The 55694-nt window shown below is 60.0% G+C and carries 58 protein-coding genes (2 of these 58 only partly in view); 41 read left to right on the top strand and 17 right to left on the bottom strand.

What is annotated here, in order from left to right; translation table 11 throughout:
• The 7 genes from fliM to flhB form a co-directional block, all read left to right on the top strand.
• Nucleotides 1-726: the 3' portion of a flagellar motor switch protein FliM gene (gene fliM, locus BLV61_RS08340; protein WP_047531984.1), read on the top strand. 243 nt of this gene lie to the left of the window's left edge; 726 of the gene's 969 nt are visible here — the last part of the coding sequence; its start codon lies beyond the left edge, outside the window; its stop codon occupies nt 724-726.
• A gap of 69 nt (nt 727-795) precedes the next feature.
• On the top strand, nt 796-1254 hold the full coding sequence (gene fliN / locus BLV61_RS08335; RefSeq protein ID WP_047531982.1) for a flagellar motor switch protein FliN: 459 nt from the start codon (nt 796-798) through the stop codon (nt 1252-1254).
• The gene (fliO, locus tag BLV61_RS08330) at nt 1255-1701 is read left to right on the top strand and encodes a flagellar biosynthetic protein FliO (protein WP_047531980.1); all 447 of its coding nucleotides are present in this window, start codon (nt 1255-1257) and stop codon (nt 1699-1701) included.
• Nucleotides 1701-2459: a flagellar type III secretion system pore protein FliP gene (gene fliP / locus BLV61_RS08325; RefSeq protein WP_090324267.1), complete on the top strand. Its 759-nt coding sequence runs from the start codon at nt 1701-1703 to the stop codon at nt 2457-2459. The genes fliO and fliP overlap by 1 nt, the downstream gene beginning before the upstream one ends.
• Nucleotides 2456-2725, top strand: a complete 270-nt coding sequence (fliQ, locus tag BLV61_RS08320; protein ID WP_047531977.1) for a flagellar biosynthesis protein FliQ — start codon at nt 2456-2458, stop codon at nt 2723-2725. Before fliP ends, fliQ begins: the two co-directional genes overlap by 4 nt.
• Nucleotides 2726-2728: 3 nt before the next feature.
• Nucleotides 2729-3511, top strand: a complete 783-nt coding sequence (fliR, locus tag BLV61_RS08315) for a flagellar biosynthetic protein FliR (protein WP_090464130.1) — start codon at nt 2729-2731, stop codon at nt 3509-3511.
• A 3-nt stretch (nt 3512-3514) separates the two neighbouring features.
• Nucleotides 3515-4654: a flagellar biosynthesis protein FlhB gene (gene flhB, locus BLV61_RS08310; RefSeq protein ID WP_047531973.1), complete on the top strand. Its 1140-nt coding sequence runs from the start codon at nt 3515-3517 to the stop codon at nt 4652-4654.
• A gap of 3 nt (nt 4655-4657) precedes the next feature.
• Here the strand turns inward: flhB and BLV61_RS08305 are convergent, their stop codons facing one another.
• Nucleotides 4658-5218 carry a cytochrome b gene (locus tag BLV61_RS08305; RefSeq protein ID WP_090464127.1) on the bottom strand — a complete coding sequence of 187 codons (561 nt, stop codon included), beginning with the start codon at nt 5216-5218 and terminating at the stop codon, nt 4658-4660.
• 275 nt (nt 5219-5493) lie between these two features.
• Here BLV61_RS08305 and flhA point away from each other — a divergent pair, with 275 nt between their 5' ends.
• From flhA to BLV61_RS08230, 15 genes are all read left to right on the top strand, one after another.
• The gene (flhA, locus tag BLV61_RS08300; RefSeq protein ID WP_047531969.1) at nt 5494-7623 is read left to right on the top strand and encodes a flagellar biosynthesis protein FlhA; all 2130 of its coding nucleotides are present in this window, start codon (nt 5494-5496) and stop codon (nt 7621-7623) included.
• A gap of 11 nt (nt 7624-7634) precedes the next feature.
• The gene (gene flhF, locus BLV61_RS08295) at nt 7635-8963 is read left to right on the top strand and encodes a flagellar biosynthesis GTPase FlhF (protein WP_090464124.1); all 1329 of its coding nucleotides are present in this window, start codon (nt 7635-7637) and stop codon (nt 8961-8963) included.
• Between the two features lie 116 nt (nt 8964-9079).
• Entirely contained in the window at nt 9080-9910 is an 831-nt protein-coding gene (gene fleN, locus BLV61_RS08290; protein ID WP_008001746.1) for a flagellar synthesis regulator FleN, read from the top strand.
• The gene (fliA, locus tag BLV61_RS08285; protein ID WP_047531963.1) at nt 9907-10647 is read left to right on the top strand and encodes an RNA polymerase sigma factor FliA; all 741 of its coding nucleotides are present in this window, start codon (nt 9907-9909) and stop codon (nt 10645-10647) included. The genes fleN and fliA overlap by 4 nt, the downstream gene beginning before the upstream one ends.
• A gap of 165 nt (nt 10648-10812) precedes the next feature.
• Nucleotides 10813-11184 (top strand): chemotaxis response regulator CheY, encoded by a 372-nt coding sequence (locus BLV61_RS08280; protein WP_003183998.1) that lies wholly within the window; start codon nt 10813-10815, stop codon nt 11182-11184.
• A gap of 19 nt (nt 11185-11203) precedes the next feature.
• Nucleotides 11204-11992, top strand: coding sequence for a protein phosphatase CheZ (locus BLV61_RS08275; RefSeq protein ID WP_047531959.1), 789 nt, complete (start codon nt 11204-11206; stop codon nt 11990-11992).
• 54 nt (nt 11993-12046) lie between these two features.
• A complete protein-coding gene (locus BLV61_RS08270) occupies nt 12047-14329 on the top strand; it encodes a chemotaxis protein CheA (protein ID WP_090464122.1) in 2283 nt (760 codons plus the stop codon).
• Between the two features lie 49 nt (nt 14330-14378).
• Nucleotides 14379-15506 (top strand): protein-glutamate methylesterase/protein-glutamine glutaminase, encoded by a 1128-nt coding sequence (locus BLV61_RS08265; RefSeq protein WP_090464119.1) that lies wholly within the window; start codon nt 14379-14381, stop codon nt 15504-15506.
• Entirely contained in the window at nt 15506-16246 is a 741-nt protein-coding gene (locus tag BLV61_RS08260; protein ID WP_090464116.1) for a flagellar motor protein, read from the top strand. The genes BLV61_RS08265 and BLV61_RS08260 overlap by 1 nt, the downstream gene beginning before the upstream one ends.
• 15 nt (nt 16247-16261) lie before the next feature.
• Entirely contained in the window at nt 16262-17152 is an 891-nt protein-coding gene (gene motD, locus BLV61_RS08255) for a flagellar motor protein MotD (protein WP_047531952.1), read from the top strand.
• Between the two features lie 43 nt (nt 17153-17195).
• A complete protein-coding gene (locus tag BLV61_RS08250; protein WP_047531951.1) occupies nt 17196-17984 on the top strand; it encodes a ParA family protein in 789 nt (262 codons plus the stop codon).
• A 126-nt stretch (nt 17985-18110) separates the two neighbouring features.
• Entirely contained in the window at nt 18111-19028 is a 918-nt protein-coding gene (locus tag BLV61_RS08245; protein ID WP_090464113.1) for a CheW domain-containing protein, read from the top strand.
• Nucleotides 19029-19069: 41 nt separating this feature from the next.
• Nucleotides 19070-19555, top strand: a complete 486-nt coding sequence (locus tag BLV61_RS08240) for a chemotaxis protein CheW (protein ID WP_007980742.1) — start codon at nt 19070-19072, stop codon at nt 19553-19555.
• Nucleotides 19556-19951, top strand: a complete 396-nt coding sequence (locus tag BLV61_RS08235; RefSeq protein ID WP_090464110.1) for a DUF2802 domain-containing protein — start codon at nt 19556-19558, stop codon at nt 19949-19951.
• Between the two features lie 421 nt (nt 19952-20372).
• The gene (locus BLV61_RS08230) at nt 20373-20873 is read left to right on the top strand and encodes a DUF6622 family protein (RefSeq protein WP_090464107.1); all 501 of its coding nucleotides are present in this window, start codon (nt 20373-20375) and stop codon (nt 20871-20873) included.
• 76 nt (nt 20874-20949) lie between these two features.
• Here the strand turns inward: BLV61_RS08230 and BLV61_RS08225 are convergent, their stop codons facing one another.
• Both BLV61_RS08225 and fliK read right to left on the bottom strand, forming a co-directional pair.
• On the bottom strand, nt 20950-21279 hold the full coding sequence (locus tag BLV61_RS08225; RefSeq protein ID WP_047531947.1) for an EscU/YscU/HrcU family type III secretion system export apparatus switch protein: 330 nt from the start codon (nt 21277-21279) through the stop codon (nt 20950-20952).
• Nucleotides 21276-22850 carry a flagellar hook-length control protein FliK gene (gene fliK / locus BLV61_RS08220; RefSeq protein WP_090464104.1) on the bottom strand — a complete coding sequence of 525 codons (1575 nt, stop codon included), beginning with the start codon at nt 22848-22850 and terminating at the stop codon, nt 21276-21278. The genes BLV61_RS08225 and fliK overlap by 4 nt, the downstream gene beginning before the upstream one ends.
• A 197-nt stretch (nt 22851-23047) precedes the next feature.
• Here fliK and ccmA point away from each other — a divergent pair, with 197 nt between their 5' ends.
• The 11 genes from ccmA to phnN all read left to right on the top strand — a co-directional run bounded on the left by ccmA (nt 23048) and on the right by phnN (nt 31242).
• On the top strand, nt 23048-23683 hold the full coding sequence (gene ccmA / locus BLV61_RS08215) for a cytochrome c biogenesis heme-transporting ATPase CcmA (protein ID WP_047531945.1): 636 nt from the start codon (nt 23048-23050) through the stop codon (nt 23681-23683).
• Nucleotides 23680-24348: a heme exporter protein CcmB gene (gene ccmB / locus BLV61_RS08210; protein WP_007980754.1), complete on the top strand. Its 669-nt coding sequence runs from the start codon at nt 23680-23682 to the stop codon at nt 24346-24348. Before ccmA ends, ccmB begins: the two co-directional genes overlap by 4 nt.
• 79 nt (nt 24349-24427) lie before the next feature.
• The gene (locus tag BLV61_RS08205; RefSeq protein WP_047531944.1) at nt 24428-25183 is read left to right on the top strand and encodes a heme ABC transporter permease; all 756 of its coding nucleotides are present in this window, start codon (nt 24428-24430) and stop codon (nt 25181-25183) included.
• Nucleotides 25180-25356, top strand: coding sequence for a heme exporter protein CcmD (ccmD, locus tag BLV61_RS08200; RefSeq protein ID WP_007980758.1), 177 nt, complete (start codon nt 25180-25182; stop codon nt 25354-25356). The genes BLV61_RS08205 and ccmD overlap by 4 nt, the downstream gene beginning before the upstream one ends.
• On the top strand, nt 25353-25808 hold the full coding sequence (ccmE, locus tag BLV61_RS08195; RefSeq protein ID WP_047531942.1) for a cytochrome c maturation protein CcmE: 456 nt from the start codon (nt 25353-25355) through the stop codon (nt 25806-25808). The genes ccmD and ccmE overlap by 4 nt, the downstream gene beginning before the upstream one ends.
• Nucleotides 25809-25811: 3 nt before the next feature.
• Nucleotides 25812-27800: a heme lyase CcmF/NrfE family subunit gene (locus BLV61_RS08190; protein WP_047531940.1), complete on the top strand. Its 1989-nt coding sequence runs from the start codon at nt 25812-25814 to the stop codon at nt 27798-27800.
• Nucleotides 27797-28333, top strand: coding sequence for a DsbE family thiol:disulfide interchange protein (locus tag BLV61_RS08185; RefSeq protein WP_047531938.1), 537 nt, complete (start codon nt 27797-27799; stop codon nt 28331-28333). The genes BLV61_RS08190 and BLV61_RS08185 overlap by 4 nt, the downstream gene beginning before the upstream one ends.
• Nucleotides 28330-28800 carry a cytochrome c-type biogenesis protein gene (locus BLV61_RS08180; protein ID WP_047531936.1) on the top strand — a complete coding sequence of 157 codons (471 nt, stop codon included), beginning with the start codon at nt 28330-28332 and terminating at the stop codon, nt 28798-28800. Before BLV61_RS08185 ends, BLV61_RS08180 begins: the two co-directional genes overlap by 4 nt.
• The gene (ccmI, locus tag BLV61_RS08175) at nt 28797-29999 is read left to right on the top strand and encodes a c-type cytochrome biogenesis protein CcmI (protein ID WP_047531934.1); all 1203 of its coding nucleotides are present in this window, start codon (nt 28797-28799) and stop codon (nt 29997-29999) included. The genes BLV61_RS08180 and ccmI overlap by 4 nt, the downstream gene beginning before the upstream one ends.
• Nucleotides 30000-30013: 14 nt before the next feature.
• Nucleotides 30014-30421 (top strand): hypothetical protein, encoded by a 408-nt coding sequence (locus tag BLV61_RS08170; RefSeq protein ID WP_047531932.1) that lies wholly within the window; start codon nt 30014-30016, stop codon nt 30419-30421.
• A gap of 257 nt (nt 30422-30678) precedes the next feature.
• The gene (gene phnN / locus BLV61_RS08165) at nt 30679-31242 is read left to right on the top strand and encodes a phosphonate metabolism protein/1,5-bisphosphokinase (PRPP-forming) PhnN (protein ID WP_047538973.1); all 564 of its coding nucleotides are present in this window, start codon (nt 30679-30681) and stop codon (nt 31240-31242) included.
• Nucleotides 31243-31329: 87 nt separating this feature from the next.
• Here phnN and BLV61_RS08160 read toward each other — a convergent pair whose 3' ends face one another.
• The 9 genes from BLV61_RS08160 to gcl form a co-directional block, all read right to left on the bottom strand.
• Nucleotides 31330-32535, bottom strand: coding sequence for an MFS transporter (locus BLV61_RS08160; RefSeq protein WP_090464101.1), 1206 nt, complete (start codon nt 32533-32535; stop codon nt 31330-31332).
• A gap of 423 nt (nt 32536-32958) precedes the next feature.
• Nucleotides 32959-33954 carry a sulfate ABC transporter substrate-binding protein gene (locus BLV61_RS08155; protein ID WP_090464097.1) on the bottom strand — a complete coding sequence of 332 codons (996 nt, stop codon included), beginning with the start codon at nt 33952-33954 and terminating at the stop codon, nt 32959-32961.
• 103 nt (nt 33955-34057) lie between these two features.
• Nucleotides 34058-34885 (bottom strand): ion transporter, encoded by an 828-nt coding sequence (locus BLV61_RS08150; protein ID WP_047531924.1) that lies wholly within the window; start codon nt 34883-34885, stop codon nt 34058-34060.
• Between the two features lie 21 nt (nt 34886-34906).
• A complete protein-coding gene (locus BLV61_RS08145; RefSeq protein ID WP_090464094.1) occupies nt 34907-35821 on the bottom strand; it encodes an urea transporter in 915 nt (304 codons plus the stop codon).
• Between the two features lie 147 nt (nt 35822-35968).
• Nucleotides 35969-37384 carry a pyruvate kinase gene (gene pyk / locus BLV61_RS08140; RefSeq protein WP_090464088.1) on the bottom strand — a complete coding sequence of 472 codons (1416 nt, stop codon included), beginning with the start codon at nt 37382-37384 and terminating at the stop codon, nt 35969-35971.
• Nucleotides 37381-38655 carry a glycerate kinase type-2 family protein gene (locus BLV61_RS08135; RefSeq protein ID WP_047531919.1) on the bottom strand — a complete coding sequence of 425 codons (1275 nt, stop codon included), beginning with the start codon at nt 38653-38655 and terminating at the stop codon, nt 37381-37383. The genes pyk and BLV61_RS08135 overlap by 4 nt, the downstream gene beginning before the upstream one ends.
• Nucleotides 38656-38805: 150 nt before the next feature.
• Nucleotides 38806-39699, bottom strand: a complete 894-nt coding sequence (locus BLV61_RS08130) for a 2-hydroxy-3-oxopropionate reductase (RefSeq protein WP_047531917.1) — start codon at nt 39697-39699, stop codon at nt 38806-38808.
• 138 nt (nt 39700-39837) lie between these two features.
• A complete protein-coding gene (gene hyi / locus BLV61_RS08125) occupies nt 39838-40620 on the bottom strand; it encodes a hydroxypyruvate isomerase (protein WP_090464084.1) in 783 nt (260 codons plus the stop codon).
• Between the two features lie 74 nt (nt 40621-40694).
• Nucleotides 40695-42470, bottom strand: coding sequence for a glyoxylate carboligase (gene gcl, locus BLV61_RS08120; protein WP_047531913.1), 1776 nt, complete (start codon nt 42468-42470; stop codon nt 40695-40697).
• 268 nt (nt 42471-42738) lie between these two features.
• Between gcl and BLV61_RS08115 the strand changes: the two genes are divergently transcribed.
• Both BLV61_RS08115 and BLV61_RS08110 read left to right on the top strand, forming a co-directional pair.
• Nucleotides 42739-43179, top strand: coding sequence for a GlcG/HbpS family heme-binding protein (locus BLV61_RS08115; protein ID WP_090464081.1), 441 nt, complete (start codon nt 42739-42741; stop codon nt 43177-43179).
• Between the two features lie 194 nt (nt 43180-43373).
• Complete coding sequence (locus BLV61_RS08110) at nt 43374-43832, top strand: REP-associated tyrosine transposase (protein WP_047531909.1); 459 nt, start codon at nt 43374-43376, stop codon at nt 43830-43832.
• Nucleotides 43833-43941: 109 nt separating this feature from the next.
• Here BLV61_RS08110 and BLV61_RS08105 read toward each other — a convergent pair whose 3' ends face one another.
• On the bottom strand, nt 43942-44547 hold the full coding sequence (locus BLV61_RS08105; protein ID WP_090464078.1) for a TetR/AcrR family transcriptional regulator: 606 nt from the start codon (nt 44545-44547) through the stop codon (nt 43942-43944).
• 134 nt (nt 44548-44681) lie between these two features.
• Here BLV61_RS08105 and BLV61_RS08100 point away from each other — a divergent pair, with 134 nt between their 5' ends.
• A complete protein-coding gene (locus BLV61_RS08100; RefSeq protein ID WP_090464075.1) occupies nt 44682-45596 on the top strand; it encodes a DUF808 domain-containing protein in 915 nt (304 codons plus the stop codon).
• A gap of 77 nt (nt 45597-45673) precedes the next feature.
• Here BLV61_RS08100 and BLV61_RS08095 read toward each other — a convergent pair whose 3' ends face one another.
• Entirely contained in the window at nt 45674-46462 is a 789-nt protein-coding gene (locus BLV61_RS08095) for an MlaA family lipoprotein (RefSeq protein ID WP_047531903.1), read from the bottom strand.
• Nucleotides 46455-47753, bottom strand: a complete 1299-nt coding sequence (locus tag BLV61_RS08090; RefSeq protein WP_090464070.1) for a serine/threonine protein kinase — start codon at nt 47751-47753, stop codon at nt 46455-46457. Before BLV61_RS08090 ends, BLV61_RS08095 begins: the two co-directional genes overlap by 8 nt.
• A gap of 224 nt (nt 47754-47977) precedes the next feature.
• On the opposite strand from BLV61_RS08090, the gene BLV61_RS08085 reads away from it, so the two are divergent.
• Nucleotides 47978-48346 carry a hypothetical protein gene (locus BLV61_RS08085; protein ID WP_047531899.1) on the top strand — a complete coding sequence of 123 codons (369 nt, stop codon included), beginning with the start codon at nt 47978-47980 and terminating at the stop codon, nt 48344-48346.
• Between the two features lie 124 nt (nt 48347-48470).
• On the opposite strand, the gene BLV61_RS08080 is transcribed toward BLV61_RS08085, so the two are convergent.
• Nucleotides 48471-50066: a glycoside hydrolase family 17 protein gene (locus BLV61_RS08080; RefSeq protein ID WP_090464067.1), complete on the bottom strand. Its 1596-nt coding sequence runs from the start codon at nt 50064-50066 to the stop codon at nt 48471-48473.
• Between the two features lie 300 nt (nt 50067-50366).
• Between BLV61_RS08080 and BLV61_RS08070 the strand changes: the two genes are divergently transcribed.
• The 3 genes from BLV61_RS08070 to BLV61_RS08060 all read left to right on the top strand — a co-directional run bounded on the left by BLV61_RS08070 (nt 50367) and on the right by BLV61_RS08060 (nt 53411).
• Nucleotides 50367-51218 (top strand): glycine betaine ABC transporter substrate-binding protein, encoded by an 852-nt coding sequence (locus tag BLV61_RS08070; RefSeq protein ID WP_090464064.1) that lies wholly within the window; start codon nt 50367-50369, stop codon nt 51216-51218.
• 226 nt (nt 51219-51444) lie between these two features.
• Nucleotides 51445-51756 carry a DUF485 domain-containing protein gene (locus tag BLV61_RS08065; RefSeq protein ID WP_047531893.1) on the top strand — a complete coding sequence of 104 codons (312 nt, stop codon included), beginning with the start codon at nt 51445-51447 and terminating at the stop codon, nt 51754-51756.
• Nucleotides 51753-53411, top strand: coding sequence for a cation acetate symporter (locus BLV61_RS08060; RefSeq protein WP_047531891.1), 1659 nt, complete (start codon nt 51753-51755; stop codon nt 53409-53411). The genes BLV61_RS08065 and BLV61_RS08060 overlap by 4 nt, the downstream gene beginning before the upstream one ends.
• Before the next feature lie 459 nt (nt 53412-53870).
• Here the strand turns inward: BLV61_RS08060 and gltA are convergent, their stop codons facing one another.
• Nucleotides 53871-55160, bottom strand: a complete 1290-nt coding sequence (gltA, locus tag BLV61_RS08055; protein ID WP_090464061.1) for a citrate synthase — start codon at nt 55158-55160, stop codon at nt 53871-53873.
• A 363-nt stretch (nt 55161-55523) separates the two neighbouring features.
• Between gltA and sdhC the strand changes: the two genes are divergently transcribed.
• On the top strand, nt 55524-55694 hold the start of the coding sequence (gene sdhC / locus BLV61_RS08050) for a succinate dehydrogenase, cytochrome b556 subunit (RefSeq protein WP_016773673.1). 204 nt of this gene lie beyond the right edge of the window; 171 of the gene's 375 nt are visible here — the first part of the coding sequence; the start codon lies at nt 55524-55526; its stop codon lies off the right edge, out of view.

Below are 55694 nucleotides of genomic sequence, written 5' to 3'. Positions count from 1 at the left end.
GGTGGCGTGCAGGTGATGAAATTCGGCGAATACGTGCACTCGCTATACGTGCCGACCAGTCTCAACCTGGTCAAGATCAAGCCGCTTCGCGGTACCGCGCTGTTCATCCTCGACGCCAAACTGGTGTTCAAGCTGGTGGACAACTTCTTTGGTGGTGACGGCCGTCACGCGAAGATCGAAGGTCGTGAATTCACCCCGACCGAGCTGCGTGTCGTGCGCATGGTGCTGGAACAGGCCTTCGTCGATCTGAAGGAGGCCTGGCAGGCGATCATGGAAGTGAACTTCGAGTACATCAACTCGGAAGTGAACCCGGCCATGGCCAACATCGTCGGTCCGAGCGAAGCCATTGTGGTCTCGACATTCCACATCGAACTCGATGGCGGTGGCGGTGACCTGCACGTGACCATGCCGTACTCGATGATCGAGCCGGTGCGCGAAATGCTCGACGCCGGTTTCCAGTCGGACCTCGACGATCAGGACGAGCGTTGGGTCAATGCATTGCGCCAGGACGTCATGGATGTCGACGTGCCAATCGGCGCCACGGTTGCCCGTCGCCAGCTGCGCCTGCGCGACATCCTGCACATGCAGCCGGGGGATGTGATCCCGGTGGAAATGCCGGAAGAGATGATCATGCGCGCCAACGGTGTGCCGGCCTTCAAGGTCAAGATGGGCTCGCACAAAGGCAACCTCGCGTTGCAGGTGATCGAGCCGATCGAACGCCGCTGACAGGCGCCCTAAACATTCGCTTTTAACTGACGGCTTCCAATCGAATGGTTGCCTGCCGAGGAACACGAGATGGCAAACGACATGAATACCCAGGACGACCAGGCGCTGGCGGACGAATGGGCTGCGGCCCTGGAAGAAACCGGTGATGCAGGGCAGGACGACATCGATGCCTTGCTGGCCGCCGATGCGGCCAGTTCGTCATCCAATCGCTTGCCCATGGAAGAATTCGGCAGCTCGCCGAAAAACAACGAGCCGGTCAGTCTCGAGGGTCCGAACCTGGACGTGATTCTCGACATTCCGGTGTCGATCTCCATGGAAGTCGGCAGCACCGACATCAACATCCGCAACCTGCTGCAGCTCAACCAGGGTTCGGTGATCGAACTCGATCGCCTGGCCGGCGAGCCTCTGGATGTGTTGGTCAACGGCACGCTGATTGCCCACGGCGAAGTGGTGGTGGTCAACGAGAAGTTCGGCATCCGCCTGACCGACGTGATCAGCCCAAGCGAACGCATCAAGAAGCTGCGCTGAGTGAAAAGGCTTCTGGGGTTTGTGCTGGCGTTGCCGCTCAGCGTGCTGGCGGCCGAACCGGTGGCGACGGTTGCGAACGCCGCTGCCGTACCCGCGGTCGGCAGCGGTGTGGGCGGGCAATTGACGCAACTGGTATTCGGCTTGCTGCTGGTGCTGGGGCTGATTTTTTTTCTCGCCTGGCTGTTGCGCCGGGTTCAGCAGGCCGGGCCGGCCGGCAAGGGGCAGGTGATCGAACTGATCGGTTCCCGTGCCCTGGGCCCGCGTGACCGTTTGATGCTGGTGCAAGTCGGCAACGAGCAGATTCTTCTGGGTCTGAGCCCTGGCACCATCACGGCGTTGCATGTGCTCAAGGAGCCGGTGCAGGTGCCCGATACCGAGTCGACGACCCCCGAGTTTGCCCAGCGCCTGATGGAGCTGTTGGGCAAGGATCAGAAGGATAAGAAGTAATGGGTGCGTTACGCATCGTCTTGACGCTGGCGCTGATGCTGGCCGCGCCGCTGGCGTTCGCCGCCGATCCGCTATCAATCCCGGCGATTACCCTGGGCACCAATGCCCAGGGCGCGCAGGAGTACTCGGTCAGCCTGCAGATCCTGCTGATCATGACCGCGCTGAGTTTCATCCCGGCGTTCGTCATGCTGATGACCAGTTTCACCCGGATCATCATCGTCTTTTCGATCCTGCGTCAGGCCCTGGGCCTGCAGCAGACGCCGTCGAACCAGATTCTCACGGGCATGGCGCTGTTCCTGACCCTGTTCATCATGGCGCCGGTGTTCGATCGCGTTAACCAGGATGCCTTGCAGCCGTACCTGGCAGAGAAACTCACCGCCCAGGATGCCGTGGCCAAGGCCCAGGTGCCGATCAAGGACTTCATGCTCGCCCAGACCCGCACCAGCGATCTGGAGCTGTTCATGCGCCTGTCCAAGCGCACCGACATTGCCACGCCTGATCAGGCGCCACTGACCATCCTGGTGCCGGCATTCGTGACGTCGGAGCTCAAAACCGCGTTTCAGATCGGCTTCATGATCTTCATTCCGTTCCTGATCATCGACCTGGTCGTGGCCAGTGTGCTGATGGCCATGGGTATGATGATGCTGTCGCCTCTGATCATCTCCCTGCCGTTCAAAATCATGCTGTTTGTACTGGTGGATGGCTGGGCGTTGATCATCGGCACCCTGGCCAGCAGTTTTGGCGGTGTGTCGCCATGACGCCTGAAGTCGCCGTCGATATCTTCCGCGAAGCACTGTGGTTGACCACCATGATGGTGGCCGTGCTGGTCATCCCCAGTTTGCTGGTGGGTCTGTTGGTGGCGATGTTCCAGGCCGCCACCCAGATCAACGAACAGACCCTGAGCTTTTTGCCGCGTCTGTTGGTGATGCTGGTGACGCTGATCGTTGTTGGTCCGTGGTTGGTGCAAACCTTCATGGAGTACATCCAGCAGTTGTACGGCAGCATTCCGCAGGTCATTGGTTAAACCATGTCGCTGCTCGCATTGACCGACACCCAGATCAGTACCTGGGTGGCAGCATTCATGTTGCCGCTGTTTCGCGTGGGGTCGCTGCTGATGGTCATGCCGGTTTTCGGCACGACCCTGGTGCCCCGGCGGGTACGCCTGTATTTCGCCGTGGCGATCACCGTGGTCATCGCGCCGGGCCTGCCCCCCATGCCGCCGGTGCATGCCCTGGACCTGAGTGGGTTGTTGCTGATTGCCGAGCAGATCCTCATCGGTGCGGTAATGGGCTTCTCGTTGCAGTTGTTCTTCCAGGCCTTCGTCGTGGCGGGGCAAATCGTCGCCATTCAGATGGGCATGGGCTTCGCGTCCATGGTCGACCCCACCAACGGTGTGTCGGTGGCGGTGATCGGGCAATTCTTCACCATGCTGGTGACGCTGTTGTTCCTCTCGATGAACGGCCATCTGGTGGTGTTCGAGGTGCTCACTGAAAGCTTCACTACGCTGCCGGTCGGTAGTGGCTTGACGGTCAATCATTACTGGGAGCTGGCCGGCAAGCTCGGCTGGGTGCTGGGTGCGGCGCTGCTGCTGGTGTTGCCGGCGATCACGGCGTTGCTGGTGATCAACATCGCCTTTGGCGTGATGACCCGGGCGGCGCCGCAATTGAACATTTTCTCCATAGGTTTTCCACTGACGCTGGTGCTCGGGCTGTTTACCGTCTGGGTCGGGCTGGCGGACATTCTCAATCAGTATCAACCGATGGCCTCCGAGGCCTTGCAGTTTTTACGCGAACTGGTACAGGCGCGCTGAGTCATGGCAGAGAGCGAAAGCGGTCAGGACAAAACAGAAGACCCCACGGAGAAAAAGAAAAAGGATGCCCGGGAGAAGGGCGAAATTGCCCGCTCCAAGGAGCTGAACACCCTGGCCATCATGCTCGTCGGTGCCAGTGCGCTGCTGATTTTCGGCGGGGTCATGGCGCAAGACATGATGGAGCTGATGCGCCTGAATTTTTCGCTGCCGCGGGAGGTGATTCTGGATCAGCGATCCATGGCCACCTACCTCATGCATTCAGGGAAAATCGCGCTCTGGTCGATTCAACCCTTCATGATTGCGATGGTGCTGGCGGCGATTATCGGACCGATTTCACTCGGTGGCTGGTTGTTCGCCGCGGGTTCCATGGCGCCCAAATTCAGTCGCATGAACCCCGGTCCGGGCCTCAAGCGCATGTTTTCCGGCAAGGCGCTGGTGGAATTGCTCAAGGCCCTGGCCAAGTTCATCATCGTCCTGTTCGTGGCCCTGGCGGTGTTGACCTCCGACATCGACGACTTGTTGCGCATCGCCCATGAACCGCTGGAAATGGCGATCATCCACAGTCTGCAAGTGGTGGGCTGGAGCACCTTGTGGATGGCTTGCGGGCTGATCATCATCGCCGCCGTGGATGTCCCGGTACAGCTTTGGGAAAGCCACAAGAAACTGCTGATGACCAAGCAGGAAATCCGCGACGAACACAAGGATCAGGAAGGGCGCCCAGAGGTCAAACAGCGGATTCGCCAGCTGCAGCGCGATATGTCTCAGCGGCGGATGATGGCGGCAATTCCCCAGGCGGACGTGGTCATCACCAACCCGACCCACTACGCCGTGGCGCTCAAATACGATCCGGACAAGGGCGGGGCGCCGATGCTGATCGCCAAGGGCAGCGACTTCCTGGCCCTGAAGATTCGGGAAATCGCGGCGGCCAACGAGATTCTGTTGCTGGAGTCGCCGGCGTTGGCGCGGTCGATTTATTACTCCACCGAGCTTGAGCAGGAAATTCCGGGTGGGCTCTATCTGGCGGTGGCGCAGGTGCTGGCTTACGTTTATCAGATCCGGCAGTACCGCGCAGGCAAAGGCAAGCGGCCGGAGCCGCTCAAGGATGATCTGCCGATTCCGCCGGATTTGCGGCGCGATGCCTGATTTTCAACGTTGCGTTTTGGTTTTTGGCAGCATTGCAGCGAGGATGTTGTCCTTGTCGATAAATTGGTGCTTCAACGCAATCAAGATATGCCCGCCGACCAGTGCGCCACAGAACCACGAGGTCCAGGTGTGAGTGTATTTGGCCAGGTCGTAGAGATCGGGATCGGGATTCACCAGTGAAGGCAGAGTAAACAGGCCCGCCACCAGGATGGGTTTGTCTGCAACCGAGCTCCAGTACCAGCCTGAAAGGGGCAAGGCAATCAGGGCTATTGCGTAGAGCAACGCATGTCCAATCATTGCGCCGCGTTTCATCAGTGCAGACATGCTTTGCGGCAAGGCAGGCGGTTGGTGCATCAGTCGCCACGCAATGCGTATGACAATGGCAAAGAGCAATGTACTGGCCAGCGCCTTGTGCAAAAAGGTGAGCCCGTGTTGAGGATTCAATTCATCACGCCAGTGCGTGGCCAAAATGCCCATCGCCCAGCTGATCATCCAGACCATCGCCATGCCCCAGTGCAACCACTTGGCGGTGCTGGTGTATTCAGTTTTCTTAATGTCCTGCATTGCCGTTTCCTTCCTGTTTCAAGGCCTTATCGATATTCGTTGCCGGGCCGCAGTTTGCAGGGGCGGTATTAACCGGGGGTTAGCCGTCGCGCCGATGGTTCCGGAAGAAGTGTTGCAAAAGCGCAAGCCCGTGAGCACGTCCGTCCAGGCCATCCATATCCCCCAGAAAAAAACATCTGTTTCTCCCTTCGCAAAAGTTGGAAGGCTTCTTGCAGTAGCCGCTCTGCGCCCGCTTCAGGCGTCAAAAGTTTGCTTTAAAGGAACGGGGAAAACCGGTGGATCGCTCTCAGTTAATCAACAGTGCCCGCAGCAATATCGCTGACCTCAGTCGAGGCAATCTGGGTGTGCCGCTGTTGCTGCTGGTCATGCTGGCGATGATGATGTTGCCGGTGCCGCCGTTCCTGCTCGACGTGTTCTTCACTTTCAACATTGCCCTGTCGATCGTCGTGCTGCTGGTGTGCGTGTACGCCTTGCGGCCGCTGGATTTCGCGGTGTTCCCGACCATTCTGCTGGTGGCGACGTTGTTGCGGCTGGCGTTGAACGTGGCCTCCACGCGGGTGGTGATGCTCCATGGTCAGGACGGCCACGCCGCTGCCGGTAAGGTGATCCAGGCTTTCGGTGAGGTGGTGATCGGCGGTAACTACGTGGTCGGTATCGTGGTGTTTGCGATTCTGATGATCATCAACTTCGTCGTGGTGACCAAGGGTGCCGGACGCATCTCCGAGGTCAGCGCGCGTTTCACCCTGGACGCGATGCCCGGTAAACAGATGGCCATCGACGCCGACCTCAACGCCGGCCTGATCGATCAGAATCAAGCCAAGCTGCGCCGGATGGAAGTGGCCCAGGAAGCCGAGTTCTACGGTTCCATGGACGGTGCCAGCAAGTTTGTTCGCGGTGACGCCATTGCCGGCCTGCTGATTCTGTTCATCAACCTGATCGGCGGCATGGCGGTCGGGATCTTCCAGCACAACATGAACTTTGCCGATGCCGGCAAGGTGTACGCGCTGTTGACCATCGGTGACGGTTTGGTGGCGCAATTGCCATCACTGTTGTTGTCGACCGCTGCCGCGATCATGGTGACCCGTGCTTCCGGTTCGGAAGACATGGGCAAGCAGATCAATCGCCAGATGTTCGCCTCGCCCAAGGCGCTGGCGGTGGCCGCTGGCTTGATGGCGGTCATGGGCCTGGTGCCCGGCATGCCGCATTTCTCGTTCCTGAGCATGGCGGCCCTGGCGGCAGGCGGCGCCTACCTGTTCTGGAAGAAGCAGAACGTGTCCAAGGTCCAGGCGCTGCAAGAGGCCAAGCGTCAGCAAGAACTGTTGCCTTCGCCGGCTCGCGCCCAGGAAACCAAGGAGCTGGGTTGGGACGATGTGACGCCTATCGACATGATCGGCCTGGAAGTGGGTTATCGCCTGATTCCGCTGGTGGACCGAAACCAGGGTGGCCAGTTGCTCGCGCGAATCAAGGGCGTGCGCAAGAAGCTCTCTCAGGACCTCGGGTTCCTGATGCCCACCGTGCATATACGTGACAACCTCGACCTGGCACCCAGTGCCTATCGCTTGACCCTCATGGGGGTGATCCTGGCCGAGGCGGAGATTTACCCGGAACGCGAGTTGGCGATTAACCCGGGGCAGGTCTACGGGACGCTCAATGGCATCACCGCCAAAGATCCGGCTTTTGGCCTGGAGGCGGTCTGGATCGAAATCAGCCAGCGTGCACAGGCGCAATCGCTCGGCTATACCGTGGTCGATGCCAGTACAGTAGTGGCAACCCACTTGAACCAGATTTTGTACAAGCATTCGAGCGAGCTGATCGGCCACGAAGAAGTGCAGCAACTCATGCAGTTGCTGGCCAAAAGCTCGCCAAAACTGGCAGAAGAGCTGGTGCCGGGCGTGGTTTCGCTGTCGCAGTTGCTCAAGGTGCTGCAGGCGCTATTGGCCGAGCAGGTGCCGGTGCGGGACATTCGCAGCATCGCCGAAGCCATCGCGAACAATGCCGCCAAGAGTCAAGATACTGCCGCCTTGGTGGCCGCCGTGCGCGTCGGCGTATCCCGCGCAATCGTCCAAAGCATTGTAGGCACTGAGTCGCAGCTACCGGTTATCACTCTGGAGCCAAGGTTGGAACAAATATTGCTCAATAGTCTGCAGAAGGCAGGACAAGGCTCTGAAGAGGGCGTCCTGCTGGAGCCAAGTATGGCTGAGAAGCTGCAGCGCTCGTTGATCGATGCGGCACAGCGTCAAGAGATGCAAGGTCAACCGGTGATTCTGCTGGTCGCTGGTCCGGTTCGCGCGATGCTTTCGCGATTTGGCCGGCTGGCAGTCCCGGGTTTGCACGTGTTGGCTTACCAGGAAATTCCTGACAACAAGCAAGTGACCATCGTTGCGACAGTAGGGCCCAACGGCTGAGGTAGTGGTTTATGCAAGTTAAGCGTTTTTTCGCCGCCGATATGCGTCAGGCCATGAAGCTGGTTCGTGATGAGCTGGGCGCCGACGCCGCCATCATTGGCAACCGCCGTATCGCCGGTGGTGTCGAACTCACGGCTGCCCTGGATTACAAGCTGTCGGCGCTGGCCCCGCGTGTGCCGAACATGGAGCTTGAGGACGAGCTGCGCAAGACGCAATCGCGGATCGTCACCGCCCAGGCTGAATTGAGCCTGCGAGGCGATGGCGAGAGCGACATTGGCACCAATCGTCAATTGTTCGCCGGCTTGCCGTTGACCGCTGCCGAGCCGTTGATCGAACCCACGTATGCCGAACCCCGCCGTCCTGCACCCGCTGCTGCGCCAGCGTCGAGTGGTGTGGACCCGCGGGCGTTGGACTCCATGCGTTTCGAACTCAACAGCTTGCGTGAGCTAATGGAAGTACAGCTCGGCTCCCTGGCCTGGAATCAACTGCAAGGCAGTCGTCCGGATCAGGCGAACCTGTGGCGCCGTTTGCAGCGCATCGGCCTGTCCGGCCCGTTGTCGCGGGATCTGCTGGCGCTGATCACCGATATCGACGAACCCCGTCAGGCCTGGCGCATGCTGCTGGCGCACCTGGCGCGGATGATCGCTACGCCGGAAATGGAGCCGCTGGAAGAGGGCGGCGTGATTGCCATGGTCGGCCCCGCCGGCATGGGCAAGACCACCACCCTGGCCAAGCTGGCCGCCCGTTACGTGCTCAAGTACGGCCCGCAGAACATCGCGCTGGTGAGCATGGACAGCTTCCGCATCGGTGCCCAGGAGCAGCTCAAGACCCTTGGTCGGATTCTCAATGTGTCGGTGACCCATGTCGATCCGGGGCAATCCCTGGTGCAGGCGCTGGATCCCTTGCTGCGCAAGCGCGTGGTGCTGATCGATACCGCCGGCCTACAGGCCAGTGATCCGGCCCTGCGCATGCAGCTCGAAAGCCTGGCCGGTCGGGGCATCAAATCGAAAAATTATCTGGTTCTGGCAACCACCAGCCAGAAACAGGTTCTAACCGCCGCTTATCACAGTTACAAGCGCTGCGGGCTCGCCGGCTGCATCCTGACTAAACTGGATGAAACGGCCAGTCTGGGCGAGGTGTTGAGCCTGGCCATCAGTCATGAACTGCCGGTGGCCTACCTGACCGATGGCCCGCGGATTCCGGATGATGTGCATCTGCCGCGTCGTCATCAGTTGGTCAGTCGCGCCGTTAGCGTGCAAATGCAGGAAGAACCCAGCGAAGAAGCCATGGCTGACATGTTCGCTGACATCTACCACAGTCCGACAAAGCAGGTTGGCTGAGGTAAAAATGAATAGTTTTTGTACCTACATCGATGGTCTGCCATGCATTGTTCCGGTTGAGAACGCGCAGCCAGTAATGTGGCCTCCGTCTATGCAAGACAAGGTAAAGAAATAACATGGGCAGCATGCATCCCGTACAGGTGATCGCGGTGACCGGCGGCAAAGGTGGCGTCGGGAAGACTAACGTGTCAGTGAACTTGTCCCTGGCTTTAGCTGAGCTTGGCCGTCGCGTCATGCTGCTGGACGCCGACCTGGGGCTGGCGAACGTCGACGTTCTCCTGGGCCTGACACCCAAACGTACCCTGGCCGACGTAATCGAAGGCCGCTGCGAGCTGCGTGACGTCCTGTTGCAGGGGCCGGGCGGCATCCGCATCGTGCCGGCCGCGTCCGGCACCCAGAGCATGGTTCATCTGAGTCCGGCGCAACACGCCGGCCTGATCCAGGCCTTCAGCGACATCGGCGACAACCTCGACGTACTGGTGATCGACACCGCTGCGGGTATTGGTGACTCGGTAGTCAGTTTTGTTCGCGCGGCGCAGGAAGTCTTGCTGGTGGTCTGCGATGAGCCGACTTCGATCACCGACGCCTACGCCTTGATCAAATTGCTCAACCGCGATTACGGCATGAACCGTTTCCGGGTCCTGGCCAACATGGCGCAGAGCCCGCAGGAAGGCCGCAATCTGTTCGCCAAACTGACCAAGGTCACGGATCGCTTTCTCGACGTCGCCCTGCAATATGTCGGTGCCGTGCCTTACGACGAAAGCGTACGCAAGGCGGTACAGAAGCAACGTGCCGTCTACGAAGCGTTCCCGCGCTCCAAGTGCTCGCTGGCGTTCAAGGCTATAGCCCAAAAAGTCGACACCTGGCCGCTGCCTGCCAACCCGCGCGGACACCTGGAGTTTTTCGTTGAGCGCCTCGTGCAACAAACGGCAGGACCCGTGCTATGACCGCCAGCGGTTACAACCTTTACAAGAAGTCGGCACGTGATGCGCAGTACGAGTTGATCGAGCGTTACGCGCCACTGGTTAAACGCATTGCCTACCATTTGCTGGCGCGTCTGCCGGCCAGTGTCCAGGTCGAAGACCTGATCCAGGCCGGGATGATCGGCCTGCTGGAAGTGTCGGCCAAATACGACGCCAGCAAAGGCGCGAGTTTCGAAACGTACGCGGGCATACGAATCCGCGGCGCCATGCTCGATGAAGTGCGCAAGGGGGACTGGGCGCCTCGTTCGGTTCACCGCAACACGCGCATGGTCAGCGACGCAATTCGCTCGATTGAAGCTAAAACCGGCCGTGACGCTAAAGATCACGAAGTTGCGGCCGAACTCCAATTGAGTCTCGATGATTATTACGGGATTTTGAACGACACCCTGGGCAGCCGGTTGTTCAGCTTCGACGATCTGTTGCAGGACGGCGAACACGAAGGGCTGCACGAGGATGGCGCGAGTGCTCATCTCGAGCCGTCACGCGATCTGGAAGATGAACGCTTCCAGGCGGCGCTGGCGGATGCGATTGCCAATTTGCCGGAGCGCGAGCGACTGGTGTTGGCGCTGTACTACGACGAAGAGTTGAATCTCAAGGAAATCGGTGAGGTCCTGGGGGTTAGCGAATCTCGGGTCAGCCAGTTACACAGCCAGTGCGCGGCCCGCTTGCGGGGGCGTTTGGGAGAGTGGCGAGCGCGCTGAAGGCAGTGTGGGGGCACTGCGACGTGACTGGTGGGGTATTAACCGCGCCGGTCTCGATCCGTTGTACTCCGGACTGTTATTAAGTGCTTTGCCAGATTGATTGAAATGGCGCGTCCAGGTGCTGGGCGCGTTTTAGTCTGCTTGGAGGTCGAATTGGACAAGAACATGAAAATCCTCATCGTTGATGACTTCTCAACGATGCGGCGGATCATAAAAAACCTGTTGCGTGACCTTGGGTTCACCAACACGGTCGAGGCCGACGATGGCACTACTGCCATTCCGGTTCTCAACAGCGGGAGCATCGACTTTCTGGTGACGGACTGGAACATGCCTGGCATGACCGGTATTGATCTGCTGCGCCACGTGCGTGCCGATGAAAAACTCAAGCATCTGCCAGTGTTGATGGTGACCGCTGAAGCCAAGCGCGAGCAGATCATCGAAGCGGCCCAGGCGGGCGTTAACGGCTATGTGGTCAAACCCTTCACGGCCCAGGCGTTGAAAGAAAAAATCGAGAAGATTTTCGAACGCATTGGTTGAACTGCGCCACGGGGGAGCTATGGGACATAACGAATCATCGCAGGGCGATTTCGAATCGACCCTGAAAAAACACGCCGTCGAACTGGTCGCGAGCCTTGAAAAAGGCAGGTTCGGCGATGCTGTGCAATTGATCCATGAGCTCAACCAGACCCGTGACCGCGGCCTGTACCAGGAAGTGGGCAAGCTCACCCGCGAGCTGCATAGTGCGATCGTCAATTTCCAGATTGACCCGCACATGCCGCAAGCCGAGGAGGTGTCACAGATCACCGACGCCACCGAGCGTCTGGGTTATGTGGTCAAGCTGACCGAGGCCGCAGCCAACCGCACCATGGACCTGGTGGAAACCGCCACGCCGCTGGTCAACAGCCTGGCTGATGAAGCCCAGGCCTTGAGCACGGACTGGGGGCGGTTCATGCGTCGCGAAGTCGGGGCTGAAGAGTTCCGCGAGCTGGCCCGGCGAGTCGACGGGTTCCTGTCGCGCAGCAGCGCAGACAACCGCGCGGTGTCGAGCAACCTGAACGACATCCTGCTTGCCCAGGATTACCAGGACCTCACCGGTCAGGTGATCAAGCGTGTGACCCTTCTGGTCACCGAAGTCGAAAGCAACCTGCTCAAGCTCGTGCTCATGGCCAGTCAGGTGGACCGCTTCGCGGGCATCGAACATGACCGTGAAGCGATGCTTGCAGAAAAAGATCCACAAAAACATCTCTCTCAGGGTGAAGGTCCGCAGATTCATGCCGATAAAAGAGAAGACGTTGTGTCCGGTCAGGACGATGTGGACGATTTGTTATCCAGCCTGGGATTTTAGCGTTTTAGAATTTTAGGTTTTTTGGGTTTTTAGACCTGTAGGAGCACCCCCTTAATGAGCTTCGGCGCCGATGAAGAGATCCTTCAGGATTTCCTGGTTGAGGCCGGCGAGATTCTAGAGCAACTGTCCGAGCAACTGGTCGAGCTGGAAAGCCGGCCGGATGATGCGGACTTGCTCAATGCAATTTTTCGCGGTTTTCACACTGTAAAAGGGGGCGCCGGCTTCCTTCAGCTCAATGAGCTGGTGGAGTGCTGTCACATCGCCGAGAACGTGTTCGACATCCTGCGCAAGGGCGAGCGTCGCGTTGACTCGGAATTGATGGACGTGGTTCTCGAAGCACTGGACGCGGTGAACGGCATGTTCGGCGAAGTCCGCGAGCGCAGTCCGATCACGGCGGCCACACCCGAATTGCTTGCGGCGCTGGCCCGTCTGGCCGAGCCGCAAACCGCTGACGAGGCGGCTCCTGCGCCCGCAGTTGAAGTGGTGCAAGAGCCTGTTGCCGAAAGCGACTCGGGCGACATCACCGACAACGAATTCGAACAACTGCTGGACTCGCTGAATGCCGTCAAGGCCCAGGCTGAAGCGCCAGCAGCTGCTCCAGTACCGGACGGCGCTGCCGCCGCCAGTGACGAAATCACCGATGCCGAGTTCGAGTCGTTGCTCGATCAACTGCACGGTAAAGGTCAGTTCGCCGTCGATGCGGTGGCGACGCCTGCTGCGCCCACGGAACCGCAAGCCCCGAAAGAGGCGGGCGACAGCTCCGATATCACCGACGACGAATTCGAAGCCTTGCTCGATCAGCTGCACGGCAAGGGCAACTTTGCTGTCGATGCGCTGGAGTCGGCCATCGCTTCGGTGCCAACGCCAGCAGCGCCAAACGCCGCGGTGGCGGGCAGCGATCTGATCAGCGATCACGAGTTCGAATCGCTGCTCGACGAATTGCACGGCAAAGGCAAGTTCACTGAAGTCGGTACTGCTACCGGCGCCAGTGCTTCGGTGGCGACGCCCGTGGCCAAGGCCGAGGCCCCGAAACCGGTGGCGAAGGCTACCGAGCCTAAAGCCGAAGCACCGGCGCCAGCCGCGGCACCCGCGCCAGCCACTGCACCGGCTCCGGCCCGCGCCCCGGCCCCGGCCTCGGCCCCGGCGCACGAAAAGCCGGCCAGTGAAGCAGAGACAACCGTGCGGGTCGACACCGCACGTCTCGACGAAATCATGAACATGGTCGGCGAATTGGTGTTGGTGCGTAACCGCCTGGTTCGCCTGGGTGCCAACAGCGCCGATGAGGCCATGTCCAAGGCTGTGTCGAACCTCGATGTGGTCACCGCCGATCTGCAGACCGCGGTCATGAAGACCCGGATGCAACCGATCAAGAAAGTCTTCGGGCGCTTCCCGCGTCTGGTTCGCGACCTGGCTCGCCAGCTCAAGAAAGAGATCAACCTGGAGCTGGTCGGCGAAGAAACCGACCTCGACAAGAACCTCGTCGAGGCCCTGGCCGACCCGTTGGTCCACTTGGTCCGCAACGCAGTCGACCACGGTATCGAGTCGCCGGAAGAGCGCGAAGCCTCGGGCAAGGCCCGCGGTGGCAAGGTGATCCTGGCCGCGGAACAGGAAGGCGACCACATCCTGCTGTCGATCTCCGATGACGGCAAGGGCATGGACCCGAACGTCCTGCGTTCCATCGCGGTAAAACGCGGTGTGATGGACAAGGACGCGGCCGATCGCCTGAGCGACACCGAGTGCTACAACCTGATCTTCGCCCCGGGCTTCTCGACCAAGACCGAGATCTCCGACGTGTCGGGTCGTGGCGTGGGCATGGACGTGGTGAAAACCAAGATTTCCCAGCTCAACGGCTCGATCAACATCTACTCGGCCAAGGGCCAGGGTTCGAAGATCGTCATCAAGGTGCCATTGACCCTGGCGATCATGCCGACGCTGATGGTCATGCTCGGCAACCAGGCGTTCGCGTTCCCGCTGGTGAACGTCAACGAAATTTTCCACCTCGACCTGTCGACCACCAACGTCGTGGACGGCCAGGAAGTGGTGATCGTTCGGGACAAGGCGCTGCCGTTGTTCTACCTCAAACGCTGGCTGGTCAGCTCCGCCGCTCACGAAGAGCAGCGCGAGGGCCATGTGGTGATCCTTTCGGTGGGCACTCAGCGGATCGGCTTCGTCGTCGATCAACTGGTGGGCCAGGAAGAAGTGGTCATCAAGCCATTGGGCAAAATGCTCCAGGGAACCCCAGGCATGTCGGGCGCCACCATTACCGGTGACGGTCGCATCGCGCTGATTCTCGATGTTCCGAGCATGCTCAAGCGTTACGCCACGCGGCGTATTTGATTCTGATGGAGCGGGGCAACTGAGCCTCGCTCTGTCTAATGGAGTGTTTATGGCAGTCAAAGTCCTGGTGGTGGATGATTCGGGGTTTTTCCGCCGCCGCGTCTCGGAAATTCTTTCAGCGGATTCGAATATCCAGGTCGTCGGTACGGCGACCAACGGAAAAGAGGCGATCGATCAGGCGCTGGCCCTCAAGCCCGACGTGATCACCATGGACTACGAGATGCCGATGATGGATGGCATCACGGCAGTGCGGCACATCATGCAGCGCTGCCCGACTCCGGTGTTGATGTTTTCATCGCTGACCCACGAAGGTGCCCGGGTCACCCTGGATGCGCTGGACGCCGGCGCGGTGGATTTCCTGCCGAAGAATTTCGAAGACATTTCGCGCAATCCCGAGAAGGTCAAGCAACTGCTGTGCGAGAAGATTCTCAGCATCTCGCGCAGCAATCGTCGTGTCAGCACCTACAGTGCTCCGGCGCCCGTCGCTGCCCCGGCCCCGACACCCGCGCCATCAAGCGCCAGCAGCTACGGCAGCAACGTGCCTGCGCGTCCGGCACCGGCTCCGATTCCGGCTCGTGCTGCGCACGCGCCTTCGTCGCCAGCGCCAAAACGCAAGGCCTACAAACTGGTCGCCATCGGCACCTCCACCGGCGGTCCGGTTGCGCTGCAACGGGTATTGACCCAGTTGCCGGCCAATTTCCCTGCACCGATCGTGCTGATCCAGCACATGCCCGCAGCCTTCACCAAGGCATTCGCCGAGCGTCTGGACAAGCTCTGCCGCATCAGCGTCAAGGAAGCCGAAGACGGCGACATCTTGCGTCCGGGCCTGGCGCTGCTGGCGCCGGGTGGCAAGCAAATGATGATCGACGGCCGTGGCGCGGTGAAAATCCTGCCGGGCGACGAGCGTCTGAACTACAAACCGTGTGTCGACATCACCTTCGGTTCCGCCGCCAAGTCCTACGGTGACAAAGTTCTGGCGGTCGTGTTGACCGGGATGGGTGCCGACGGTCGTGAAGGTGCGCGCCTGCTCAAGCAGGGCGGCAGTTCGATCTGGGCCCAGGACGAAGCCAGTTGCGTGATCTACGGAATGCCGATGGCCATCGTCAAAGCCGAACTCGCCGACGCGGTGTATAGCCTCGACGACATTGGCCGGCACTTGGTCGAGGCGTGTGTCTGATGGACGTTCTCAGCCTGATCGGGATCATTCTGGCGTTCGTTGCCATCATTGGTGGCAACTTCCTCGAAGGCGGTCACCTCGGTGCATTGGCCAACGGCCCGGCGGCGTTGATCGTACTCGGCGGGACCTTCGGCGCGGCGTTGCTGCAATCCCCGATGAGCGCCTTCAAGCGCGCCATACAGATTCTGGCGTGGATTCTGTTTCCGCCGCGCATCGATCTAGCCGGTGGCGTCGACCGTGTCGTCAACTGGAGCCTGACCGCGCGCAAGGAAGGCTTGCTCGGGCTGGAAGGCATGGCCGACACCGAACCCGACAACTACTCGCGCAAAGGCCTGCAACTGCTGGTCGACGGTGCCGAACCCGAGGCGATCCGCAGCATTCTGGAAGTCGATTTCTATACCCAGGAAAGCCGTGACATCGAAGCTGCCAAGGTCTTCGAAAGCATGGGCGGTTACGCACCCACCATCGGCATCATCGGTGCGGTGATGGGCCTGATTCACGTCATGGGCAATCTGGGGGATCCGTCGCAACTGGGCAGCGGAATCGCCGTGGCCTTCGTCGCCACCATCTATGGCGTGGCCAGTGCCAACCTGGTGCTGTTGCCGATTGCCGCGAAACTCAAATCCATCGCGCTGCGCCAATCGCGTTATCGCGAAATGCTGCTGGAAGGCATCCTGTCGATCGCCGAAGGTGAAAACCCTCGCTCCATTGAGTTGAAGCTTCAGGGCTTCATGGATTGATGGGGGTAATGAACTATGGCACGTCGTCGCCAGCATGAAGAGCATGTAAACCATGAACGTTGGCTGGTTTCCTACGCCGACTTCATCACCTTGCTCTTTGCCTTCTTCGTGGTGATGTACTCGATCTCTTCGATCAACGAAGGCAAGTACAAGGTTATTTCCCAAGCGCTGATCGGTGTCTTCACCGACGCCGATCGCTCCTTGAAACCCATTCCGATCGGCGAGGAACGGCCTAAGACCGTGACCCCGGCCAAGCCACTGGTCCAGGACAGTGATCAGGTCGATGCCGGTGTCGCGGGCACCAGCGATCCACTCAAAAGCATCGCCGACGACATCAGTGCGGCGTTCGGCGACTTGATCAGCTCCAATCAGATGACTGTGCGCGGCAACGAGTTGTGGGTCGAGATCGAACTCAATTCCAGCCTGTTGTTTGGCAGTGGCGACGCCATGCCGAGCGACATCGCGTTCAACATCATCGACAAGGTCGCCGCGATTCTGAAGCCGTTCGACAACCCGATTCATGTCGAGGGTTTCACCGACGATCAACCGATTCGCACGTCGCAGTATCCGACCAACTGGGAACTGTCTTCGGCCCGTTCGGCCAGCATCGTGCGCATGCTCGCGATGCAGGGGGTCAACCCGAGTCGTCTGGCGTCGGTGGGGTATGGCGAATTCCAGCCAGTGGCCAATAACGCCACGGTGGAAGGCCGGGCGCGCAATCGTCGGGTGGTGCTGGTGGTGTCGCGTAATCTCGATGTGCGACGCAGCCTCACGGGTACCGGAACCGCCAATGCGCAACCCGACGCCGCGTTGAAGCGTGCTGGCACACAAACTGCACCGACCCCGGTCAAGTCGCCGGGACGAGAGGGTGCCGTCAATTCTCCGTCACCCGCATTAACACGTTGAGCTATTTCTCGGTCGATCCAATCGGCCGGGAGGAACAATCCGAATGAGAGTCTGGGCAGTCGCCAATCAAAAGGGTGGTGTCGGTAAAACCACTTCCTCTATCGCTTTAGCCGGATTGCTGGCCGAGGCGGGCAAGCGCGTGGTCGTGGTCGATCTCGACCCCCACGGCTCCATGACCAGCTATTTCGGTTACGACCCCGACACCCTGGAACACAGCAACTACGACCTTTTCCTGCACAAGGGCAGCGTCCCTGAGGGCCTGCCCGGCCAGTTGTTGCTGTCCACCAGCGACGAACGCATTTCCCTGCTGCCATCGAGTACGGCGCTGGCGACCCTTGAGCGTCAGTCACCGGGCCAGAGTGGCCTGGGCCTGGTGATTGCCAAGAGCCTGGCGCAATTGTGGCAAGACTTCGACTACGCGGTGATCGACAGCCCGCCGTTGCTCGGCGTGCTGATGGTCAATGCCTTGGCGGCGAGCCAGCAGCTGGTGATCCCGGTGCAGACCGAACACCTCGCGGTGAAAGGCCTGGAGCGTATGGTCAACACCCTGGCGATGATCAACCGGTCACGCAAACAGGAATTGCCGTTCACCATCGTGCCGACCTTGTTCGATCGCCGAACGCAAGCGTCTCTGGGCACGCTGCGTGTCCTGCGCGACAAATTCCCTGATGACATCTGGCAAGGCTACATTCCGGTGGACACGCGATTGCGCGATGCCAGCCGGGCAGGGCTGACGCCTTCGCAATTCGACGGGAAAAGCCGGGGCGTTCTTGCCTACCGTGCGTTGCTCAAGCATTTGCTGGCGGCGCAACTTGTTCCGCAGGTGGCGTGAGATGAATCCAGTCCCTGTAGGAGCGAGCTTGCTCGCGATGGATGACAACGATAACGCGGGCTTCCTGGGGATGGGCGCCGCTCATACCTTTATCGTGAGCAAGCTCGCTCCGGCAAGGGGGCAGCCATGAACCGGCCGGTGAAGACCACCTCGCGTCCGCAACTGGCGCTCCAGTCTTATCTGGACAGCTTGCTGATGGAGGCGACCGAAGAACTGCCGGTTGAAGTTCAAGCGCTTGCTGAAATCGTCGAAGTTGTCGAAGCGATTGAAGTCGAAGCTGCGCTGGACGAGTTCCAGGCGGCCGTGCTCGAAGAGCAGGCCCGTGATGCACAGAAAGCCGCCGTCGCTGCTGCCCCGGAACTAACACCTTCAGTACCGAAGCCGGCAGTCGCCGTGCTCGAAGCACCGGCCCCCGTTCTGGCGTCGGTATCGACCATCGCGCCGTTGCTGCAGGCACTGGTCCCGCCACCCGATGAAATGCACCAAGCCTTGGTGCCGCCGGTCGTCGAAGTGCATCTGCCGCCGGTCACACCGCCACCGGAGGAAACCGATGGCCGTCCGTCCTGGGCCGCCGAACCGTTCGAATGCCTGCTGTTCGATGTCGCTGGCTTGACCCTGGCGGTGCCGCTGGTGTGCCTGGGGTCGATCTACCCGCTGGCGGGGCACGAACTGACGCCGTTGTTCGGCCAGCCGGAATGGTTCCTTGGCATCCTGCCGAGCCAGGCGGGCAATCTGAAGGTGTTGGACACTGCGCGTTGGGTCATGCCCGACCGTTATCGCGATGACTTCCGCCAGGGCCTGCAATACGTCATTTCGGTCCAGGGCTACGAGTGGGGGTTGGCGGTGCATCAAGTCAGCCACTCGTTGCGCCTGGACCCGAACGAAATCAAATGGCGCAGCCATCGTGGCCAACGGCCATGGCTGGCGGGCACCGTGATTGAACACATGTGTGCATTGCTCGACGTTTCCGCGCTGGCCGAGTTGATCGCCAGCGGTGGGGCCAAGCACATGGGCGGCAGCAAGCCGGCTCACAAACCTACATAACAGAACAATACCGCTAGGGCGGTTTCTTGAGGGGTCAGGGTATGAATGATAAGGCGACGGCGGCAAAGGGTTCCGAAGATCCGATCCTGCAATGGGTCACCTTCAAACTGGACAACGAAACCTACGGCATCAACGTGATGCGCGTTCAGGAAGTCCTGCGCTATACCGAAATCGCTCCGGTTCCGGGTGCACCGAGCTACGTGCTGGGCATCATCAACCTGCGCGGTAACGTGGTCACCGTGATCGACACCCGTCAGCGCTTCGGCCTGATGAACGCCGAAATCAGCGACAACACCCGTATCGTGATCATCGAAGCCGACAAGCAAGTGGTCGGGATCATGGTCGACAGCGTGGCCGAAGTGGTTTACCTGCGTCAGTCGGAAATCGAAACCGCGCCGAACGTGGGTAACGAAGAGTCCGCCAAGTTCATTCAAGGCGTGTGCAACAAGAACAACGAACTGCTGATCCTGGTCGAACTCGACAAGATGATGAGCGAAGAAGAATGGTCGGAACTGGAGAGTATCTGATTGATTCTTGAGGTGGCGGTCATTGTCCTGTTCCTGTTTTGGGCAGGCACGCTGGCAATGTTTCTGGCGTACATTCGCGGTCAGCGACTGATTGCTGCGCAACAGGCCCAGAGTGATGTGCTGCGTGATCAGCGCATCAAGGAGCTGGCCAAGCGCGTCGACAATTACCAGAACGGTAGCGTGCGCATGGGTGAAGACCTGCACGAACTGCGCGCGATCGTCGCGCCATTGCCGGACAAACTGGTCCAGCTGGAACAGCGCGACCCTTCCAGCCTGTCGTTCGCCCAGGCGGCACGACTGGTCGGAATGGGCGCAAGCGTCGACGAACTGACCCAGTCCTGCGGCTTGACCCAGGCTGAAGCGGAGTTGATGAGCAAGTTGCACAAGAGCAGTTAAAAGCCAGTAGGAGCGAGCCTGCTCGCGATGGGCGTTAACGATCGTGCTTTCTGAGTCAACGCGGCGAGCTTGAGTCCATCGCGAGCAGGCTCGCTCCTACATTTGATTTTCAGTGAACACCGATTTTGTGACCGGCCTGAAACCAATGTAGGAGCGAGCCTGCTCGCGATGGGCGTTAACGATAACGCGGGCTTTCTGAGTCAACGCGTTGCACTTGAGTCCATCGCGAGCAGGCTCGCTCCTACATTTGATTTTCAGTGAACACCGATTTTGTGACCGGCCTGAAACCACTGTAGGAGCGAGCCTGCTCGCGATGGGCGTTAACGATGACGCGGGCTCTCTGAATCAACGCGTCGGACTTGAGACCATCGCCGTTTTTCAACGACGCTTGGTTGAGTGTGTCTCAATGCCAGGGAGGCATATGTACGACATTTTGCGTGGTACACCGCTGTGGGTTTATGCGGTCTTTTTTATCCTGACTTACTACGGTGTGCGCGGCTGTTTCAAGAGTCATGAATCGAAAAGGTCGCTGCAGTTCACTCCGGCGGTATTTGTCGCCATTTCCCTGGTTTCGTTGAATTTCTCCCAAGGCGCTGCAATCCCGCTCTCGGTATATGCGTTGGGAATGCTGGCAGGCTGGGTTCTGGCACTGCGCTTTTATTCGTATCAAGGCGTAGTACGCGATGGAGAACGTCTAGTGCTGAATGGCACCGCCAAGGTGCTACTTGTGTATTGGGGGTTCTTTGCCTGGCGTTACTACAGCGGATATCAAGAGGCGATGTACCCGGAACTCGTTGATGGCGTGTCGGCGGTCGCAACGTCCGCACTGGCGTCAGGCATCATCAACGGTCTGATCGTTGGTCGCAGCCTCAGACTTTTGCGTTTTTTCAAGGCCGATACCGGTGCGAGGGTGTCGTTGTAGGCGCGAGCCTGCTCGCTCCTACAGTGGTTTAGGTCGTGCCCGCTGCCTCTGTGGTCGTGAATTGCTCGCGATGGCGTCAGTAATCATCCCCGCGTTCAGTGACATCCTTTTCGAGCATGGGTGCGTCCGGAATGTGCCCGGCCGGGAACTTGCCCTTCAGATGCCACGCAAACGCAATGATCTCGGCAATCGTCAGATAGAGCTCCTGCGGAATGCTGTCCCCCAATTCCATGCGCGCCAACAATTTCACCAGCTCGGCGTTTTCGTAGATCGGCACTTCATGGTCGCGAGCGATCCGCAGGATTTCTTCCGCGAGTTCTTCATCGCCCTTGGCCGTGAGGGAAGGGGCGTGGGTGCCGTCGTATTTGAGGGCGATGGCCTGGCGTGGGGCATTGGGGTTATTCATGCGTTTTCGTCGACCCAGCGTTGTTCGAGGCGGGTTTGGGGGCCTTGGGGCGGTGTGCCGAGGTGGCAATCGAGATCGCCGACGTTCAGGCCGGATGCCAGCAAACGTTCGCGCAATGCCGACAGGTTGCTTTCGATCAGGCTGGCGGTGTAGGGCCGCTCGGCCCACAGTTGGCTCGACAGGCTGCCTTTGATCAGCTGTGCCTGAACCAGCAGCGGCCCCAAGGGTTCCATGTCGAATGCCAGGTCGACGCGCCACAGTTGCTGTTTGGGCTCGCGTTCCTCGCGGCGTTCCTGTTGCGATTCTTTTTCGGGGGCTTCTTCTCGTTGGAACTTGACCTGCAACGGCACGATGTCCTGCAGGTTGCGCATGGGGATTTCCAGTTGCCAGGTGCTCACCAGGCGCCCGTCGGCGGTCACGCCGGTCTGTTCCAGACTCGACAACTGATGGCTCTGCAGGCGTGAAACCGCAGCGGCGGCCAGGCGCAGCAGATGTTCGAGGTCATCTTCCCCCTCCGCATTTTGCAGCAGGCGTTCGGGCAACGGGAAACTGGTCGGCGGCGGTTTGGCGCTGACCTGGCCGAGCATGCCCAGGGCGTTGCGCACGAAATTCGGCATGGCCTGGACCAGCGTATTTGCCGCGATGATCGCGCTGAGGTTGGTGTTGGGCTGAAGCGCTGGCGTCAATTGGGCGATCAGCTTCAGCAGGTCGGCCTTCAGGTCAGGCGCCAGTGTCGGGTTCTGCCCGGCCAGCAGCTTGGTCTCGAGGAACGTACCGCTGTTGAGTAATGCCTGGGCCAGGCCTTTGGCCGTACTCAGTTGCTGAACATCGGGCAGGCCGGCAAGCAGCCGGGAAGCGGCGGAGCGCAACTCGACGGAGGTCTGGTCGGAGTCCGGCAGGTCTTGCAGAAGTTTGAGCAAACCGTCCAGCGAGCCTTGGCGACTTTGCTGGTCGACCAGTTGATGAGTCACCGCCAGTTGTTCCTGACGACTGCTCAAGGGCACGAATTTCAGTGTCTGAGTGTCTTGCACCTGTGCGCTCAGCAGGGTGCCGATGCGCAATGGCTGCGGGCTTTCGATGCTCAGGGTAGTGCCACTCAGGACGGTATTGAGCAGGCTCACCATCGAGCGAAACACCGCTGGTTGGCCAGGCACCTGCGGCAACGCCTGGGAGGTCAGCACTTTGCCTTGCAGCAGCGTGCCGACCGGCAGTTGCGCCGTGTCGATACGGGTGAGGGTGGCGACGCTGGAGGCAATGGCTTGTTGCACGGTGACCGCCAGGTTGCTCGCCGACGGCTGAGTGACCACCATGCGGGTGCCTTGGGCCACCGGTTGGTCGCTGGTGGCCTGGACGGTGGTCTGACGGCCGCTGTCGAGGGTGACCTTGAGCAGCAATTGAAAAGTCTGATCCGCCTGCTTGAGCGACAGCACTTCGGCCGTGGCGGTCTGACCGGCGGTGATCAGGCCCTCCATCGGCGTCAGCAGCTTGATCAGCTCGCCGCTGACCGTCAGCGGACGTGCGGTCGCCGGTAGGGTCTGCGGTAGAGGTGGAGTGTTCATTTCGACTGTCATACGCGGTCACAACCTTGGGAAAATGCGCTCTTTAGAGTAGGAAATGGCATGTATAATGCCGCCCCGTTGTCTACAGGGCGGCCGAATCATTGAAATATTTGACCCAGCTCTCTAGTTCGGGCTGCCAATACCTTTATTCTGCCTCTCTTTAACGGCCGTGCCAGAGCCGACTTGAACCGTATAAGGCCCTTGAACCCTTGATCAGTCCTGTCCTGCAAACCGTTGCCCTTGCCTGTGAGCGAGACCTTCGGCTGCTCTTCGAAAATCTCGATTTGAGACTGGCCAGTGGCGAAATGGTACAGATCAGTGGCCCTAATGGCAGTGGCAAAACCAGCTTGCTACGCCTGCTTTCGGGCCTCATGCAGCCGACCGACGGTCAGGTTCTGCTCAACGGTCAACCGCTTAACGAACAACGCACGGAGCTGGCGCGTAACCTGTTGTGGATCGGCCATGCCGCGGGGATCAAGGACCTGCTGACCCCGGAAGAGAATTTGAGCTGGCTCTGCGCACTGCATCAGCCGGCCTCCCACGACGCCATCTGGCAGGCCCTGGCAACTGTCGGATTGCGCGGTTTCGAAGATGTTCCCTGTCACACCCTGTCCGCAGGCCAGCAACGCCGTGTGGCGCTGGCCCGGTTGTACCTGGACTGTCCACCGCTGTGGATCCTCGATGAGCCGTTCACCGCCCTCGACAAGCAGGGCGTGGCCCAACTCGAAGAGCACCTGGCTGCGCATTGCGAGCGCGGCGGCGTCGTGGTGTTGACCACACACCACACCCTGAGCCGGATACCGGCCGGTTATCGCGACATTGATCTGGGGAAATGGGCCGTATGAGTGTTTTCGGCCTGTTGGTCGCCCGTGAGGCCCGTCTGCTGTTCCGCCGTCCGGCGGAGTTGGCCAATCCGCTGGTATTCTTCGCCATCGTCGTTTCGTTGTTCCCCTTGGCGGTGGGTCCCGAGTCTCAATTGTTGCAAACCTTGTCTCCGGGACTGGTCTGGGTCGCAGCCCTTTTATCGGTTTTGCTCTCGCTGGACGGGCTTTTCCGCAGTGATTTCGAAGATGGATCACTGGAGCAGTGGGTCCTTTCGCCGCACCCCCTGGCTCTTCTGGTTTTGGCCAAGGTGCTGGCACACTGGGCGTTTTCCGGCCTGGCACTGGTTTTGCTCGCACCCTTGCTGGCGTTGATGCTCGGCTTGCCTGCCGCCTGTCTGCCGGTGTTGTTGCTTTCTTTATTGCTGGGTACACCAGTGCTGAGCCTGCTCGGTGCGGTGGGCGCGGCCCTGACGGTGGGTTTGAAGCGCGGCGGCCTGTTGCTGGCGTTGCTGATACTGCCGTTGTACATCCCGGTGTTGATTCTTGGCAGTGGCGCCTTGCAGGCGGCCTTGCAAGGCATGCCGGCGACTGGTTATCTCCTGTGGCTTGGCAGCCTGACCGCCCTGGCGATAACCCTGACACCTTTTGCAATAGCTGCTGGCCTGAAGATCAGCGTCGGCGAATAATGAGGTCTGGTTAAAAAACAACCAGTAAAGACCCTTTGGCTGACTCGTGATAACGAGCGGCAACCGTGATGGAAACAGTATGAACTGGACGTGGTTTCACAAGCTCGGCTCGCCCAAGTGGTTCTACGGCATCAGCGGCAAAATGCTGCCCTGGCTGAGTGTCGCGGCGTTGCTGCTGATCGGTGTTGGTGTGGTCTGGGGCCTGGCCTTCGCACCGCCTGACTACCAGCAGGGCAACAGTTTTCGCATCATCTATATCCACGTTCCAGCGGCCATGCTGGCGCAGTCCATCTATGTGATGCTGGCCGTGTGTGGCATCGTCGGACTGGTCTGGAAGATGAAACTGGCCGACGTCGCCCTGCAATGCGCGGCGCCCATCGGCGCCTGGATGACTGCCGTGGCACTGGTCACCGGCGCGATCTGGGGCAAACCGACCTGGGGCTCGTGGTGGGTCTGGGATGCCCGACTAACGTCCATGCTGATTCTGCTTTTCCTGTACTTCGGGCTCATTGCATTAGGCAACGCCATCAGCAATCGTGACAGCGCGGCCAAGGCGTGCGCGGTGCTGGCCATTGTCGGTGTGATCAACATCCCGATCATCAAGTACTCGGTGGAGTGGTGGAACACCCTGCACCAGGGCGCGACCTTCACCCTCACCGAAAAACCGGCCATGCCCGCCGAAATGTGGCTGCCATTGTTGCTGACGGCGCTGGGTTTCTATTGTTTCTTCGGTGCGGTGTTGCTGCTGCGCATGCGCCTCGAAGTGCTCAAGCGCGAGTCGCGGGCCACTTGGGTGAAGGCCGAAGTGGAAAACAGCCTGGAGGTCGTTCGATGAGTTTTGCTTCATTCGGCGACTTCATCGCCATGGGCCATCATGGCCTGTATGTCTGGTCAGCCTATGGCATCTGCCTGGCGGTTCTGGCCCTCAACGTGGCGGCGCCGATCCTGGCCCGCAAGCGCTATCTGCAACAAGAGGCGCGTCGTCTGCGCCGGGAGAACGGCAAGTGAATCCCCTGCGTAAAAAGCGTCTCATCATCATTCTCGGGATCCTGGTCGGTGTCGGCGCTGCCGTCGGCCTGGCCCTGAGCGCCCTGCAGCAGAACATCAATCTGTTTTACACCCCGACCCAGATCGCCAACGGCGAAGCCCCCCATGACACGCGCATCCGCGCCGGCGGCATGGTCGAGAAGGGGTCGCTGCAACGTTCCAGCGACTCCCTGGACGTGAAGTTCATCGTCACCGATTTCAACAAGTCCGTCACCATCACCTATCGCGGTATCCTCCCGGACCTGTTCCGCGAAGGGCAGGGCATCGTCGCCCTGGGCAAACTCAACGCCGACGGCGTGGTGGTGGCCGATGAAGTGCTGGCCAAGCACGATGAGAAATACATGCCACCGGAAGTGACCAAGGCCCTCAAAGACAGTGGTCAAACTGCTCCAACACCTGCGAAGGAGGGTTGACCCATGACGTCCGCAATCTTCATCCCGGAACTGGGCCACCTGGCCATGATTCTGGCACTGTGCCTGGCGCTGGTTCAGGCCGTGGTGCCGCTGCTCGGTGCCTGGCGCGGTGACCGCTTGTGGATGAGCCTGGCCCAGCCTGCCGCCTGGGGCCAGTTCGCCTTTCTGGTATTTGCCTTCGGTTGCCTGACCTACGCCTTCATGACGGACGACTTCTCCGTCGCCTATGTGGCCAGCAACTCCAACAGCGCGTTGCCCTGGTACTACAAATTCAGCGCCGTGTGGGGCGCGCACGAAGGTTCGTTGCTGCTCTGGGCGCTGATCCTCGGCGGCTGGACCTTCGCGGTGTCGGTGTTCTCCCGGCAGTTGCCACAAGTGATGCTGGCGCGGGTGCTGGCGGTCATGGGCATGATCAGCACTGGTTTCCTGCTGTTCCTGATCCTCACGTCCAACCCGTTCTCGCGGATCCTGCCGCAGATTCCGGCGGACGGTCGTGACCTCAATCCATTGTTGCAAGACATCGGCCTGATCGTGCACCCGCCGATGCTGTACATGGGCTATGTCGGCTTTTCCGTGGCCTTCGCCTTCGCCATTGCCGCATTGCTCGGCGGTCGTCTCGATGCTGCGTGGGCTCGTTGGTCGCGCCCCTGGACCATCGTGGCCTGGGCGTTCCTGGGTATCGGCATCACCCTGGGCTCGTGGTGGGCCTACTACGAACTTGGTTGGGGCGGCTGGTGGTTCTGGGACCCGGTGGAAAACGCTTCCTTCATGCCATGGCTGGTGGGCACTGCGCTGATCCACTCGTTGGCGGTCACGGAAAAGCGTGGCGTGTTCAAGAGCTGGACCGTGTTGCTGGCCATCGCCGCTTTCTCGCTGAGCCTGCTGGGGACCTTCCTGGTGCGTTCCGGCGTGCTGACCTCGGTGCACGCCTTTGCGTCCGATCCCGAGCGCGGCGTGTTCATCCTGATTTTCCTGTTGTTTGTGGTCGGCGGCTCGCTGACGCTGTTTGCCCTGCGCGCACCGGTGGTCAAGAGTCAGGTCGGCTTCAACCTCTGGTCGCGGGAAACCCTGCTGCTGGGCAACAACCTGGTGCTGGTGGTCGCGGCTTCGATGATCCTGTTGGGCACCTTGTATCCCTTGGTTCTGGATGCGATGACCGGCGCCAAGCTGTCGGTCGGCCCACCGTATTTCAACGCACTGTTCATTCCGTTGATGGCGTTGCTAATGCTGGTGATGGCGGTCGGCGTGATCGTGCGCTGGAAAGACACCCCGGTGAAATGGCTGGCAGGCATGCTGACCCCGGTGTTGCTCGGCAGCACCGCGCTGGCTGTGGTGGCCGGTGTCGCGTATGGCGATTTCAACTGGGCGGTGCTGGCGACCTTCCTGCTCGCCGCCTGGGTATTGCTGGCCGGTGTGCGTGACATCTTCGACAAGACTCGCCACAAAGGCCTGATCAAAGGCCTGCCGACCCTGACACGCAGTTATTGGGGCATGCAGGTGGCGCACCTGGGCATCGCGGTCTGCGCCCTCGGCGTGGTGCTGTCGAGTCAGAACAGTGCCGAGCGCGACCTGCGCCTGGCGCCCGGCGAATCGATGGACCTGGCCGGTTATCACTTCATCTTCGAAGGCGCCAAGCACTTCGAAGGCCCGAACTTCACGTCTGACAAGGGCACCATCCGGGTGATCCGCGACGGTCGGGAAGTCAGCGTGCTGCACCCGGAAAAACGCCTATACACCGTGCAGAACTCGGTCATGACCGAAGCCGGGATCGACGCCGGCTTCACCCGTGACCTCTATGTCGCACTGGGTGAGCCGCTGGGCGATGGCGCCTGGGCCGTGCGCGTGCACGTCAAACCGTTCGTGCGCTGGATCTGGTTCGGCGGCTTGCTCACCGGCCTGGGCGGTGTGCTGGCGGCGCTGGATCGACGGTATCGGGTCAAGGTGAAAAGCCGAGTGCGTGAAGCACTGGGCATGTCGGGAGCCACTGCATGAGACGCTGGTTGATGCTGTTGCCACTGGTGATTTTTCTGGTGGTCGCTGTTTTCCTGTATCGCGGTCTGTACCTGGACCCGGCCGAGTTGCCCTCGGCCATGATCGACAAGCCATTCCCGGAGTTTTCCCTGCCCGCGGTGCAGGGCGACAAGACCCTGACCCGCGCCGACATTCTGGGTAAACCGGCGCTGGTCAACGTGTGGGGCACCTGGTGCATTTCCTGCCGGGTCGAGCACCCGGTGCTGAACAAACTCGCCGAGAAGGGTGTGGTGATCTACGGCATCAACTACAAGGACGTCAATGCCGACGCCCTGAAGTGGCTGAGCGAGTACCACAACCCTTACCAGCTCGACATCCGCGATGACGAAGGCACCCTGGGCTTGAACCTCGGCGTCTACGGCGCGCCGGAAACCTTCTTCATCGACGCCAAGGGCATCATCCGCGACAAGTTTGTCGGCGTGATCGACGAGCAGGTCTGGCGCGAAAAACTGGCGGCCAAATATCAGGCGCTGGTCGACGAGGCCAAGCCATGAAGCGCTGGATCGCTGCCGTCATTTTGGGTTTGAGCCTGGTCGGTGTGGCGCAGGCGGCCATCGACACCTATGAGTTCGCCAAGGAAGGCGATCGCGAGCGTTTTCGCGAGCTGACCAAGGAGTTGCGTTGCCCCAAATGCCAGAATCAGGACATCGCCGACTCTAACGCCCCCATCGCCGCCGACCTGCGCAAAGAGATTTTCCGCATGCTCGGCGAGGGCAAGGACAACCAGCAGATCATCGATTTCATGGTTGATCGCTACGGTGACTTCGTCCGCTACAAACCGGCTCTCAACGCCAAGACTGCACTGCTCTGGTTCGGCCCGGCCGGTCTGCTGCTGGGCGGTTTTGTGATCATCGCGGTGATCGTCCGCCGTCGTCGCGTGCAACGCGCCGCCACCCCGGGCTCGCTTTCTGCCGAGGAGCGCGAGCGCCTCGACCACCTGTTGGATAAAAACCAAGAATGATTGATTTCTGGCTCGCTGCAGGTCTGCTGCTTCTGGTGGCCCTGAGTTTTCTGCTGATCCCCGTTCTGCGTAGTCGTCGCGCCCAGCTCGAAGAGGATCGTACCGCCCTGAACGTGGCGCTGTATCAAGAGCGCGTGGCTGAGTTGCAGACTCAGCAGGAAGAAGGCGTGCTCGATGCGGCGCAAATGGACGCCGGCCGCGCCGAAGCTGCCCGTGAATTGCTCGCCGACACCGAAGGCGTCGCCGCGCCACGGGTGTCGCGCCTGGGCAAGCCGGCACCGTTGCTGGCAGCCGTACTGGTGCCGGTGCTGGGCCTGGGTTTGTACCTGCATTTCGGTGCCAGCGACAAAGTCGAGCTGACCCGGGAATTCTCCCAGCCACCGCAGTCGATGGAAGAGATGACCCGGCGTCTGGAGCGTGCGGTCGCGGCGCAGCCCGATTCCGCTGAAGCCTTGTATTTCCTCGGTCGTACTTACATGACCCAGGATCGTCCTGCCGATGCCGCGAAGATTTTCGAGCGCACGGTGAACCTGGCCGGTCGTCAGCCGGAACTGCTCGGGCAATGGGCTCAGGCCCAGTATTTCGCCGATGGCAAGCAGTGGTCGGAGAAAATTCAGGCATTGACTGACGAAGCGCTCAAGGCTGACCCGAAAGAAGTCACCAGCCTCGGGCTGCTGGGTATCGCGGCTTTCGAAGGTCAGCGTTATCAGCAAGCCATCGATTACTGGAATCGCCTGTTGGAGCAATTGCCGCCGGACGACCAATCCCGCGTGGCGCTGCAGGGCGGCATTACCCGCGCCACCGAGAAACTGGTGGCCAGCGGCGGCAAGGTGGCCGAGGCGCCCGCAGCCAAACCGGCTGCGCGGCTCAAGGTTCATGTGGACCTGGCGGCCGAGCTGAAGGGCAAGGTCCAGCCTGGCGACAGCGTCTTCATCTTCGCGCGCGCCACTTCAGGCCCACCCGCGCCGTTGGCGGCCAAGCGCCTGACCGTGGCCGACTTGCCGGCGACCGTCGAACTGGGCGACGCCGACGCGATGATGCCGCAGTTGAAACTGTCGAACTTCCCTGAAGTCCAACTGGTTGCGCGCATCTCCCGTGCCGGTCAACCGACGGCAGGTGAGTGGGTCGGTCGCAGCCAGCCTTTGGCCAGCAGCACCACCGCGCCGCAGACACTGACCATCGACAGCCCGGACAAATAACAGGAAACGCCACCATGACCGCCATCGCTCGTATCACCTTGCTCAGCGTTGTTTTGGGGCTGAGCGCTTGTGCGGTCCAACGGCCACCCGAACATCAGACCCCGCCACCGATCCCGTCGTCGCAGCCGGGCACCAAGCCGGCGCCTTCGACCGCGCCGGGTAAATCGACCACCCCGGCCAAACCCGCGAAACCGCTGCCACGTACCTCGGCCAGCTTCGCGCCACCGCCGGGTGGCAACAGTCATTGGGACCCGAAACTGGGTGTCTATGTGCTCGATGATCAACCGAACACGTTCTACCGCCAGCGCACCTACTACCGCTGGGATAACGGCTGGAGCCGCTCGATCAGCCCGAAAGGGCCGTGGGAAGAGACGGATATCCACGGTGTGCCGGGCGGTTTGGGGCGGCAATTCGGGCAGTGACGCAAAGGCGACCTTAGAGGTCGCCTTTTTTGTGCGCCCTGCTGGCGACTACAGAGCGTCAGACGACTTCAACGCCGGATGGACGGAGCCCCGAACCCCGTGCGCGGCGGATTGCACTGGAGTAATGTGGCGGCCTTCGACGTGGCGGCCGGGGTTGAACAGTCGTGGCGAGCATGCACGGGTTTCGCGTGCAGCCCTTTGTCCGGACGGGCTGCCGTGGGTACAACGAGTCAGGCGACATGCAAGAAGGTATTTTGATGGCGGGCAGGTTGATCTATCTCATCGGACCTTCCGGCTCAGGCAAGGACAGCCTGCTGGAGGCCGCACGAGCACGGCTTACCGAACGTGGCTGCCGAATCGTGCGGCGGGTCATCACTCGCTCGGCGGAAGCGGTGGGGGAATCGGCGCTGGGTGTCAGCATGCAACAGTTCGCCGAAATGGAGGCCCGGGGCGCCTTTGCCCTGAGCTGGCACGCTAACGGCCTGGCCTATGGCATTCCGCGCGACATCGACGACTGGCTGGCGGCAGGGGAGGACGTGCTAGTCAATGGCTCTCGCGGGCACCTGCAGAACACTCGCGAGCGTTATCCCGACCTGGTCGTGCTCTTGCTGACCGTGGATCTGGCCGTGTTGCGCCAGCGCCTGCTGGCGCGCGGGCGTGAATCGGTGGTCGAGATCGATCGCCGACTGGCCCGCAATGCCCGTTTCAATGAGCGCTTGCTGGCCGATAGCGAGCCCGCCGTGCATCTGCTCGACAACTCCGGACCGCTGGATTACACGGTTGAACGCCTGCTGGTCTGCATCGACAAATCAAGCGCGTGAGCCCGATGATGTTGGCGCAGGTCGGGTTAATTCAGAGCGCTTTTGTCAGCAAGTCCTGACGGTGCCATTGGCCAACTCCGTGGCCATTCAGGCCATGGCCAGGGAAGGTTGTTTTGACACCGTCAAAAACCGCAGTAACGCCAACACCGGAAACGCACTGCCAACCACCACGATCCACAACCAGCCACCTTGTTCGTACACCAGGCTCGCCACCGACGAACCGAACGCACCGCCGATGAAGATGCTGGTCATGTACAGCGCATTGAGTCGGCTACGGCTTTTGGCGTCGAGAGCGTAGACCGCGCGTTGGCCGAGGACCATGTTCATCTGCACGCAAAAATCGAGTACCACGCCGGTCACCGCCAGACCGATAACGCTGTAGGCCGGATGAATGAAGGCCGGCAGGAAGCTCAGGCTGGCAAACAACAGGGCCAGCAAGGACGCGACGCGGGTGTGGCCGGCATCGGCCAGACGACCGGCGATGGGCGCGGCGATGGCGCCGATGGCACCGACCAGCGCGAAGATCGCAATCTGGCTTTGCGACAGGCCATGGTTGCGCGCCAGCTCCAGTGGCACTGCGGTCCAGAACAGGCTGAACGTGGCGAACATACACCCCTGGTAAAACGCGCGCTGACGCAACACCGGTTGTTTACGCAACAGCGTCCACAGCGAGCCCAACAGCTGCCCATAAGAAGCACTGTGATCGGGTTGGCGCTTGGGGATGGTCAGGGCCAGCACGATGCTGATGGCGACCATCAACAGCGCCGCGATGACAAACATCGCCCGCCAGCCGAAATGGTCCGCCACCACGCTGGAGACCGGCCGCGCCAGCAGAATCCCCAGCAGCAAACCGCCCATGATCCCGCCGACCACACGACCGCGAGACTCTTCCGGCGCCAAATGCGCGGCCAGTGGAATCAGGATCTGCACCGACACTGAACTGAAGCCCACCAGCAGCGAAATCAGCAAAAACACGTTCGGCTGAGCGGTAAACGCCGCGCCCAGCAGACTGGCAATCGCCACCACTGTGGTGATGATCATCAGCCGGCGATTCTCGAGCAAATCACCCAGTGGTACCAGGAAGAACAGGCCCAGCGCATAACCGATCTGGGTCAACGAAACGATCAGGCTGGCCATGGTGTTGGTCAGGCCGATATCTGGCGCGATCAGACCGATAATGGGTTGGGCGTAATAAATATTGGCCACGATGGCGCCACAACAGAAAGCGAACAGCAGCACCATGCCTCGGGTCATTGTCGCGGTGCCGTGGGGCGCCTGGGTCGCTGGGTTCATAACGTGTCTCGCTGAACAAAAGGGAATGCGCGCAGGCTAATGGCCTGACCGGTATGGCAGAAGAGTGGTTGGAGTGATAGCACTCATTTCATTGCGGAATGAGTGACGGGATCCTGTGCCGTCGGCCCGTGAACCTTGCGTCGAAATCTTGAGGGCTGATGATACATTCACTTACATCCTGTTCGATAGCATGCTTATGTTCGCCGCTTCACTTCCTGACTTTAGCGAAAGTCAGGTCCATGATTTTCTGCGGCAATTTGAGCTGAAATGGCAAGCCCAACAGGAGCGAGTTTTTTCGCGAAAATACGGATGACCAGTGGCGCACTTGGGTTTTTCGCGAGCAGGCTCGCTCCTACAGAGGGTTGGCGGTGTACAACGAAAAAGGCGACCTGTTGAGGTCGCCTTTTTCATTACTGCCAGGGTTTACTGCGCATAAATCTGATCGAAAACCCCGCCATCATTGAAGTGGGTTTTCTGCACGGTGCGCCAGTCGCCGAAGGTCTTCTCCACCGAGAGGAAGTCGACTTTCGGGAAGCGGTCGGTGTACTTGGCCAGCACGGCCGGGTCACGCGGGCGCAGGTAGTTGGCGGCGGCGATTTCCTGGCCTTCCGGCGACCACAGGTACTTCAGGTACTCCTCGGCGGCGGCGCGGGTGCCTTTCTTGTCGACGGTTTTGTCGACCACCGACACCGGCGGCTCGGCTTCGGCGGAGACGCTCGGGTAGATGACTTCAAACTGGTCGCGGCCGAACTCGCGGGCGATCATTTCCGCTTCGTTTTCGAAGGTCACCAGCACATCGCCGATCTGGTTGGTCATGAACGTGGTGGTCGCGGCACGACCACCGGTATCGAGTACTGGCGCCTGTTTGAACAGTTTGCCGACGAAGGCTTTGGCCTTGTTCTCGTCGCCGCCGTTTTTCAGCACGTAGCCCCACGCCGACAGGTAGGTGTAGCGGCCGTTACCCGAGGTTTTCGGGTTAGGCACGATCACTTGCACGCCATCCTTGAGCAGGTCCGGCCAATCCTTCAGGGCTTTCGGGTTGCCCTTGCGGACGATGAACACGGTGGCCGAGGTAAACGGCGCGCTGTTATTCGGCAGGCGCGTCACCCAGTTGTCCGGGACCAGTTTGCCGTTGTCCGCCAGGGCATTGATGTCGGTGGCCATGTTCATGGTGATGACGTCAGCCGGCAGGCCGTCGATGACCGAGCGCGCCTGTTTGCTGGAGCCGCCGAAGGACATCTGCAGGGTGATGTTTTCGTTGTGTTCGGCTTGCCAGTGTTTCTGGAACGCAGTGTTGTAGTCCTTGTAGAAATCGCGCATCACGTCGTAGGACACGTTGAGCAGGGTCGGTGCGGCCTGAACCACACTGGTCAGTGCCAGGCCAGCGGCCAGAAGTGAGGCGCCAAAGAGTTTTTTCACTGCGAAATCCTTGTTCTGAAAGTTTGTTTTTAAAAAGTGAGGCAATTTGCCAGCGACTATAGCCGGGCGCGCATAGACCTTTAAAGATTAAAAAGTGCTTTGCTTATTCCAGTTTTTTGAACAATGCATTGCCGCAACGAGAGCAGAACGCCGCGTCGGGTTCGTGGCTGTTTTTCCGACACACCGGGCAAGGGTGTTGCAGGGTGTCGCCACGCATGGCATTGGCCAGTTCGGCAGTAAAAATACCGGTCGGCACGGCGATGATCGAGTAACCGGTGATCATTACCAGCGAGGAAACCACCTGTCCCAGCGGCGTCTTCGGCACGATATCGCCGAAGCCTACGGTGGTCAGGGTCACGATAGCCCAATAGATGCCTTTGGGAATGCTGGTGAAGCCATGTTCCGGGCCTTCGATCACGTACATCAGCGTACCGAACACCGTTACCAGGGTGCAGACGCTAACCAGGAATACCACGATTTTCTGCTTGCTGCCGCGCAGGGCGGACATCAGGTAGTTGGCTTGTTTCAGGTAAGGGCTGAGCTTGAGTACGCGGAAAATCCGCAGCATCCGGATGATCCGGATAATCAGCAGGTACTGCGCATCGCTGTAATACAGCGCGAGGACGCCGGGTACGATGGCCAGCAAATCCACCAGGCCATAAAAGCTGAAGGCGTAGCGCAGCGGCTTGGGCGAACAGTACAGGCGCAGGCCATATTCGATGGCGAAGATGACCGTGAAACCCCATTCGATATACGCCAGTAGATCGGCGTAGTTCTGGTGCACCGCATCGATGCTGTCGAGCATCACGACCACCAGGCTGGCGAGGATGATCAACAGCAAAATGCCGTCGAAACGCCGACCGGCTTTGGTGTCGGTCTGGAAAACCATGACGTAGAGTTGTTCACGCCAATTTTTAGTGCTGCTGTCCATGGATAACGCCTGACTCGAGAATCAGCGCAGCCTAGGTCGATTCTCCCCGGGAACGCAAGGCACCGAGGCATCCATGGTGTTGCCGAACACTTGAGCAACCGAACGGACCAGCCAGCCGGCGAGGATGAACGGCGCGGTCAGCGTGGGCAGACCGATCGCGGCGAACACCGGCGTCAGCAGCAGCGCCAATGCAATGCCGGCCAGTGGTAGCCACGGCTGCTGGCGATGCGCACTGAAGGCGAGGGCGACGAGCACGGCGTTATAGCCACCGAGGCCGAGCAGCGCGGTATAGAAGTCATGGTGCAGCAGGCTCCAGCCCATGCCCGCGACAGATGCCAACAACGCCCAGCAGAATGCGCGACGGTCAGCCATCAGCAAGCCGGCGGCGATGATCGCACCGGCCAGCGGCTGACCGAGGAACATCACCTGGCCGAAGCCTTTGAGTGGTGCAGCGAGCATGTTCAGCGTGTTGATTTCGATCAAGTGCGCCTGGGTCGAGGGCGTAGCAAAGCACAGCAACACCCAGCTCAAGACCACGAAGGGTGCGGTATAGGCGGGCAGGCATTGGCTGAGCCGGGCACGCTTGAGCCACTGTTGAGTGAGCATCGCGCTCAGCCCGCCGCAGGCGATGATCACCAGCGGCAGCATGGCCGACCAGGGGAAATAGAGGCTCAGCAACAACCCGAGCAAAACGCCGTTGTAACTGAACAGCCCGGCCTGGCGATCGGCCTTGGCGTAGCCACGACGTTGCGCGGTGAGTAACCCGGCGACGCCGCCGAGCAGCGCGCCGCCGAGCAGGGCGGGTGCGGTAAACAGAATGGCGAGCAGGCACAGCAGACCGAACAGCGGATGACGCTGGAGGAATATCTGACTGAAGCCGTTGAGCAAGGCCGTCGCCCAATCGGGGCAATGGGTGTTGAAGTGGTTGGCAGGCATGGCAGTTCTGAAAGTCAATGAAACCGAGTCCCCGGCATCGCCAGCCGGCTGGCTCCCACACTGAATCTCTGTTCAGTATTGATTTCGTGATCGACACAAAACCCATGTGTGAGCCAGCCGGCTGGCGATGAGGCCGGTATGGGCGCTCTAGATCAACGTCTCGATGCGCAAAGAGTTAGTCGATCCCGGCTGCCCAAACGGCACACCCGCCGTGATCAACAACGTGTCGCCACGCTGGGCCATGCCCTGGGCCTGGGCGATCTCCAGCGCCGTCGAGCAGACTTCATCGACCTGGCGCAGGCGATCGTTGACCACCGAGTGCACGCCCCATGCCACGCTCAGGCGACGGGCGGTTTGCAGGTTCGGCGTCAGGTTGAGGATCGGCACCGTCGGCCGCTCCCGTGCCGCCCGCAGGGTCGACGCGCCGGACTCGCTGTAATTGACCAGCACCGCCACCGGCAGCACATTGCTGATGCGACGGATCGCGCAGCTGATCGCATCGGAAACGGTCGCTTCGGCTTTCGGTCGGCTAACGTCCAGCTGGGTCTGGTAGTCCGGCCCGTTTTCCACCTGACGGATGATTTTGCTCATCATCTGCACGGCTTCCAGCGGGTATTCGCCGGAGGCGGTTTCCGCCGACAGCATCACCGCGTCCGCACCTTCGGCCACGGCGTTGGCCACGTCTGTGACTTCGGCGCGGGTTGGGGCCGGCGAGAAACGCATCGACTCGAGCATCTGCGTTGCCACCACCACCGGTTTACCGAGCTGGCGACACGTGCTGATGATGTTTTTCTGGATCTGCGGCACGCTTTCGGCCGGCACCTCCACGCCGAGGTCGCCGCGGGCAACCATGATCGCGTCGCTTAACTCGGCGATTTCCCGCAGTTGGGTGACCGCCGACGGTTTCTCGATCTTGGCCATCAAGAACGCTCTGTCGCCGATCAGGGCGCGGGCTTCGCGGATGTCGTCCGGCCGTTGCACGAACGACAGTGCCACCCAGTCCACACCGAGTTCGAGACCGAAGCTCAAGTCGCGGCGATCCTTGGCGGTCAACGGGCTCAGGTCGAGCACCGCTTGCGGCACGTTCACCCCTTTGCGATCCGACAGTTCGCCGCCATTGAGCACGGTGGTGTCGATGGCGTCGGCGTATTGGGTGACCACCCGCAGGCGCAGCTTGCCGTCGTCCAGCAGCAGGTCCATGCCCGGCTCCAGCGCGGCGATGATTTCCGGGTGCGGCAGGTTGACCCGGCGCTCATCGCCCGGCGTGGTGTCGAGGTCCAGGCGCAGGGCCTGGCCGCGTACCAGTTGCACCTTGCCCTCGGCGAACTTGCCGACCCGCAGTTTCGGGCCTTGCAGGTCCATCAGGATGCCCAGCGGGTAATTCAGCTGACGCTCGACTTCACGGATCCACTGATAGCGCTGGGCGTGGTCGGCGTGATCGCCGTGGCTGAAGTTCAGGCGGAAGATGTTGACCCCGGCCTGCACCAGCTCGCGGATGTCGTCGATTCCGTCAGTGGCAGGGCCGAGGGTGGCGAGGATTTTGACCTTTTTATCAGGCGTCATGGTTTTGGGCTCTCGAGAATCAGAATGGCGCGGAAGTCGTTGACGTTGGTGCGGGTCGGCTCGGTGACGATCAGTGCGTCCAGCGCCTCGAAGTAGCCGTAACCATTGTTGTTGTCCAACTCGTCGCTGGCGCTCAAGCCCAGGGCAGTGGCACGCTCGTAACTGTCCGGGGTCATGATCGCGCCGGCGTTGTCTTCGGAACCGTCGATGCCATCGGTGTCACCGGCCAGCGCGTAGACACCGGGCAGGCCCTTGAGGCTGTCGGTCAGGCTGAGCAGGAATTCGGCGTTGCGTCCGCCCCGGCCATTGCCACGCACGGTCACGGTGGTTTCGCCACCCGAGAGAATCACGCACGGCGCCGGCAATGGCTGGCCGTGCAGGACCACTTGGCGGGCGATGCCGGCGTGGACTTTGGCCACCTCGCGGGATTCGCCTTCCAGGTCGCCGAGGATCAACGGGCTGAAGCCGGCCTGGCGGCATTTCACGGCCGCTGCCTCCAGCGATTGTTGCGGGCGGGCGATCAACTGGAAATGACTGCGGGCCAGGCTTGGATCGCCGGGCTTGACCGTCTCCGATTCCGGGCTTTGCAGCCAAGTGCGCACGGACGCCGGAACTTCAATGGCGTAGCGCTTGAGAATCGCCAGGGCCTCGGCCGAAGTGCTCGGATCGGCCACGGTGGGGCCGGAAGCGATGACCGTGGCGAGGTCGCCCGGTACATCGGAAATCGCGTAGGTATAGACAGTGGCGGGCCAGCAGGCCTTGCCCAGGCGACCGCCCTTGATCGCCGAGAGGTGCTTGCGCACGCAGTTCATCTCGCCGATGGTCGCGCCGGATTTGAGCAGGGCTTTGTTGATCGACTGCTTGTCGGCCAGGGTGATGCCGGCGGCGGGCAGGGCGAGCAAGGCCGACCCTCCGCCCGAGAGCAGGAAGATCACCCGGTCGGCTTCGGTCAGGTTGCTGACCAGTTCAAATACCCGTTTGGCCACGGCCTGGCCGGCTGCATCCGGTACCGGGTGCGCGGCTTCGACCACTTCGATTTTTTCGCAGGGCGCGCCGTGACCGTAACGCGTCACGACCAGGCCGGACACTTCGCCCTGCCAGCAGCGCTCGACCACCTGGGCCATGGCAGCCGCGGCTTTGCCGGCGCCGATGACGATCACCCGACCGCTGCGATCTTTGGGCAAATGGGCTTCGAGGACTTGCTGCGGATGGGCGGCGTCGATGGCTGTGGCGAACAGCTCGCGCAGGAATTGTTGCGGATCGACCGACATGGCGGGCTCCCGGATTTTCTTGTTATTGGAGGTGGAGCAACCCGGATCCTTGTGGGAGCCAGCCTGCTGGCGATTCAGGCGCCGAGGTCTATCAGACACACTGGGTCGACTTCATCGCCAGCAGGCTGGCTCCCACAGGTCAGGCGGGGCTTACTTCTTATCGCGAATCGAGAAGTTCGCCATGTGCTCCAGGCCTTTGATCAGTGCCGAGTGATCCCAGTTGCTGCCTCCGATGGCCGCGCAGGTGCTGAACACTTGCTGGGTGTTGGCGGTGTTCGGCAGGTTGATGTTCAGCTCCTTGGCGCCTTGCAGGGCCAGGTTCAGGTCCTTCTGGTGCAGGCTGATGCGGAAGCCCGGATCGAAGGTGCCCTTGATCATGCGCTCGCCGTGCACTTCGAGGATTTTCGACGAAGCGAAACCGCCCATCAGCGCTTCACGCACCTTGGCTGGATCGGCACCGTTTTTCGAGGCGAACAGCAGGGCTTCGGCCACGGCCTGGATGTTCAGCGCCACGATGATCTGGTTCGCCACTTTCGCGGTTTGGCCATCACCATTGCCACCGACCAGGGTGATGTTCTTGCCCATGGCCTGGAACAGCGGCAAGGCGCGTTCGAAGGCATCGGCGTCGCCACCGACCATGATGCTCAGGGTCGCCGCCTTGGCGCCGACTTCACCGCCGGACACAGGCGCGTCGAGGTACTGGGCGCCTTTCTCGTTGACCTTGGCAGCGAAAGCCTTGGTGGCGGTCGGCGAGATCGAGCTCATGTCGATCACGATTTTGCCTTTGCCAACGCCGGCGGCAACGCCATCGGCGCGGAACAGCACGTCATCGACCTGTGGGGTATCCGGCACCATGACGATGATGAATTCGGCTTCCTGGGCCACTTCTTTCGGGTTCGCCAGGGCAACGGCGCCAGCGGCGACCAGGTCGGCGGGCGCGGCGTCGTGGTGTGCCGACAGGAACAGGCTGTGACCGGCTTTCTGCAGGTTCGCCGCCATTGGGTGGCCCATGATGCCGGTGCCGATAAATCCGATTTTAGCCATGAGAAAATCCTCTTGTTTTTGTGCTTTTTGTAGGAGCGAACTTGCTCGCGAAAAACTCAACGAAAAACGCGTGTTGCCTGAATAAAACGCGGCGTCTGATCGATCTTCGCGAGCAGGCTCGCTCCTACAGGTAATAGGTCAAATCGCGTTATGGGTTTTCAACCAGCCCAGGCCCGCTTCAGTGGTGGTCAACGGCTTGTATTCGCAGCCGACCCAGCCCTGATAGCCGATACGGTCCAGGTGTTCGAACAGGAAGCGGTAGTTGATTTCACCGGTGCCTGGTTCGTGACGCCCCGGGTTGTCCGCGAGCTGCACGTGGTTGATCTCGGCCAGGTGCGATTGCAGGGTGCGGGCCAGATCGCCTTCCATGATTTGCATGTGATAGATGTCGTATTGCAGGAACAGGTTGGCGCTGCCGACCTGCTCGCGAATCGACAGGGCTTGCGCCGTGTTGTTCAGGTAGAAGCCCGGGATGTCGCGGGTGTTGATCGCTTCCATCACCAGTTTGATGCCCGCCGCCTGCAGCTTGTCGGCCGCGTACTTGAGATTGGCGACGAAGGTTTTTTCCACGGTGGCATCGTCTATGCCTTGTGGGCGAATCCCGGCCAGGCAGTTGACTTGGGTGTTACCCAGTACTTGTGCGTACGCGATCGCCAGGTCGACGCCGGCGCGGAACTCTTCGACCCGGTCCGGCAGGCAGGCAATGCCGCGTTCGCCCTTGGCCCAGTCACCGGCCGGCAGGTTGAACAGCACTTGGGTCAGACCGTTTGCGTCGAGCTTGGCCTTGATTTCGGCGGAGCTGAAGTCGTACGGAAACAGGTATTCCACGCCAGTGAAACCGGCCTTGGCGGCGGCTTCGAAGCGGGCGAGGAAATCCTGTTCAGTGAACAGCATGGACAGGTTGGCTGCGAAACGCGGCATGGTGGTCTCCGTAAATCTGTGAGTGCCCCCTGTAGGAGCCGGCTTGCTGGCTCCTACAATGGAACGATCAATAGTCAATCAAGCAACGAAATCGCCGTCGGTGCGTCGTTGCCGACCAGCGCCAGGTCTTCGAATTCGTTGACGGCGTTGATCTCTGTACCCATGGAAATGTTGGTCACGCGCTCCAGGATAATCTCAACGATTACCGGCACCTTGAACTCTTCGATCAGCTCCTGGGCCTTGCGCAGGGCAGGCTGGATCTGAGCCGGTTCGAACACGCGCAGCGCCTTGCAGCCAAGGCCTTCGGCAACCGCGACGTGGTCGACACCGTAGCCGTTGAGTTCCGGCGCGTTCAGGTTATCGAAGGACAGCTGCACGCAGTAGTCCATGTCGAAGCCGCGCTGCGCCTGACGGATCAACCCCAGGTACGAGTTGTTCACCACGACGTGGATGTAGGGCAGCTTGAACTGCGCGCCCACGGCCAGTTCTTCGATCATGAACTGGAAATCATAGTCGCCCGACAGCGCGACAACCTTGCGGTCCGGGTCGGCCTTGACCACGCCCAGCGCCGCCGGAATGGTCCAGCCCAACGGGCCGGCCTGACCGCAGTTGATCCAGTGACGTGGCTTGTAGACGTGCAGGAACTGCGCGCCGGCAATCTGCGACAGACCGATGGTGCTGACATAGCAAGTGTCCTTGCCGAACACCTGGTTCATCTCTTCATACACGCGCTGCGGCTTGACCGGCACGTTGTCGAAGTGAGTCTTGCGTTGCAGGCTGGCCTTGCGCTGCTGGCAATCCTGCAACCAGGCGCTGCGGTTTTTCAGCTTGCCGGCAGCTTGCCATTCGCGAGCGACTTCGATGAACACGGTCAGCGCGGCAGCGGCGTCGGAAACGATGCCCAGGTCCGGGGTGAACACGCGGCCGATCTGCGTGCCTTCGATATCGACGTGAATGAACTTGCGGCCTTCGGTGTAGACATCCACCGAACCGGTGTGACGGTTGGCCCAGCGGTTACCGATACCCAGCACCACGTCGGATTTCAACATCGTGGCGTTGCCGTAGCGGTGCGAAGTCTGCAAGCCAACCATGCCGACCATCAGCGGGTGATCGTCCGGGATGGTGCCCCAGCCCATCAGGGTCGGGATGACCGGGATGCCGGTCAGTTCAGCGAACTCAACCAACAGATCGCTGGCATCGGCGTTGATGATGCCGCCACCGGCCACCAGCAATGGACGCTCGGCCTGATCGAGCAAGGCCAGCGCCTTCTCGACCTGAACACGGGTCGCCGTCGGCTTGGCCAGCGGCAGTGGCTGGTAGGCGTCGATATCGAATTCGATTTCGGCCATCTGTACGTCGAACGGCAGGTCGATCAGCACCGGGCCAGGACGGCCGGAACGCATTTCGTAGAACGCTTTCTGGAACGCGTAAGGCACTTGGCCCGGCTCCAGAACCGTGGTTGCCCACTTGGTGACTGGCTTGACGATGCTGGTGATGTCGACAGCCTGGAAGTCTTCCTTGTGCATACGGGCGCGGGGTGCTTGCCCGGTGATGCACAGGATTGGAATCGAGTCGGCCGAGGCGCTGTAGAGCCCGGTGACCATGTCGGTGCCGGCAGGGCCGGAAGTGCCGATGCACACGCCGATGTTGCCGGCCTTGGTGCGGGTGTAGCCCTCGGCCATGTGCGACGCGCCTTCAACGTGGCGGGCGAGGACGTGATCGATGCCGCCGACCTTTTGCAGGGCGGAGTACAGCGGGTTGATGGCGGCACCGGGGATGCCAAAAGCGGTATCAACCCCTTCGCGGCGCATCACCAGAACGGCGGCTTCGATTGCTCTCATTTTGCTCATGGTTTTGTGCCTCTTTACGTTTTGTAATTGTATACAAGTGGCTTTGCGCAGAGTGTATTCACGGCGGACGGCGCAGGTCAATCCATTTTCTCAAGCGGTTGTTTCATTCGTCGGAAGCCCTATTCAGTGTGGCTTTTCGTCGCATGTGGCGCTTTTCGATAATTATTGTATACAAAAATATAATTCATTGTGTTCTATTTGTTGCATCGGGCTGCAGTACATCGAAGCAGTCCAACGGCTTTCCGAAAAACAAAATGAGGACGGCACCATGAGCGCTTTAACCTTGAAAGTCGCAGTCAACCTGGTCAACGAGGCCATCACCGCGGGGCGTGCAATCAGCGCGGCACCGTTGACCATTGCGGTACTGGATGCCGGTGGGCATCTGATCACCCTGCAACGCGAAGACGGCGCCAGCCTGCTGCGCCCACACGTTGCGATTGGCAAAGCCTGGGGCGCCATTGCGCTGGGCAAAGGCTCGCGCCTGCTGGCGCTGGACGCGCAACAACGCCCGGCGTTTATCGCTGCGTTGAACAGCCTGGGGCAAGGCAGCGTCGTGCCGGCACCGGGGGGCGTGCTGGTTCGGGATCAGGAGGGGAAAGTGCTGGGGGCGGTAGGGATCAGCGGCGATCTGTCGGATGTCGATGAGCAGTGTGCGATCACTGCGATTGAGGCGTCGGGGTTGAGAGCGGATGCGGGGGTAGTGGCTTGATCTTCGGCTCCTGAACTAATGCCATCGCTAGCAGGCTAGCTCCCACACGGGTTGTGTGGCGTTTACAAATCCCCTGTGGGAGCTAGCCTGCTAGCGATGGCTATCGACCAGACACATCTGGCTAAAGTCTATACATCCCACCTGAGATCGCCGAGCTAGCCTTTTCATGATCAATTTATGAGAGAGGCAAAGGAATGCCGGATTTACCTGCTTCACATCGCTTGCGATGCGGTCGCTACGCCGAATCAAACCGAATTTATCTTCTGACCACCAACACGTTTCGACGAACACCTGTGTTCGAGAGTTTCACGCTGGGCCGTCTGGTGGTGAATCAGTTCCGAATTGCGCAACATCAAGGCATTGCGAATTCACTAGCCTGGGTCGTCATGCCCGACCATTTCCATTGGCTGGTCGAGTTGCAGCAGGGATCGTTGGGTGACCTGATGCAAAAAACCAAATCACTGAGCACCAAAGCGGTAAATCAATCCACTGGCCGCAAGATGACTCTTTGGCAGAAGGGCTTTCATGACAGGGCGCTGCGACGGGAGGAGGATCTGGTCAAGGTGGCACGCTACGTCGTTGCCAATCCGTTGCGGGCGGGGCTGGTGGAAAAACTTGGCGACTATCCGCTGTGGGATGCTAAGTGGGTTTGAGCCCATATCGAGTTGTCTTCATCGCTAGCAGGCTAGCTCCCACACAGGTTCTGTGGCGTTCACAAATCCCCTGTGGGAGCTAGCCTGCTAGCGATAAATGCACCGCGGTCTAGTCCGGCTCACACCCTTTGAGCACCAAGCGGATGATCGTCTGCGCCGCCGCTTCATAATCTTCTTCATCCAGCTTGGCCTTGCCGGTGATGGCGGTGATTTGCCAGTCGAAGTCGGCGTAGGTCTGGGTCGCGGCCCAGATGCTGAACATCAGGTGGTTGGGGTCGATCGGGGCGATCTGGCCGCGGTCGATCCAGGTCTGGATGCAGTCGATGTTGTGTTTGGCCTGGCTGTTGAGCTGTTCGACCAAATCGGCGCTCAGGTGTGGGGCGCCGTGCATGATTTCGCTGGCGAACACTTTGGAAGCAAACGGCAGGTCGCGGGAGATGCGGATTTTCGAGCGGATGTAGTTGCTCAGCACTTCGCTGGGCACGCCTTCGGGGTTGAAGGGGGTCGAAGCCTGCAGGATTGGCTCGATGATGCTTTCCAGAACCTCGCGGTAGAGGTTTTCCTTGGATTTGAAATAGTAGTAGACGTTGGGCTTGGGCAATCCCGCCTTGGCTGCGATGTCGCTGGTTTTGGTCGCAGCGAAGCCTTTGTCGGCAAACTCTTCACTGGCGGCACGCAGGATCAGTTGTTTGTTGCGCTCGCGGATAGTGCTCATAAACCAGGTGGTTCCTTGCCTGTTCTGGCGGTTGCGCATGGTAGCACCGGCCTTTGGCGGCGCTCAAGAATGCGCCGTGTGGCACTCGGCCGCGCTATGCTGCACGCCATTCATTCAAGAAGGAAACCCGATTCATGGCAGGAAGCAGTTTGCTGGTGCTGATCGACGACATCGCCGCCGTACTCGATGACGTGGCGTTGATGACCAAGATGGCCGCCAAGAAGACCGCCGGCGTGCTCGGGGACGATCTGGCGCTCAATGCGCAGCAGGTCAGCGGTGTGCGTGCCGAGCGGGAAATTCCGGTGGTATGGGCGGTTGCCAAGGGCTCGTTCATCAACAAGCTGATCCTGGTGCCATCGGCGCTGGCCATCAGCGCGTTCATTCCCTGGCTGGTCACGCCATTGTTGATGGTGGGCGGTGCTTACCTGTGTTTCGAAGGTTTCGAGAAACTCGCCCATAAGTTCCTCCACAGCACGTCTGAAGACCAGGCCGAGCACGCCGAACTGGTTGAGGCGGTAGCAGACCCTGCGGTCGACCTGGTGGCGTTCGAAAAGGACAAGATCAAGGGCGCCGTTCGTACCGACTTCATCCTGTCGGCGGAAATCATTGCCATCACCCTCGGCACCGTGGCCGGTGCGCCGCTGACCCAGCAAGTGATCGTGCTCTCGGGCATTGCCATCGTCATGACCATTGGCGTCTACGGGCTCGTGGCGGGCATCGTCAAGCTCGATGATCTGGGCCTGTGGCTGACGCAAAAGCCAGGGCAGATGGCCAGACGCATCGGTGGCGGTATTCTGCGCGCGGCGCCGTACATGATGAAAAGTCTGTCGGTAATCGGCACGGCGGCGATGTTTCTCGTCGGTGGCGGCATCCTGACCCATGGTGTGCCGGTGGTGCATCACTGGATCGAGGAGGTCGGCGCGGGGGCGGGCGGTGCCGGTTTTATCGTGTCGGCGTTGCTCAATGCGGCGGCAGGGATTGTGGCAGGGGCGGTGGTGTTGGCGGGGGTGATGGCTGTCAGCAAAGTCTGGAAATGGCTGAAGGGCTGAAGCCAGGATTCCTTTCACCAGAAACGTCTACGACTGTGGGAGCGAGCTCGCTCCCACAGTCGTTTGTAGCGCCTGGATTACTCGGCAATCTGCAACTTGCGCGACTCGGTGTACACGTAGCGTACCTTCTCGTATTCGAACGGCGAGTTCAGTTGGCCATAGCGGAAACTGGTCTGGTAGCGCTTGTCGATGGCGCGCAGCACCCAGATTTCCGGATGGTTGGAGCTGACTTCTGAGACGTTCAGGTAGTTGATCGCCGACTCCGCGCTGAAGTCCACCACCAGTCCGCCGGTATCACGCAGGTTCGACGGGCCAAGGATCGGCAATACGAAATACGCACCGCCTGGCACGCCATAGAAGCCCAGGGTCTGACCAAAGTCTTCGTTCTTGCGAGGCAGCCCCATGGCGGTGGCTGGATCCCACAGGCCGGCGACGCCGATGGTAGTGTTGAGCAGCAGTCGCCCGGTGATTTCCATCGAACGTTGGCCCTTGAACTGCAACAGGCTGTTCAGCAGGTTCGGAACATCACCGAGGTTGTTGAAGAAGTTGCTGACACCCGTGCGCAAGAAACCTGGTGTGACGTAGCGATAGCCGTTGACCACTGGCAGGAACACCCACTGATCGAACCGATAGTTGAAGTGGTAGACGCGGCGGTTCCACTCTTCCAGCGGGTCATACACGTTCAATGCGCTGAGCGTGGATCGTTCGAACTCGCGCTGATCCAGGCCTGGGTTGATCTTGAGTTTGCTCAGGGGCTCTTTGAAGCCGTCACTGTCGACCACCACCGGGGCGTTGGCTTTGCTGTTGTCGGCGTTGGCCACGCCTGCACAGAGTAACGCAGCGATAAGCAGGAGGTATTTAGCCACGGAAGAACTCCAGCATGGCGTCGCTGTTGACGCGGTAGTTAAGGTTGCCGCAATGGCCGCCCAACGGATAAAGGGTCAGGCGATCGCCAAAGGTCTTGCGTAGGAAGCCGAGGTCGCCAGGGCCGAGGATCACGTCGTCGGCGTTATGCATGACGGCGATTTTCGGGCTGTCGTGCAGGTAGTCCTTCAGCGCGTACAGACTGACCTGATCGATCAGTTGCAGCAGGCTGCCGCCATCGGTGCGGGCGCGCCACATCGGAATCACCTGTTCGGTGATGTAGCAGTCGAAGTCGCACTGCAGTGCGCGCTTAAGGAAAGGCGTAAGGCTGGTGCCCTCGGTGATCGGGTACTTGGGTGGGGTAATCAGGCCCCGGCGGTTGATCAGGTCAGAGGTGAAGGCAATGTCGGCCGCCGAGAAGCGGAACGTAGTGCCGATCAACATGGCCATCTGTTCGTTGCTCAGGTGCTGCTTGGACTGCTGGAAGTCGTAGAGCAGTGCATCGTTGAGATCGATATAGCCTTTTTGCTGGAAGTAGCGGGTCAGTTTGTTCAGCACCAGCTCGTAGAACGTGGTGGTGTTGTTGATGCCCTTGACCTCGGTCTGCACCAGTTTGTCGAGGTTGGTGATCGAGGTGTAGAGATTCACCGGCGGATTGAGCAGAAGGACTTTCTTGAAGTTGAAGCTGCGGCGGGTCTCGTCCAGGTGCGCGACGAAGGCCGCATCCAGGGCGCCCAGGCTGTAGCCGCTCAGGTAGTAATCGGTCACGGGGACGCCGGGGTTTTGTGCACGTACGGCTTGCATCACCCGGTACATATCTTCGGCATCTTCCTTGGTGATGCCCGGCGTGGCGAAGCGTGAGGCGGCACTGATGAAGTCGAAGCTGGTGGGCGACGACAGTTGCACCACGTGATAGCCGGCCTTGTAGTAGAGCTTTTTCAGGTATTCGTTAATGCTGCTGTCATAGCGTGCGCCGGTGCCGGCGATCAGGAAGATCAGCGGTGCGGCTTTATCCTGGGTGGCAATGCGGTAAGTGAGTTTCTTTACCGCCCAGAAGTTGTCCGGCAAGCTGAATGCCCGCTCTGGGCGCAAGGTCATGCTGCGATCCGACTGATGGATGTCGTCGTCCAGCGGCAGCTCCGGGCGCAAGTCCGGTGGCGTCGTGGCAATGGTCGCCTCGAACGGGTTGGTCAAGGGGTAGCCATAACTGGCGGCGTCGATATCGACCGCCATTGCGGACGCACTTAGTATCAGGCCGCCAAACAGGGCAGCGAAGCGCAAGGAACGGAGCATGACTGGATCCCTTAAAAAAGGTGTCGAATGAAGTTCGCAGGCTATGACCATTGAATTTGCGCCAAAGTGCCACGCATCGGCACCAAACAGGCTTAATTTCGAAGTAATAGTAGCTGGACGATACACTTTGCAGCGATTGAATGACCAGTTAACTGTTGTTAGCGCTTGCGTAAGGCTGTCGGGCGATTAAGCTGGCCGCCGTTTTTCGCTTATTGGAGTGCTTCATGTCCCGTCGTCTGCCCGTGATTTTGCTGCTTGTTTTGCTGCCTGTATGGCTGGCCGCCAGTTATGGCGCGCGTTACGGCTTCATGGAGGATGCGCAATGGGTAGGCATCTGCGTGGATGAGGCGAGTCGTTGGGAATGCCAGGTCCGTTCGAATCTGGGTCTGATGATTCACTTCAATGTATTGGGCTGGAGTGCGTTGGCGGCTGCGGTGATCGGCTTCTTGCTGCCGGGGAGGGCAGGTTGGTGGTTGGCGGTGCTGGCGCTGGTGTTCGGGTTTCCTGCACTGGCGTTATACAACACGACCCTGGCTGTTTTTGCGGTGGTGATTGCCGGGTTGCGGTTGGTGCGTGCATCGCGCACTGCCTGATAAATCGTCAACGCGGGCAAGCCCGCCTCCACAGTGGGTTTCAGTGAATACGGAGTCTACGTAAGACAAAGATTCCTGTGGGAGCGTGGCTTGCCCGCGATGAGGCCAATAAAGGCGCTAAAGATCAGCGTTTGCGTACCCGCAAGCAGCGCCACAACGCGGCTACCATCAACACGCTCACCAGCGCCCAGCCCCAGGCCTGCTGGTTCTGCAAACCCTCGCGATACAGTTGTGGCGCAATACCGGCACCGATGATGAAGGTCAGCAGGGCGATTTCGCGGCGCGGCACATTGACTGGACGGCACAGATAAACCAATGCTGGCACGATGAATGCGACGCTCGGGAAGCTGCGATAACGCGGATCGAACACCAGTTCCAGCATCATCACTGCAGCAGCAAACCCTGTGGTCGCCACCCACCAACCCGCTCGTCGTTCCAGCCCATTGAACGCCCATCCACGCCAACCGGTGCGCGGGCTCAGGGTCAACGCCGCATGGGCCAGCACCAACAGATTCAACGCTGTCAGCAAGGCAACCCAAAGCCATTCACTGCCAAAGCGCGTGGTGACCCGCGCCAGGTCACCCCAGGCACCTATCGCGCAGGCGGCCAAGGCCCCCAGCAGCGGCAATACCAGCGCAGCGCGAGTGCTGCGCACGCGACCGCCAAGGATCAGCGTACCGAGGAAGATCAAGCCACCGGCCATCAGCCACTGCGACCAGTACGGCACGTTCGTCACCGGCCCGGCCAGCACGCCCTTGTCCTGACGATCGGCATCGAACAGTCCCCAGTAGCCGCCGACTGCACCTTCGCTGGCGCGCTTCCACGGTTGGTCGAAGGCTTCGATCAGGTTGTAGTGCCAGCCCTGTTGCTGGGCCATGGCGACGAAGCCGCGAATGAACTTGGCCTCGTTGACCCGGCTCGGCAAAGCGGTTTCACGCTGGCGGCCCTCGCTTGGCCAGCCCGTCTCGCCAATCATCACGTCCTTGGGCGCGAATTTGTTGCCGAACACCTGGCGCACTTCGGCCACATGTTGCAGGGCAGCGTCGATGTTCGAAGGATCGTCCTCCCAATAGGGCAGCAAATGGATGGTGAGGAAATCCACGGCTGGCGCGATTTCCGGGTGCTTGAGCCAGAACTCCCAGACATCGGCATAAGTGACAGGCTGTTTGACATGGCTTTTGACTTTATTAATAAGCTTCGCCAGCTGCGCGCCGGTGACTTCCTTGCGCAGCAGGGTTTCGTTGCCGACGATGACCGCGCTCACCACATCCGGGTTGGCGTTGGCCGAGGCAATCAACAGGTCGACTTCTTTTTCGGTGTCCACCGGATTGCTGTTGACCCAGGCGCCGATCATCAGCTTCAACCCGTGCTTGCGCGCGAGGTCCGGCAGCGCCTCAAGACCGGTCATCGAGTAGGTGCGAATGCACTCGAAACGGGTCGCCAGCAGGGCGAGGTCGGCGTCCATGCGCTCGGGGCGCAGTTTGAACGGCTGATCGAACGGCGACTGGTCCTTGTCGAAGGGGGTGTAGGAGGCGCATTGCAGCTTGTGCGTCGCGCTGGCGACGTCCGGCAGAATCACCGGTTTGCCGAGGCCGTACCAGAAACCACTCAGGGCAAAGATGCCCAGCAGGCAGGCGAATAGATAAGCGAACAAAGGGAAGCGAGATGTCGCAGGCATGATCAGGCCGTCTGGGAGCAAAGCGGCGCATGTTACCTGCATTTGCCGTGTGCTTGGTGGCCCGCATAATTTTGACATGCAAAGTTCGGGCGGATGGAGCGGTGAGTTTGCGGTGCCACGGATTAATGGCTTTCTGATGTCGTTTCTCGATGTCTTGAGGTCGCTGGCAGAGCAGGTCGCCCTTGTCGTCAGGTTGATTATCGGAGGTGTCAGTACCCTCGTTGATAAACGCGCTGATGATCGAACGGGTTTGCGGTGGGCGTGATGGGGGCGCTGTGCACCATAACAATACGTTGACGCGACTCGGCACCCGTCGAGCGCAGCACTTTCGGGGAAGTAACGATGAAGATGCGACGACTTTTAGGTGCAAGTGCCGCTCTGGTACTTGCGATTGGCTCCACATTCGCCAATGCCGAGAGCAAGACCCTGAGCATCGGTTACGTTGACGGTTGGTCCGACAGCGTCGCGACCACTCACGTAGCGGCAGAAGTGATCAAGCAGAAACTCGGTTATGACGTGAAGCTGCAAGCCGTTGCGACCGGGATCATGTGGCAAGGCGTGGCAACCGGCAAACTCGACGCCATGCTGTCGGCCTGGCTACCGGTGACGCATGGCGATTACTGGGCCAAGAACAAAGATCAAGTGGTCGACTACGGTCCGAACTTCAAGGACGCGAAAATCGGTCTGATCGTGCCGGAGTACGTCAAAGCCAAGTCGCTGGCTGATTTGAAAACCGATGAAAGCTTCAAGAATCGCATCGTCGGCATCGATGCAGGATCGGGTGTCATGCTCAAGACCGAGCAGGCGATCAAGGACTACGACCTGACCGGCTATCAACTCAAGGCCAGTTCCGGCGCCGGCATGATTGCCGAACTGACCCGTGCCGAGAAGAAAAACGAATCCATCGCCGTTACCGGTTGGGTGCCGCACTGGATGTTCGCCAAATGGAAACTGCGCTTCCTGGAAGACCCGAAGGGTGTTTATGGCGCGGCTGAAACCGTGAACAGCATCGGCAGCAAGGAACTGGCAACTAAAGCACCTGAAGTGGCCAAGTTCCTGAAGAACTTCCAATGGGCCTCGAAAGACGAAATCGGTGAAGTCATGTTGGCGATCCAGGATGGTGCCAAGCCAGAAGTCGCCGCAAAAGAATGGGTGGCGAAACACCCGGAGCGTGTTGCCGACTGGACCAAGTAATAGCGAAGCAAGCGTCTAATCCGCGCAATGCAGGGTCGCCCGATATCCAAGTCGGGCGGCCCTTTTTATTTCTGAAGGATTAACGTCGTGTGACGGCTGTTTTTTATCGGCCGGAAATTGGCGAAAACGTCATGTCGTTCTAAGACTAAGGTCGTCTGGAACCTGGCTCGCAGCCGCTTACAGTGGATATCGTTCCAACTAAATCTGTGCTGCGAGGATAAAAACAATGAACGACAGCATTTACCTCTCGATTCAAAACAGCCCGCGATTCAAGGAGCTGGTTAGCAAGAGAGAACGATTCGCCTGGATTCTTTCGGCGATCATGCTAGGGCTTTACTCCGGATTCATCCTTTTGATTGCCTATGGGCCGCATATTCTGGGTGCGAAAATCAGCCCAGAGTCTTCGATTACCTGGGGCATACCGATTGGCGTCGGGCTGATTATTTCGGCCTTCGTACTGACCGGCATCTACGTACGACGCGCCAATGGCGAATTCGACGACCTGAACAATGCGATTCTCAAGGAGGCTCAGCAATGATCCGGCGTCTAATGGCTCTATTGAGCATCGCAGCTTTTGCACCTGGCGCCTGGGCAGCCGAAGCCCTGACCGGCGAAGTGCATAAACAACCGCTGAACGTTCCCGCGATTCTGATGTTCGTGGTGTTCGTCGGCGCGACCCTGTGCATCACCTACTGGGCTTCCAAGCGCAACAAGTCGGCGGCTGACTACTATGCGGCGGGTGGCAATATCACCGGTTTGCAGAATGGTCTGGCGATTGCCGGTGACTACATGTCCGCAGCGTCCTTCCTGGGTATTTCCGCCCTGGTGTTCACCTCCGGCTACGATGGCCTGATCTACTCGATCGGCTTTCTGGTGGGCTGGCCGATCATTCTGTTCCTGATCGCCGAGCGCCTGCGTAACCTGGGTAAGTACACCTTTGCCGACGTGGCGTCCTACCGCCTCGGGCAAACCCAGATCCGCACGCTGTCTGCTTGTGGTTCGCTGGTGGTGGTGGCGTTTTACCTGATCGCGCAAATGGTCGGTGCCGGCAAGCTGATCCAGTTGCTGTTCGGTCTCGACTACTACGTTGCAGTGATCCTGGTGGGTATCCTGATGTGCATGTACGTGCTGTTTGGCGGCATGCTGGCAACCACCTGGGTGCAAATCATCAAGGCGGTGTTGCTGCTGTCCGGTGCCTCGTTCATGGCGCTGATGGTGATGAAGCACGTCAACTTTGACTTCAACATGCTGTTTTCCGAGGCGATCAAGGTTCACCCTAAAGGTGAGGCGATCATGAGCCCGGGCGGTCTGGTGAAGGATCCGATCTCGGCGTTCTCCCTCGGCCTGGCACTGATGTTCGGTACCGCTGGCCTGCCGCACATCCTGATGCGCTTCTTCACCGTGAGTGACGCGAAAGAAGCTCGCAAGAGCGTGCTGTATGCAACGGGCTTCATTGGCTACTTCTACATCCTGACCTTCATCATTGGCTTCGGCGCGATCCTGCTGGTCAGCACCAATCCTGCGTTTAAAGATGCGGCGGGTGCGCTGTTGGGCGGCAACAACATGGCGGCGGTGCACCTGGCCAACGCGGTCGGTGGCAGTATTTTCCTGGGCTTCATCTCGGCGGTAGCCTTTGCGACCATTCTGGCAGTGGTTGCCGGTTTGACACTGGCCGGTGCTTCGGCGGTGTCTCATGACCTGTACGCCAGTGTGATCAAGAAGGGCAAGGCCAACGACAAGGACGAAATCCGGGTCTCGAAAATCACCACCGTCATTTTGGGCGTGCTGGCGATCGGTCTGGGTATTTTGTTCGAAAGCCAGAACATCGCATTCATGGTAGGCCTGGCGTTCTCCATTGCGGCGAGCTGTAACTTCCCTGTACTGCTGCTTTCGATGTACTGGAAGAAGTTGACCACTCGGGGTGCGATGGTCGGTGGCTGGTTGGGTCTGATCAGTGCAGTTGGTTTGATGGTGCTCGGTCCAACCATCTGGGTGCAGATCCTGCACCACGAGAAGGCCATCTTCCCTTACGAGTACCCGGCGTTGTTCTCGATGATCATTGCCTTCATCGGCATCTGGTTCTTCTCGATTACCGACAAGTCGGCAGCGGCGGACAACGAACGGGCGCTGTTCTTCCCGCAATTCGTTCGCTCGCAGACCGGTCTGGGCGCGAGTGGGGCGGTTTCGCACTAAGGCTTGATGCTTTTATATAAGTAACGCAGTTGTAAAAGATGCCCCGGTCGAAAGATCGGGGCATTTTTTATGGGGCGGTGATCGCCCGATTCCGTGATTGTCCCCCCCCAATAGGAATGTAGGTGCGAACTTGCTCGCGAAAACGTGCGGGTAGCTCGAGCGGTCAGACAGGGCGCGTTATCGTGGGTGTCCATCGCGAGCAGGCTCGCTCCTGCAGGGGGCGGTTAATTTCCCGGGGTGTCCCACCATTGCTGGCGAGTCAGCTCCCACGGAGGTGACGTTACGGCAGGGGCAGGGGCTAGAGTGCTTGGTGACTGGGTCGCCCGTTGTAAGGGTGGAGCCCGGGGTGGCTGTCGCCGAAGAAATGGATATGTACACAACAAGCGCACAAACAAAAACGGCCTCTATTTTCATAGAGGCCGTTTGCGGGACGGTCAAGACGCTACAGCAAGACAGGTCTTACTTGCGGTCTTCCAGCTTGGTGATGTCACGCGACTCGTAGCCGGTGTACAGCTGGCGCGGGCGGCCGATCTTGTACGGGCTGGAGAGCATTTCTTTCCAGTGGGAGATCCAGCCGACAGTCCGCGCCAGGGCGAAGATCACGGTGAACATGCTGGTTGGAATGCCGATTGCCTTGAGGATGATCCCCGAGTAGAAGTCGACGTTCGGGTACAGCGAGCGCTCGATGAAGTACGGGTCGGTCAGGGCGATCTCTTCCAGGCGCATGGCTAGTTCGAGTTGCGGATCGTTCTGGATACCCAGTTCCTTCAACACTTCGTCGCAGGTCTTCTTCATGACGGTAGCGCGTGGGTCGCGGTTTTTGTAAACGCGGTGCCCGAAACCCATCAGCTTGAACGGATCGTTCTTGTCCTTGGCCTTGGCAATGAACTTGTCGATGTTGGAAACATCGCCAATTTCATCGAGCATGGTCAGAACGGCCTCGTTGGCGCCGCCGTGGGCAGGGCCCCACAGTGCAGCGATACCGGCGGCGATACAGGCGAACGGGTTGGCACCCGAAGAACCGGCAAGACGTACGGTAGAGGTCGATGCGTTCTGCTCGTGGTCGGCGTGGAGGATGAAGATCCGGTCCATGGCCTTGGCGAGTACCGGGCTGATCGGTTTGATCTCGCACGGAGTGTTGAACATCATGTGCAGGAAGTTTTCCGCGTACGACAGGTCGTTGCGCGGGTACATCATGGGTTGGCCCATGGAGTACTTGTAAACCATCGCTGCCAGGGTTGGCATCTTGGCAACCAGGCGGATCGCGGAAATTTCGCGATGCTGCGGGTTATTGATGTCCAGGGAGTCGTGGTAGAAGGCCGAGAGGGCGCCGACTACACCGCACATGACGGCCATCGGGTGAGCGTCGCGACGGAAACCGTTGAAGAAGGTCTTCAGCTGTTCGTGAACCATGGTGTGGTTCTTGACGGTGCTGACGAACTGGGCCTTTTGTTCTGCGGTCGGCAATTCGCCGTTGAGCAGCAGATAGCAGGTTTCCAGATAGTCCGACTTTTCAGCCAACTGTTCGATCGGATAGCCGCGGTGCAGCAGAATGCCGTTGTCGCCGTCGATATAGGTGATCTTCGACTCGCAGGAGGCGGTCGACATGAAACCAGGGTCAAAGGTGAAACGGCCCGTGGCCGTCAGGCCCCGAACATCGATAACATCGGGACCAACGGTGCCGGTTAAAATGGGCAGCTCGACGGGGGCTGCGCCCTCGATGATCAACTGCGCTTTTTTGTCAGCCATGTGGCCTCCTATTTATGCTTGAAATCATCAGACAGACCCCCCACGCAGGGCCCGCACCACTATAGTGAGATAAATTCGAATGTCAATTTGCCTAAAGTCTTGCTCCAGAAGGCTTTAACCGGACTTTTTTCTCGAAATTGCCTGCCATTTACGCCTTTTATGTCAGATGCGCAATCCGCTGTTTGGGTGAGGTGATTGCGTTGTCATTAGTAGCCTAACTGTCTATACTCGGCCACCGACCGCCAAGGGCTTTTGGGCTTGCTTTATTGGGGGTCGCCTCCCTGGGTGGTGGTTACCTGACCAGTGCACTCCCCAACAACTTTGCCCTGATTGTTAGGGGCTCTTCAGTGTGAAAAAAAAGCCGTGAAAAGCCAACGACCTGTAAACCTAGACCTAAGGACCATCAAACTCCCAGTCACTGCTTACACGTCCATTCTTCACCGTATATCCGGCGTCATCCTCTTCGTGTGCCTTGCCATCATGCTTTACGCATTGGACAAGTCGCTGAGCTCCGAGGAAGGCTTCGGTCAGGTG

It is taken from the genome of Pseudomonas mohnii (assembly GCF_900105115.1).
Taxonomy (GTDB): Bacteria; Pseudomonadota; Gammaproteobacteria; order Pseudomonadales; family Pseudomonadaceae; genus Aquipseudomonas; species Aquipseudomonas mohnii.
This window is presented reverse-complemented; position numbering and strand designations above follow the sequence as displayed.

Coding starts and splice junctions, on each gene's coding strand:
- BLV61_RS08180 (WP_047531936.1), top strand. CDS start 28,330: ATGAAGCGCTGGATCGCTGCCGTCATTTTGGGTTTGAGCCTGGTCGGT.
- BLV61_RS08240 (WP_007980742.1), top strand. CDS start 19,070: ATGAATGATAAGGCGACGGCGGCAAAGGGTTCCGAAGATCCGATCCTG.
- BLV61_RS08110 (WP_047531909.1), top strand. CDS start 43,374: ATGCCGGATTTACCTGCTTCACATCGCTTGCGATGCGGTCGCTACGCC.
- BLV61_RS08135 (WP_047531919.1), bottom strand. CDS start 38,655: ATGTCGGTCGATCCGCAACAATTCCTGCGCGAGCTGTTCGCCACAGCC.
- BLV61_RS08105 (WP_090464078.1), bottom strand. CDS start 44,547: ATGAGCACTATCCGCGAGCGCAACAAACAACTGATCCTGCGTGCCGCC.
- BLV61_RS08060 (WP_047531891.1), top strand. CDS start 51,753: ATGATCCGGCGTCTAATGGCTCTATTGAGCATCGCAGCTTTTGCACCT.
- BLV61_RS08190 (WP_047531940.1), top strand. CDS start 25,812: ATGACGTCCGCAATCTTCATCCCGGAACTGGGCCACCTGGCCATGATT.
- BLV61_RS08080 (WP_090464067.1), bottom strand. CDS start 50,066: ATGCAGGTAACATGCGCCGCTTTGCTCCCAGACGGCCTGATCATGCCT.
- BLV61_RS08145 (WP_090464094.1), bottom strand. CDS start 35,821: ATGCCTGCCAACCACTTCAACACCCATTGCCCCGATTGGGCGACGGCC.
- fleN (WP_008001746.1), top strand. CDS start 9,080: ATGGGCAGCATGCATCCCGTACAGGTGATCGCGGTGACCGGCGGCAAA.
- BLV61_RS08205 (WP_047531944.1), top strand. CDS start 24,428: ATGAACTGGACGTGGTTTCACAAGCTCGGCTCGCCCAAGTGGTTCTAC.
- BLV61_RS08185 (WP_047531938.1), top strand. CDS start 27,797: ATGAGACGCTGGTTGATGCTGTTGCCACTGGTGATTTTTCTGGTGGTC.
- pyk (WP_090464088.1), bottom strand. CDS start 37,384: ATGACGCCTGATAAAAAGGTCAAAATCCTCGCCACCCTCGGCCCTGCC.
- flhF (WP_090464124.1), top strand. CDS start 7,635: ATGCAAGTTAAGCGTTTTTTCGCCGCCGATATGCGTCAGGCCATGAAG.
- ccmI (WP_047531934.1), top strand. CDS start 28,797: ATGATTGATTTCTGGCTCGCTGCAGGTCTGCTGCTTCTGGTGGCCCTG.
- fliR (WP_090464130.1), top strand. CDS start 2,729: ATGTCGCTGCTCGCATTGACCGACACCCAGATCAGTACCTGGGTGGCA.
- gltA (WP_090464061.1), bottom strand. CDS start 55,160: ATGGCTGACAAAAAAGCGCAGTTGATCATCGAGGGCGCAGCCCCCGTC.
- fliK (WP_090464104.1), bottom strand. CDS start 22,850: ATGACAGTCGAAATGAACACTCCACCTCTACCGCAGACCCTACCGGCG.
- BLV61_RS08085 (WP_047531899.1), top strand. CDS start 47,978: ATGTCCCGTCGTCTGCCCGTGATTTTGCTGCTTGTTTTGCTGCCTGTA.
- BLV61_RS08260 (WP_090464116.1), top strand. CDS start 15,506: ATGGACGTTCTCAGCCTGATCGGGATCATTCTGGCGTTCGTTGCCATC.
- BLV61_RS08305 (WP_090464127.1), bottom strand. CDS start 5,218: ATGCAGGACATTAAGAAAACTGAATACACCAGCACCGCCAAGTGGTTG.
- BLV61_RS08070 (WP_090464064.1), top strand. CDS start 50,367: ATGAAGATGCGACGACTTTTAGGTGCAAGTGCCGCTCTGGTACTTGCG.
- fliA (WP_047531963.1), top strand. CDS start 9,907: ATGACCGCCAGCGGTTACAACCTTTACAAGAAGTCGGCACGTGATGCG.
- ccmB (WP_007980754.1), top strand. CDS start 23,680: ATGAGTGTTTTCGGCCTGTTGGTCGCCCGTGAGGCCCGTCTGCTGTTC.
- BLV61_RS08100 (WP_090464075.1), top strand. CDS start 44,682: ATGGCAGGAAGCAGTTTGCTGGTGCTGATCGACGACATCGCCGCCGTA.
- flhB (WP_047531973.1), top strand. CDS start 3,515: ATGGCAGAGAGCGAAAGCGGTCAGGACAAAACAGAAGACCCCACGGAG.
- BLV61_RS08130 (WP_047531917.1), bottom strand. CDS start 39,699: ATGGCTAAAATCGGATTTATCGGCACCGGCATCATGGGCCACCCAATG.
- BLV61_RS08270 (WP_090464122.1), top strand. CDS start 12,047: ATGAGCTTCGGCGCCGATGAAGAGATCCTTCAGGATTTCCTGGTTGAG.
- BLV61_RS08115 (WP_090464081.1), top strand. CDS start 42,739: ATGAGCGCTTTAACCTTGAAAGTCGCAGTCAACCTGGTCAACGAGGCC.
- motD (WP_047531952.1), top strand. CDS start 16,262: ATGGCACGTCGTCGCCAGCATGAAGAGCATGTAAACCATGAACGTTGG.
- BLV61_RS08275 (WP_047531959.1), top strand. CDS start 11,204: ATGGGACATAACGAATCATCGCAGGGCGATTTCGAATCGACCCTGAAA.
- BLV61_RS08225 (WP_047531947.1), bottom strand. CDS start 21,279: ATGAATAACCCCAATGCCCCACGCCAGGCCATCGCCCTCAAATACGAC.
- gcl (WP_047531913.1), bottom strand. CDS start 42,470: ATGAGCAAAATGAGAGCAATCGAAGCCGCCGTTCTGGTGATGCGCCGC.
- BLV61_RS08160 (WP_090464101.1), bottom strand. CDS start 32,535: ATGAACCCAGCGACCCAGGCGCCCCACGGCACCGCGACAATGACCCGA.
- BLV61_RS08265 (WP_090464119.1), top strand. CDS start 14,379: ATGGCAGTCAAAGTCCTGGTGGTGGATGATTCGGGGTTTTTCCGCCGC.
- fliQ (WP_047531977.1), top strand. CDS start 2,456: ATGACGCCTGAAGTCGCCGTCGATATCTTCCGCGAAGCACTGTGGTTG.
- phnN (WP_047538973.1), top strand. CDS start 30,679: ATGGCGGGCAGGTTGATCTATCTCATCGGACCTTCCGGCTCAGGCAAG.
- fliN (WP_047531982.1), top strand. CDS start 796: ATGGCAAACGACATGAATACCCAGGACGACCAGGCGCTGGCGGACGAA.
- BLV61_RS08065 (WP_047531893.1), top strand. CDS start 51,445: ATGAACGACAGCATTTACCTCTCGATTCAAAACAGCCCGCGATTCAAG.
- BLV61_RS08250 (WP_047531951.1), top strand. CDS start 17,196: ATGAGAGTCTGGGCAGTCGCCAATCAAAAGGGTGGTGTCGGTAAAACC.
- BLV61_RS08230 (WP_090464107.1), top strand. CDS start 20,373: ATGTACGACATTTTGCGTGGTACACCGCTGTGGGTTTATGCGGTCTTT.
- BLV61_RS08245 (WP_090464113.1), top strand. CDS start 18,111: ATGAACCGGCCGGTGAAGACCACCTCGCGTCCGCAACTGGCGCTCCAG.
- BLV61_RS08280 (WP_003183998.1), top strand. CDS start 10,813: ATGAAAATCCTCATCGTTGATGACTTCTCAACGATGCGGCGGATCATA.
- ccmD (WP_007980758.1), top strand. CDS start 25,180: ATGAGTTTTGCTTCATTCGGCGACTTCATCGCCATGGGCCATCATGGC.
- BLV61_RS08090 (WP_090464070.1), bottom strand. CDS start 47,753: ATGCTCCGTTCCTTGCGCTTCGCTGCCCTGTTTGGCGGCCTGATACTA.
- BLV61_RS08170 (WP_047531932.1), top strand. CDS start 30,014: ATGACCGCCATCGCTCGTATCACCTTGCTCAGCGTTGTTTTGGGGCTG.
- hyi (WP_090464084.1), bottom strand. CDS start 40,620: ATGCCGCGTTTCGCAGCCAACCTGTCCATGCTGTTCACTGAACAGGAT.
- fliP (WP_090324267.1), top strand. CDS start 1,701: ATGGGTGCGTTACGCATCGTCTTGACGCTGGCGCTGATGCTGGCCGCG.
- BLV61_RS08150 (WP_047531924.1), bottom strand. CDS start 34,885: ATGGACAGCAGCACTAAAAATTGGCGTGAACAACTCTACGTCATGGTT.